Here is a 57,476-nt window from a genome sequence, read left to right as displayed (position 1 = left end):
CCAACGACGTCTTGGCAGATTCCCGTGCGGCGTCCTCGCTCTCGGTGCCGTAGACCGGCGCCTGGGTCTTCTTGAAGCGCTTAGGCTTGGAGGAGCTTTCGGGGGCGTCGTCAAGCTCGTGCTTATGCATCGCCACCGCAGTCGGGTGCTGCTGCGGATCGTGGTGCTGCTTCTTGTGTGCCTTGGACTTGCGGCCAGAATGCTTGGAGCGCTGATCGCCCTCGGCCTCGTCCACCGGGTACTGGTGAATGATAATGCCACGGCCGTTGCAGCACTCGCACTCGGTGGAGAAGGTCTCCACCAGGCCGGTGCCCAGGCGTTTGCGGGTCATCTGCACCAAGCCCAGCGAGGTAACCTCGGATACTTGGTGGCGGGTGCGATCGCGGCCCAAGGCTTCCTTCAGGCGGCGCAGCACCAGATCCTGGTTTTCTGGCAGGACCATATCGATAAAGTCCACGACGATCATGCCGCCGAGATCGCGCAGGCGCATCTGGCGCACGATTTCTTCGGCCGCCTCGAGGTTATTGCGGGTAACCGTTTCTTCCAGGTTGCCGCCAGAACCGGTGAACTTGCCGGTATTGACGTCGATGACAGTCATGGCTTCGGTGCGGTCAATAACCAGCGTGCCGCCCGAGGGCAGCCATACCTTGCGCGAGAGCGCCTTATGCAGCTGCTCATCAATGCGGTAAGCCTCGAAGGCATCCTGCCCGCCGTGGTCCTTGGCGCGGTAACGCACCACGCGGTCCGCAAGGTCCGGCGCCATGGAATCTACATAGGCGCGGACGGTATTGAAGGAGCGCTTGCCATCGACGATGAGCTCGGTGAAGTCCTCGTTGAAGAGATCGCGCACCACCTTGATGAGCATATTTGGCTCTTCATACATGGTCACCGGCTTGGCGCCCTTGGAGGACTTTTCCTTCTTAGCGTGTGCCACGATGTCCTCCCACCGGCTGTGCAGGCGGTTGACGTCGGTAGCGATTGCCTCTTCTGGGACGTTTTCGGCGGCGGTGCGGATAATCGCGCCGCCATCGCCCGGCACTACGCGGCCGAGGATATCCTTCAAGCGCTTGCGCTCCGGAGCGGGCAGCTTGCGGGAAATACCGGCGCTGCGCCCACCCGGTACGTAGACCAGGTAGCGGCCGGCAAGGGAAATCTGAGTGGTCAGACGCGCGCCCTTGTGACCGATGGGATCCTTAGCCACCTGCACCAGCACCTGGTCACCAGACTTCAGGGCATTTTCTACCTTGCGGGCGCGCCCGTGCAGCTTGGTCTTGCGCCAGTCGATCTCACCGGCGTAGAGCACGCCGTTTCGGCCCTGTCCGATATCCACGAAGGCCGCCTCCATGGACGGCAGCACGTTTTGAACGCGGCCCAAGTAGATATTGCCAATGAGCGAGGCCTGGGACTCGGTGGTCACGAAGTGCTCGACCAACAAGTCATCTTCTAACACGCCCACCTGGGTGATGATGCCGGCGCCGTCCTCGCGCTCCTTATCGCGCACCACCATGGTGCGCTCCACAGCTTCGCGGCGGGCAAGGAACTCCGCTTGGGAGACAATGTGCTGGCGGGTGCGGCCCTTTTCGCGCAGCTCAGCACGACGGCGCTTTTGAGCCTCGATGCGCGTGGAGCCACGGATGGCCTTCGGCTCTTCAATGTGCTCGGGCTCGTCTGCCTGCTCTTCACGCTTCGAACCCGCGCCGCGTCCGCGGGATGCGCCGCGGCGCCCACGGCGGCGGCCTTCAGACTTTCCGGAACCGCGGTCGGAGCCGGAGCCGGAGTGCTCGCGGCTATCTTCGGCGGAATCGGCAGCGCCCTCATCGTCGTCGCGTGCGGAGTCGTCTGCAGAGAAGTCCTCCTCCGCTGCATCTACAGCCGGTGCGAATGCCCCTGCCTCGTCCTGTTGCGGGGCCATGAAGATAGGCGCAAAGTCATAGTGTCCAGAGTCTTCCTCGGATTCCGCGCGCGGGACGATGTGCGGGGCGTAGTAGTCATCCTCGAAGTCCTCTCCGGCCTCGGCCAGCACCTCGTGCAGCTTCGCCGCATCAACCGTTCCGGTATCGAGTGCACTAGCCGGTGCTTCGTCCGTCTCACCCGTGGCTTCTGCAGCTTCGGGTTCTGCCGCTTCAGCGTCCTCAGACTCCTCGGCGGCTGCGCCAATTTCGGCTGCGGCCTGGGCAAGCGATGCCTCTACCTTGTCTTCGATCTGGGAAATCTCATTGTCCACGTTCTTGCGCACACGGTGGCGCAGGTGTTCTTCGTCTTCCGCGGACTGCTCCCCCTCCCCTGCCTCGGCGGCATCTGCCGGCTCTTCGGGTGCCACGGCAGCGGACTTACGGGTGGCCTTGCGGGCGCGCTTGGCGCGCTTTTTCGCCGGCTTCTTTTCCTGTTCCTCGTCCGGGATTTCTTCCGGTTGCGCGGCGGCATTGACCTCGGTCTCTGCAGCCGGTGCTGTGGTGGGGTCGCCCGAGGGGGCGTCGGCAACCGCGGCGGCGTTCGCTATAGCGTCCAGCACCTGGCCTGCTTCCTCGCGGGAAAGGGAGCTTTGCGCGCTCTTTTTCAGGCCCATGTCTTTGAGCTGTGCCACCAGCTCGCGCGAGGAAAGCCCCAGCTGCTTGGCCAGGGAATACACGCGGGTCTTGTCCTTGAGCTGGCTGCGGTCCAGGTTCTGGGCCAAAGACGCCGCCACTTTGAGGCTTTCAGTTGTTTCTTGAGAGTTCTGTGCCACCATGTTCGGGCTTACTCCTGTACATCGTCTGTATTTGGCGCCGCCTCGGGCGCAGGCACGGACGAAGACCGTACCGCCGCCGCACGAGGCATAGTGCGCGCTATAAAAGTTTGTGGGATATGAAGTTATGCCGCGTCTCGTACGCGCTATCCCCCATTGTGTCACAGAACCGCGGGCAAGCTGGCAGGCGGTGTTATGTTGGCGGGGTGGCAGAACTAGCACGAATCCCCGCGCGCGAACTCGCGCAGTACCGACAGCGCAATGAAGTCCCGGTGCGCTCCGCACTTTACTTTGGCGTACCGGCCGGCTTTGCCATTGGCTTCGCCAACACAGGCGTGGACTATATGTTGATGGGAGCCGGTGTTTTTGCCGTCTTTGCGGTGCTGGGGTTGGTGCACCTCATCCGCAATTACCCGCGCGGCATCAACGCTGCGCAAGAGGAATTCCGTGATGGTGACTATCCCACGATTGCCTATATCGCACCGTTTATCCCGATCGCTGCGCCATTGGTCATGGCGCCACTGAGCGCAGCCGGCCTGCTCCCAGAGGTAGAGCTGGCCCCGCCCGTTGCCGGGATGCTGTCCGGCGCGTGGTGGGCCTTTGGCTTGCCGTTGGGCATCTGGAGCATGTTTTCCCAGTCCTTCCGGATCGGCCGGCGCCGCATTAACAAGATCCTGGAAAAAGACCCGCTCGACGGGGTTACGGAGGCTCGCTTGCAGCTTGCCGACGCCCACTCGGACATCCTCACCGCCCTCGTCGCCGCCGGCGCGGTGCAGGGAAACACGATTAATTCCACTGCCCTCTCGAAGTTCATGCGGGTAGACCTCGACCCTCTATGCGAACACCTCGATGCTTTAGCAAAGGCGGACCTGGTGAAGCTGAGCCGCATGGGACTGCGCACCGCGCCCGCAAAGTGGACCATCACCATCACGCCGACTGGGGTGCGGTGTCTCTATCAAGTAGGCCGGCGTTAGCGTGGCAAGCTTTTGTCTCCTGGGAAAAGCTTCGGCCCTATCCAGAGCATCACGTAAACAAGTCCTACGAGTACTGGGATTTCAATCAGTGGCCCGATGGTGCCGGCAAGGGCCTGTGCTGACGCGGCGCCAAAGGTGCCGATGGAAACTGCAATGGCTAGCTCGAAGTTATTTCCGGCTGCGGTAAAAGCCACGGAAGCAGACTGTGCGTAGTTCATTCCCCCGGCTTTTGCTACGCCCAAGGCAAGGAAAAACATTCCAACGAAGTAAATAACCAGCGGAATCGCCACTCTCACCACGGCTGTCGGCTGGGCTACCAGCTGCTCGCCTTGCAGTGAAAACAGCAGCACGATGGTGTAGAGCAAACCAATCATCGCCAAAGGCGAGACTGCCGGGAGAAAACGGTCTTCGAACCATTCGCGACCTTTGACCTTTTCTCCCCACACCCGTGAGAGCACGCCAAGCAGCAGGGGGATTCCTAGGAACACAAGAACCGCAGTGACGATGGACCAGAAAGAAAATTCAACAGAGGTGGTGTCTAGGCCTAGCCATCCAGGTAGAACTTGCAAGTAGAACCAACCCATGACGCCAAACATGGCTACTTGGAAAATCGAATTAATAGCCACAAGTACCGCGGTGGCCTCTCGATCCGCGCAGGAAAGGTCGGACCATACCAAGACCATGGCGATGCAGCGCGCCAATCCGACGATGATTAAGCCGGTTCGCAACTCCGGCTGGTCTGCCAAAAAGATCCACGCCAAGGTAAACATCAACGCGGGCCCCACCACCCAGTTCAGCACGATAGATATCACCATCAGGCGGCCATCGGCAGCAATGTCTCGAGTCTTTTCGTAGCGAACTTTAGCCAAGGGCGGATACATCATAACTAGCAGGCCCAGCGCGATTGGAAGAGAAATACCGCCAACCTCTAGAGCAGACAGTGCTTTTCCAATGCCTGGCAGGAGGTGGCCTATCAATAGCCCCACAGCCATGGCCATGATGATCCACACAGGAAGGAATCTATCGAGAAATGACAACTTTGGGCGTTGCGTAGCGGCCATGGCTCTCCTTGTGCGACGAGGAATTCAACTTTCGAACAGTACTTTAATCGCCCATATTGATACTCGTCAATATAACGGAATGGGAGGCAGACTCCTTATACTGTGTGCATGGACTCCTCCCCTAGCAATGCCGATAGCACCCCGGATACACAGTGCTGTTCCCTGAGCAGTGGCCCACTCAGCCAAGGCGACTCCCTCCGCTTTTCCCAGCAATTTAAAGTACTTGCTGACCCAGCCCGCCTGCGCCTGCTATCCATATTGTGCGACGAGGGCTGCGGCCCGATGAGTGTTACGGAGCTGACCGCGCTTTCCGGCCTGAGCCAACCGACGGTATCTCATCACCTCGGCAAGTTGAGGGAATCCGGTCTCTTAATCAAGCAACAATCGGGCCGTACCGTTACCCATCGAGTACAAAAGGAAGCCTTCCGAACACTGCGCCAGTTACTCTCCTTCGATTAGGAGAACTCCAGTCCTAGTCTGAGATGTGAATGACCTCGCGTGCATTATCCTCAGCAATGATCTGCCGCGTTAAGCACCTTCAGCCCCGAAACAAAACCCCTGCTCCAGTTCTGCTTCTCTACGTATTTGCGGCTTTGCCGTTTCAATACTTATTCAAGGTAGGGCCGGATACTCGGTATGCGGCTCTCCGCTTGGGCTTATGGATCAAGCAATAAATAAAGCCCGAGCCTACAGGCTCGGGCTGAATGATGCGCTAAGTGCGCAAAAGTTTAGAGGTTCGGGAACCAGATAGCGATCTCGCGCTCAGCGGACTCTGGGGAGTCAGAGCCGTGCACGATGTTCTCGCCAACGGTCAGAGCGAAGTCGCCGCGGATGGTGCCCGGGGTGGCCTTGGAGACTGGGTCGGTGCCGCCAGCCAGCTGACGCCATGCCTCGATGGCGCGCTCGCCCTCAACAACACCAGCGATAAGCGGTGCGGAGGTGATGAACTCGACGAGGTCACCGAAGAATGGCTTGTCCTTGTGCTCCTCGTAGTGCTTCTCCGCGGTCTCGCGGTCAGCAACGCGCAGGTCGAGCTCGGCCAGCTTCAGGCCCTTGCGCTCGATGCGGGAGATGATTTCGCCTACGTGGCCGTTCTTTACGCCGTCCGGCTTGATGAGAATCAGTGTACGTTCAGTCATGCCCCACACTGTACCGAAACCGCACGCATGCGTCGCGCGCTGGGGTATCCCGTTGGGGTAAAAGTGTGGGGGTCTAGGGCTATGCGAGTTGTTTAACTATCTCTTCGGCGCGTTCTTGGGAGGTGCCCCGAAACCACAGGCGTACCTGGCCTACTGCGGCGCCAAACTGCCCATTGCCCAACAGTCGTTGCAGCTCCGCGCGCTGCTCCTTATCCAAATCCTCAAAGGTGGCTTCTTTGGCCGGCTCAAAGTTGCTCCGCAGCGCCAAAACCAGAAAAACGCCACCAATGATGAGGGCGACTAGCGGTAGCCATGGCGTTCCCGTAGCGGCGCGGGCTGCCACCGCGGCGATGCAGGCGAGTGCGGCAAGGACGAGATAGAGATTGCGCATGGGCGCTAGTCTATCGCGTCTGCCCCACCCGCCGGAGGTATCGAGCCTATTTCTCGTTGAGGTGCTGCGTGGTGAGGTATCCGCGCTTCATGCGGGCGATAAGGTTGCTGCGCAGGTAGACGGCCAGCAGCCACTCCATGCCAAAGATGATGAAGATGGCGGCCACGGCCCAGTGGACCATAAAGCCCACAATGACGCACAACAGCTGTGCCCACACAATGACGGACAGCGCCCACTTCTTATTCATGAACGCGATCATCACGAGGTGGAATACCACTGCGGCGATGACAAAGCCGTAGTTAAAGGGGGTCCACAAGGTGCCGTCATAAAGCTTGTACAGCATCGGCAGTGCGAAGGATAGGGCGAGCGCCTCCATAGTCAGGGAGCTGGCAATGACCATCCCGTTGAAGCTTTTGAGTGGGTCCTTGACTGGGGCTTGGCCCATGCCAAGCGGGCCGATCTCGCTTTCCGGGATCTGTTCTTCGCGGCCACGGCCGCGGGTGCGGCGGGGCGGGCGAGGCTGGTGCTCGCCGCGCGGGTGGTGATTGTCGCGGCTCATGCAGGTTCCTTTCCAAACATCGCGCGGGCATCACCAGCGGTGACGACCGAGCCGGTGATGATGATGCCGGAGCCGGACTGGACCTCGGCGTCCTCGGCAAGCTCCACGGCCTGGGCATAGGCGCCCGGCAAGTTATCGGCTACGTACACTCGCTCCTCGCCAAAGATATCGCGGGCGGTCTCTGCCAAGTCGTAGGCATCGAGGGCGCGCGGCGAGGAGTTTTGGGTGATGACGACCTCGGTGAGGTAAGGCTCTAGTGCGGTGAGGATGCCGGTGGCGTCCTTATCCGCGAAAATGGAGAGCACACCGATGAGGCGGGCGAAGTCGAAATCGCGGTCCAGCGCCGCGCCTAGCGCCTTGGCGCCATGTGGATTATGGGCGGCGTCAATAAACGTCGTGGGCGAGGTGCGCACGCGCTCCAGGCGGCCGGGCGAAATCGCTTGGGCAAAACCATTGCGCACGGTCGCAACATCCAGCGGGTGGCCGGCCGAGGCGCCGAAAAATGCCTCCACCGCAGCAAGGGCCACGGCGGCATTTTTGGCCTGGTGCTCGCCGTGCAGGGGTAGGAAAATATCCTCGTACAGACCGCCAAGGCCCTGGATATTGACCTGCTGGCCGCCAACAGCGATGCGGGACTCGAGGGCGGCAAACTCGGAACCGGAGCGGGCCACGCCCGCCTCCACATCCACGGCCTGCTGCAGGATGACCCGCATTGCTTCCGGGTCCTGTTCGGCGATGACCACGATATTTTCATTCGGGGTCAGCGGGTCATCGGCATCCTCACGCGGTTTGATAATGCCCGCCTTTTCACCGGCAATCTCTGCGAGGGTATCGCCCAGGTAATCCGTGTGGTCCAAGCCCACCGGAGTAATGACGGAGACGTCCGCATTGACCACGTTGGTGGCATCCCATCGGCCGCCAAGGCCGACTTCAACGACGGCGACGTCCACGGGGGCGTCGGCAAACGCGGCATAGGACAAGCCGACGAGGACCTCGAACTTGGACATGGGAACGTCCGACTGGGCATCGACCATCTCCACAAAAGGCTTGATCTCATGCCAGATGCGCACATAATCGCGCGGGTGGATGGGCTGGCCATCGATGCCGATGCGCTCGGTAACGCGCTGCAGGTGCGGGCTGGTGACCAGGCCGACGCGGCGGTGGAAGGCCCGCAGGAGCGAATCCACCATGCGCGCGGTAGAGGACTTGCCGTTGGTGCCGGCAATGTGGATGACATCGAAGGAACGCTCAGGGTGGCCGAGCAGATCCATGAGCATCTCGATGCGGTCGAGGGAAGGCTCAATCTTGGTCTCGGGCCAGCGCTCATTGAGCTCTTCTTCTACCTCCACAAGGGCGCGCAGCTCTTCGGCCGAGACCTCTTGTGGTGCGGCCTCGTTGTACTCGTCCTCGCTGCCCATGCCCAAGTTGAGCGTCAGGCCGGACTCGGTGATTTCCACCGGGCCACCGTCGGTGCCTTCTTTGAGGGCATCGACGATTTCGAAGTCCTCTGTCTCCTTGTCCTTGTCCGCCACTACTTCAGGCCCTCCAAACGGCTGGTGATGCGCTCGACCTCTTCGCGGGCGATCTGCTGACGCTCCTTGATCTTATTGACCACTTCTTCCGGCGCCTTGGACAAGAAGTTCTCGTTGCCCAGCTTCTTGCCGGTCTGCTCCAGTTCCTTATTGGCCTTGGCCAGGTCCTTCTCCAGGCGCTTGCGCTCGGCTTCTACGTCCACGGCGCCGTGGGTGTCCAGGGTGACCTCCACGGTGGCCTGGGAAAGGCGCACCTCGATGGAGGCGGAAGGATCGAAATCCTCGCCCGGGGCGGTGGTATTGGCCAGATTGCGCACCAGTTCCTCTTGGCCGGTGAGATCCGCTGCGGCGAAATCGAGGCGGCCCGGCACCTTCTGGGAAGGCTTTACGCCCTGGTCGGAGCGGAAGCGGCGCAGCTCGGTAATGAGCTTATCGGCGTCCTCGATGCGGCGGGCGGCCACCTCATCCTTGGTGGCACCACCATTGGTATCGGCAACGGTTGGCCATGGTGCCACAACAATGGACTCGCCGCCGGTCAGCGCCTTCCACAGCACCTCGGTGACGAAAGGCATGGTCGGGTGCAGCAGGCGCAGAACAACGTCGAGCACGCGGCCCAACACGATCTGGGTATTGCGGCCCTGCTCGCTTACGCCATCGCGCGGGATCTGGGTCTTGGCAATCTCCAAGTACCAGTCACACAGCTCGTCCCAGGTGAAGTGGTAGAGCAGCTCGTTGGCCTTAGCAAACTGGTAGTCATCCAGGTAGGCATCCACCTTGGCACGGACTTCTTCGGCCCGGTCAAGGATCCACCGGTCGGCGTCGCTAAGCTCCGCCCGGTTCGGCAGCGTGGACACTCCAGCGCCGTTCATGAGCGCGAACTTGGTGGCGTTAAAGAGCTTGGTAGCAAAGTTGCGGGCGGCCGCGGCGGCATCGGAGCCAAGCGGCAGGTCCACGCCGGGGTTGGCGCCGCGGGCAAGGGTAAAGCGCAGGGCATCCGCACCGTAATCGCGCACCCAATCCATCGGGTCAATGCCGTTGCCCAAAGACTTGGACATCTTGCGGCCCTGCTCATCGCGGACCAGGCCGTGCAGGTACAGGTCCTTGAACGGAACCTGCGGGCGGCCATCGGTGCCCTCACCCAAAAGCTCCGGGGTGTGGCTGCCGGCAAAGGTGCCAAACATCATCATGCGGGCCACCCAGAAGAACAAGATATCATAGGCGGTGACCAGCACGTTGGTGGGATAGAACTTCTCCAGATCCGGGGTCTTTTCTGGCCAGCCCAGGGTGGAAAATGGCCACAGCGCGGAGGAGAACCAGGTATCCAGCACGTCCGGGTCCTGCTCGTAGCCTGCCGGTGGCTCCTCATCAGGGCCGACACAGACGATGTCTCGCTGGCCGTCCTCACCTTCTGGCCCGTACCAGATAGGAATGCGGTGGCCCCACCACAGCTGGCGGGAGATGCACCAATCGTGCATGTCATCGACCCACTCGAAGTAGCGCGGCTCGAGCGACTGCGGGTGCAGGGTGGTATCGCCCTCGCGCACGGCATCGCCAGAGGCCTTGGCCATCTTGGCCACGTCCACGAACCACTGCAGGGACAGGCGCGGCTCGATAGGCTCGCCGGAGCGCTCCGAGTGGCCCACGGAGTGGACGTACGGACGGATTTCCTTGACAATGCGGCCCTGTTCGCGCAGTGCCTCGCGGATCTCCACGCGGGCTTCCTCGCGGGTCAGGCCGTCGAAGCGGGTGCCGGTATTGGCAATGTGGCCGGTGGTATCGATAACGGTGGGCATCTCCAGGTTGTGGCGGGTGCCCATCGCGTAGTCATTCGGATCGTGGGCCGGGGTGATCTTCACCGCGCCGGTACCGAATTCCATATCCACGTAGTCATCGGCGATGATCTTGAGCTTCAGGTCATCGCGGAACGGGTGCGGCAGCTCCTTCCCCACCAAGTCGGCATAGCGCTCATCGTCGGGGTGGACGGCGATGGCGACGTCACCCAGCATGGTCTCCACACGGGTGGTGGCCACGATGAGGTGCGGTTCATCGTCATTGAGCGAGCCATAGCGGATGGACACCAGCTCGCCCTCGACGTCCTTGTACACGACCTCGATATCGGAGACGGCGGTCTCTAGCACCGGCGACCAGTTCACCAGGCGGTTGGCCTGGTAGATCATGCCTTCATCGTAGAGGTTCTTAAAGATGGTCTGGACGGCGCGGGAGAGGCCATCATCCAAGGTGAAGCGCTCGCGGGACCAGTCCACGGAGTCACCGATGGCGCGCATCTGGTTCTGGATGGTGCCGCCGTACTGCTCCTTCCACTCCCAGACCTTGTCAATGAATTCTTCGCGCTCATAGTCCCAGCGCTTTTTGCCCTCGGTCTCCTTGAGCTTGGCCTCGACCTTGGTCTGGGTGGCAATGCCGGCGTGATCGGCACCGGGCAGCCACAGGGTGGCGTAGCCCTGCATGCGCTTGCGGCGGATAATGGAATCAATCAGCGTGTGGTCTAGGGCGTGGCCCATGTGCAGCTGGCCGGTCACATTCGGCGGCGGCAGCACGATGGAATAAGGCTCAGCCTCCGAATTCGCATCCGGCGTGAAGTAGCCCTTTTCTACCCAGCCCTCATAGAGGTCCTTCTCTACGGCCTGCGGCTCCCACGACTTGGGCAGCGCATCGGCGCGGTTGGTACCAACTAATTGCTCATTATTTTGCTCAGTCACCTGGCCGATTCTACCTTGCACGTCAACCGGCTCAGCCAGGCAGGGTGCGCACCGAGTATGAGGTGCGCACCGACCGGGTTTTAGAGCAGGTCCGCCACGGCCTTGCGCTCCTCGCGCAGCTCGGCCACAGAGGCCTCGATGCGCTCCTTTTGGAAATCAGTGAGCTCCAGTCCCTGCACGATCTCCCACTGGCCGTTGCGGCTGACCGTGGGGAATCCGCAGATAAGGCCCTCGTCGACGCCGTAGGATCCGTCCGATGGCACCGCCGCGGTGCGCCAGTCCTCGGTGCCATGGATCCAGTCATGCATGTGGTCCACGGCTGCCGACGCCGCCGATGCGGCCGAGGAGCTGCCGCGTACCTCAATAATCTCCGCACCGCGCTTGGCCACCTTGGGGATCATCTCCTCGCGGTACCATTCCTGGTCCACCTCAGCGTTGGAGTAGGTGATATCCGGGAACTGGCTAGCGGAGTGGTTGCCCCAGACCGCCACCTTGGTGAAATCGGTGGTGGACTTGCCCGTCTTTAGCGCAAGCTGGCTCAGGGTGCGGTTGTGGTCCAAGCGCATCAAAGCGTTGAACTGGGACTTATCCAAATCCGGCGCATTATTCGCAGCGATGAGGGCATTGGTATTAGCCGGGTTTCCCACCACGAGCACGCGGACATCACGCGCGGCGTAGTCATTGATGGCCTTGCCCTGCTTGGTGAAGATGGCGCCATTAGCCTCCAGCAGGTCGGCGCGCTCCATGCCCTTGCTGCGGGGGCGAGCGCCGACGAGGAAGGCGGCGGAGGTGTTTTCAAAGGCTTCCTTGAGATCATCAGTAACCGTAATGGAGTTAACCAACGGCAGGGCGGAGTCATTGAGCTCCATGGCAACACCTTGGGCCTTTTCCACCGCAGCGGGAATTTCCAGCAATGCTAGGTCCACCGGGGTGTCCTTGCCATACACATCTCCAGCAGCGATGCGCCACAGCAGCGAATACGCGATGTTGCCGGCGGCGCCGGTGACAGTGATCTTGACGGGCTGAGTCATGATGTAAAGCCTCCTCAATGGCTGCGACATGGGCGGCACACGCGAGCCAGATTGCTCGCACCGCCACGGAATGTAATCCACCACCGAGCTTAGCCCCACCGCCAGCATCCGCGCTGTGAATCTGGCCCCCTCTTTTGGAGGGAAAATCTAGGACACTTGCGTTAAAATACCCCCATTTACCTCCAAATTAGCGCCCCCAATGGGCCAGAAACTCCCGCACGGGGTGATTAATCGGGCATGATGGGAAAAGGAAATGCGGGATACTCCCCCGCGCTGCACACCCAGAATGCAGAGGGATTGCCTACTCCCGCACTATTAGACATCAGTTCACCGCGCCACCGCCGCGCCGCAAGGATTAAGGACTTATGCAATGAGCACAGAGAATACTGACCCACTGCAGGCTGCAGACCAGGCGGATTCTCCTCACGCTGCCCACGCGGAATCCGTCAGCATTGACTCCGTGGTGGACGTTGCGATCAAGCAGTTTTCCCGTTTCGGCTTTACAGAAACCAAGCTAGAGACCATCGCCCAAGAATCCGGCATGTCCAAGCGCATGATTCATTACCACTTTGGCGATAAGAAGGGCTTGTACCTGCGTGCGCTGAGCACCGCCGCGCAGCGCCTCAATCCGCCTGAGGATGCCCTGGAAATCGATACCGCAGTTCCGGTCGAAGGCGTGCGCAAGTTGGTGGATTGGCTCTTCCGCGAGCGAGTAGCCAACCCGGAGGCCATCCGCATGCTGGTATGGGAAAGTAATCAGCAGATTGTGGACCCGGCACAGCAGGCTATTGCCGACGTCGCCGGGGTGGCCCTCCACCTTGACCGCTTGCTGCTTTTGGGCCAAGACGCCGGCGCCTTCCGCCCCGGCATTTCCGCCAATGACATCTTCACCCTGATTTCCTCGTTGACGGTCTACCGCGTGACCAACCAGGTGATGGTGGAAAACATGCTGGGCGTAAACTTCAATACCCAAGAAAATATCGACGGCATGCATAGGCTCACCGTCGATGCTGTGCTGGCGTTTTTGACCGCCAATATTCCGGACTCGGGCCACGAGTCCTACCTCACCTCGTCCTCGTTCGATACCGAAGAAGGCGACGAGGCCTCCCCGCAGGATATCTACAGCGAGGAGTACTAGCGCGGGCCTTCCGGCCCACGCCCCACCCTGCCACAGCCCGCCAGTAGGCGCTGTGGCAGCTAAGGCCTAGGCAGATTCTTTTGCCTCATCCGTATAGCTAAACTGCGGCTCCGCGCCCTCGGTCACGCACTCCGACGTAATGTGCACCGTGGCAATATCCTCGCGGTCCGGCAGGTCGTACATGACCGGGACCAAAAGCTCTTCCATGATAGCGCGCAGGCCACGCGCACCCGTCTTGCGCTCCAAGGCGAGCTCCGCGATGGCGTCCAATGCCGCAGGCTCGATGTCCAATTCGCAGTCATCCATCTCAAAGAGGCGGCTGTACTGCTTAACCAGGGAGTTCTTTGGCTCGGTGAGCACCTTGACCAAAGATTCGCGGTCCAGGTTATCCACCGTGGCCACGACAGGCAGGCGGCCGATGAACTCTGGAATAAGGCCAAACTTCACCAGATCCTCGGGGCGTACCTGGGAGAAGAGGTCAACCTTTTCGCGCTCGTCCTTGGTATCCAAGTTGGCGCCGAAACCCACGCCCTTCCTGCCCACGCGATCCGCAATGACCTGATCCAAGCCCGCGAATGCGCCGGCAACAATGAACAAGATATTGGAGGTATCCAGCTGGATAAACTCCTGATTCGGGTGCTTGCGGCCACCTTGCGGCGGGATGGCCGCCACGGTACCTTCTAGGATCTTCAGCAGCGCCTGCTGCACGCCCTCACCAGATACGTCGCGGGTAATGGACGGGTTCTCGGACTTGCGCGAAATCTTGTCCACCTCATCGACGTAGATGATGCCGCGCTGGGCACGCTCCACGTCAAAATCCGCGGCTTGCAGCAGCTTCAGAAGGATATTTTCCACGTCTTCACCCACGTAGCCGGCCTCGGTGAGGCTGGTGGCATCGGCGATGGCAAAGGGGACATCGAGAAGCCGGGCCAAGGTCTGCGCCAGATAGGTCTTACCGGAACCGGTGGGGCCCAACATCAAGATATTGGACTTAGAGATCTCTACTTCATCGCCCTCGGCCTTCTTGCGGCGGGCCTCCAACGCGGCCGACTCTTCGGCCTTGATGCGCTTGTAGTGGTTATAGACCGCCACAGACAGCACACGCTTGGCCTTGTCTTGGCCGATCACGTACTTATCGAGGAAGGCGGAAATCTGCGAGGGTCGAGGCAGGCGCACCTCTGCATCGGAGGATTCTTGCGCCTGCTCTTGGCCCAGTTCCTCTTCGATGATCTCATTGCATAGCTCGATGCACTCGTCGCAGATGTAGACACCGCCGCCGGCGATGAGCTTTTTCACCTGCTTCTGACTCTTGCCACAAAAGGAACACTTGAGCAGGTCAGCGCTTTCTTGCATACGTGCCATTAAGTTCTTTCACACTCGCTTTTCGTACCGCTATCCACAGTTGGAAGGATGATTCTACCCTTCCGAGCGGCTTAATCTTCATCTGTTTCTACCTTAGTAAATCAACCCGACAGGCCCTTCATTCATTCCCTCCCGCGTGGCGAATTTCCCAGGCCTTTCCTGCTCCTGCGGCCTAAACTAGAAGGTGAAATCACCCTCATCCCACCCCTTTTAGGAACAGGAGCATCATGTTCGATCTCACAGGCCGGGTAGCCGTTGTCACCGGCGGCGCCTCCGGCATTGGCCGCGGCATTGTCGCCGCGCTGCGAGAGGCCGGCGCCACCGTTGTCATCGCCGATATCGACCTAGACCACGCCACCGCTACCGCTAAGGAGTTGGGTGCCAGCGCCATTCGCGTGGACGTCACCGACCGCGCTTCGGTTAAGGACATGTACCGCCAGGTCGCTGCCGAGTACGGCGGCTTCGACATTGTGTGCTCCAATGCCGGCGTCTTTCCAAACTGCCCGCTGGCAGAGATGACCGATGAGCAGTGGGAAGCGATGTTTGCCATCAACACCCACGGCACCTTCAAGGTGGTCCAGGAGGCGCTCCCCTACCTCAAGCAACGCCGCTATGGACGAATCGTCATCACCACATCTATCACCGGCTCGCACACGGGCTTTCCCGGTTGGGCCCACTACGGCGCCTCCAAAGCCGCCCAGCAGGGGTTTATGCGCTCGGCCGCGCTCGAGGTGGCCCGCGATGGCATCACCATCAACGGGGTCCTCCCAGGCAATATCCTCACCGAGGGCCTCGAGGCCCAAGGCCAGGAGTACCTCGATCAAATGACGCGCTCGGTACCGCTGCACCGCCTGGGCACCCCACGCGATATTGGCAACGCAGCGGCCTTCCTGGCTTCGGAAGAGGCAGGCTATATCACCGGCCAAACCCTTATTATCGATGGCGGCCAGCTCCTGCCCGAAACCCCTGAGGCCATCCTGCCGCCGCGCGATTAGCCGCGCTTACCGACGCCCCCGTGTGCCCCACGCAGCACAAAGCCCCCTGCTACACAGTGTGCGGCAAGGGGCCTCGTGGGGATTTCATTCAGTTGCTGCTTACTGCAGCCAATCGAAGTCGAGCAGGAAAAGTTCCGCATCGAGCATCTCGTGTTCATCCGGAGCATGACCGGTGACGGTTTCTAGTGCCTCTGCGACGTCCTTAGTCGTAGCAGGGGTCTTATCAGCGTCAAGCAGGGTTTCTGCCACCAAAGCGCGAACCGGAGCTTCTGAAACGGTGTCCAGGCCGGTTCCAGTGGTGGAGCCCTTGAACGCATCAGCGATGCCGTCCATCAAAGTACGCATCTTGTTCATTTCTCACACCTCCATGTGGCTTTCTCTCTGTTTGATAGAGAAGAATATACGCGGCACACTTCCACTAAGCAACCCCTAGGTCGCTTAAAGTTAACCTTTTGTTAACTTTGGAAAAGTGTGCCGCGCATCACACGGAAGGTTTGCCCTCAGGCAATGGGATTCTTTATAGGTCACCGAACGGCGTAAAGCCGAAGTAGTGGTCCAGCGTATCGCGAGCAATCCACATGATGGCCACGAGAATGACTACGGCCAACACCGCATAGACGGTCCAGCCCAGTACCTTCATCTGCGTACTTGCCGGAGTATCGCCCACGACAACGCCGTTGTCGTCACGAATTGGGTCACCGGTCATGCAACGCATGCCCAGGGAGAACAGGAGCGGAATGCCAGCGCCGAAGACCAGCGCCAAGCCTGCAACGTGAATAAGGGACTGGAAGATTTCTGCAGCAGTCATGGTTTAGCGCTCCTCTTGAGCAGTAGACGGCGCGGAGGCATCCTCCGCCTTGGTAGCGGACACTGGTGCGGCACCGGCAGCAACTGGCTCCTTGCGGTCAGAGCCCGCACCCATGGAGGAATCCACAGACTCGGAGTTCGGGTCCCAATCATTGTTGACGTTGGAAGCATCCACCGGGTTCATGCGGGAGCGAACCACGATGAGTGCGGCCATTGCCAGCAGCAAGACGAAGTCCACGATGGCGCCGGTTGCTACGTTAGTAAAGGAAGAGACGCCATGTGCCAACCACCAGGTAGCAAAGCCCACGAACGCAGCGCACGGCAAGGTAATGAGCCATGCGGACACCATGCGCATGGCCACACCCCAGCGAACCTCAGCACCGCGACGGCCCAGGCCGGTACCCAGGATAGAACCGGTGGACACGTGGGTGGTAGACAGTGCCATACCACCGGTAGCAGAGGTCAAGATGATCGCTGCGGAGGTAGCTTCCGCGGCCATGCCCTGCGGGGACTCAATCTCCACCAGACCCTTGCCCAGAGTGCGGATAACGCGCCAGCCGCCGGACAGAGTGCCGGCCGCGATGGCCACAGCACAAGAAACGATAACCCAGGTAGGAATGCGGGCGTCGGCAACTGCATGCCCAGAGGCAACTAGCGCCAGGAAAATAACGCCCATGGTCTTCTGCGCATCGCCAGCGCCGTGCGCCAGGGACACCAGGCAGGCGGTGACGATCTGACCGTGGCGGAAGTGCTCGTTCTTCGCCTTGTTGGGAATGGTGTTGGTTACCCAGTAGATAAGGAACGTGGCACACGCCGAAACCAGCGCCGCGATAATAGGCGAGGCAACGGCTGGGATAATGATCTTGCCGGCAATGGAAGACCACTCCACACCAGTCGAGCCCATCGCAGCGAAGGCGGCACCGATGAGGCCACCGAACAAGGCGTGGGAGGAACTGGACGGCATACCCAGCAACCAGGTGAACAGGTTCCAGATGATGCCGCCGATAAGGCCGGTGAAGACGACCATCAAAAGCGCCTGGCCATCGGTGTCAGCGGCGGCGCCAGACAGGTCGTAGGAATCAAGGTTAACGATGCCCTTTGCCACGGTCGCAGCAACGTTGACCGAAAGGAAAGCACCGACAAGGTTGAGGACTGCGGAGATTGCCACCGCAGTAAAAGGCTTCAAAGCACCGGTGGCAATGGACGTAGCCATCGCGTTGGCAGTGTCATGAAATCCGTTCGTAAAGTCAAAGGCAAGGGCGGTTACCACCACAATGCCGAGGATAATCAGAGTCGCTGTCACAGCGTTGGCCCCTTGGAAAGAAAAGATGAACACGGTACGCATCTGCGGCGCCTTCACGCGTCGCGGACGAATGCAGAATACTCCTGCGCCTATCCGCAGACAATTGCTTTTCTTTAATACTTCCTTTGGTTAACCTTTTGTTAACCTGCTGGGGCTCAGAATCGAGCCCAAGAGGATTCCGAAGGGATAAAAATTCCCCAGCTAATGCCAATTAAATACCCCCACCTGCCCCCGCTTAACCCGAGTGATAAAAACCACTTAGGGAGGTATGCCAACATCACGCCGACATACCTCCCATTTAAGGGTGCTTTACAGCGCCTAGCGGAAGGTAGAGAACTTCTTTACCACCCAGCGGCTTAGAACAAGCAGGATGGCACCCAACACGATGGATACAACACCAAGGGAGATGAAGAAGGTATTCTCCGCGCCTGCATCATCCGGGTTATAGAAGCTAGCCAAGGAGCCGGCCAGCGAGGTACCCATAGCCACCGCCATCATCCACACCGCCATCATGCGGGACGGGAATGCCACCGGCGCCACCTTGGTGGCAAGCGCATTGCCCACCGGCGAAAGAAGGAGCTCCGCCATGGTGAAAAGGAAGAGGATGAAAACGATGACAAACATCGGGGTGGAGTTCGCTTCCGCACCCGAGAAAGGAAGGAAGAAGAACAAGGAGATGCCGATGACGATATTGGCTACGCCGAACTTTACTGGGGTGGACCACTGCCTATCCCCTAGCTTCGTCCACATCGTTGCGAAGACAGCGGAGAAAATAACAATAAAGATCGGGTTAATGGACTGCACCAGTGATGGCGGGATTTCCCAGCCAAACATGTGGCGGTCCAGGCGCACATCCGAATAAATCGTCATCACCGTAAACTGCTGCTGGAAGATTCCGAAGAACAAAACACCGGAAATAAACATCGGAATAAAGCCCAACAGGCGGTTCTTTTCCTCGCGGGTCACCAACTTCGAGGTATACATCTGTGCCCACAGATAGATTGCTGCAACCAGAGCAACCGCGGTGACAATATTGGACAGCCAATCAACCTGAATAGCGCCGGTAGCCAATGCCACCACCATAACCACGATGATGGCTGCAACTACCACCACACCCATGAGCAATTGCTTCCGGCTAGCCGGGTTTGGAACCTCGTGCCCCGCATCCTTAATGGTGGTCTTGCGCATGAGCGAATACTGGATCAGGCCGAGCGCCATGCCAATTGCTGCAATACCGAAACCCCAATGGAAACCCTGCCAGCCCCACAGCGCGGTGGTGAGCAGCGGACCAACAAGCGCGCCGATATTAACGCCCATATAGAAGATGGAGAAACCACCATCGCGGCGCGGGTCATCGCGGGAGTACATGGAGCCAAGCACAACCTGCGCAGTGGTCTTAACGCCACCGGAACCAACCGCAATGAGGACAAGACCAATGGCCAAACCAGTTACCGCGGGGATAAATGCCAAGGCGAGGTGACCAGCCATGACCAGAACGGCCGAATAAAACAAAGTGCGCTCTGCACCCAAGACTCGGTCGGCAACAAGGGAAGCCAACAAGCAAGCCATGTACACCAAGCCGCCATAGGCACCCACGATGGACGTCGCGTCCGCGCGGTCTAGACCAAGACCGCCATCGGTAGTGGCGTAATACATGTACAGCAAGACAAGTGCCTGCATACCGTAGAAGCTAAATCGCTCCCACATTTCCACGCCAAAGAGGTTGGCCAAGCCCCATGGGTGGCCAAAGAATGTACGTTCGCCGCTCTGCGGTGTGGGCGCAGCAGCCTGGGCCGCCGCGTCAGATGTGTGTTTCTCCATAAAAATATATGACCACTTAGAGGTCTAAATCACAAATCGACCATTATAGGTTTAGTGTCGCACGATAGAAATTAACCTAACGACCTGCAGATATTGCGCAGAGAGACTTACCCCATTCGGGTGCAGCAAGATTTACCGGGCATTGCCCCTTCCCTGCCCCACAATGCTGAAAGCCCCTGCCTCACAACCGGAACTCGGTTGAGCGGCAGGGGCTACCTAGAATGAGTTATTCCAAATTAAGCGTTGAGCTTGCGGTAATCAAAGACCGTATCGATGATGCCGTATTCAACGGCTTCCTGAGCGGTCAGAATCTTATCGCGATCCGTATCAATGCGGATCTGCTCAGCGGTACGACCGGTGTGCTCAGACAGGGTGGTTTCCATCAGCTTGCGCATGCGCTCAATCTCGGCGGCCTGGATCTCTAGATCAGAAACCTGACCCTGAGTACCCTGAGTTGCCGGCTGGTGAATGAGCACGCGGGAGTTCGGCAAAGCTGCACGCTTGCCCGGCGCACCGGCGGCAAGCAGCACAGCTGCCGCCGAAGCGGCCTGGCCCAAGCACACGGTCTGCACGTCCGGGCGGACGTAGCGCATGGTGTCATAGATGGCCATCAGCGCGGTAAAGGAGCCGCCCGGGGAGTTGATGTACATCGTGATATCGCGGTCTGGGTCCTGGGACTCCAGGACCAGCAACTGCGCCATGATGTCATTGGCGGAAGTATCATCCACCTGGGTCCCCAGGAAGATGATGCGCTCTTCAAAAAGCTTGGAGTATGGGTTGGTTTCCTTAGTGCCCTGTGCGGACTGCTCAATGAAGGACGGCAGAACGTAGCGGGAACTTGGCATCTGGGATTGATTCATAGTGATTTTCTCCTTATTCCCTAGTTGCTCAGCGGACCGTTAACGGACTCAATGACATGGTCAACAATGCCGTAGTCCTTAGCCTGCTGTGCGGTCATCCAACGGTCACGATCGGAGTCTTTGGTGATCTGCTCAAAAGTCTGGCCGGTGTGCTCTGCAATGAGCTCGGCCATCTCGCGCTTAGTCTGAGCAAACTGCTCAGCCTGGATCGCGATATCCGCAGCGGTACCACCGACACCAGCGGAAGGCTGGTGCATCATAATGCGCGCGTGCGGCAGAGCGTAGCGCTTGCCCTTGGTGCCGCCGGAAAGCAGGAACTGACCCATGGAGGCAGCCAGGCCCATGCCGTACGTGGCAATATCGCACGGCGAGTACTTCATGGTGTCATAAATAGCCATGCCCGCAGTGACAGAGCCACCCGGGGAGTTGATGTAGAGCGAAATGTCGCGAGTGGGGTCCTCGGCGGACAGCAGGAGGATCTGGGCGCACAGCTTGTTCGCAATCTCATCATCGACCTGGGTTCCCAGGAAGATAATGCGCTCGCGCAACAGGCGCTCGTACACGCTATCGCTCAGATTCATACCCGTAGACGACGAGTTCATTGAAATCTTCTCAGACATTAGTGGTTCTCCTTCAAGTGAAGAATGCTTTAACTGGCCCCACCTTACCGGCATTCCTCTCAAACTTGGCCTCTGTTCGCTATGAGCGTTGGGCCACAGCGCCAAAGGCGCACACGGAAGCTGGGTTAACATTTACTCATGTCTGTTTCCGAGCTGTCCACCAGTACCCAGAACTATTTGAAAGCTATCTGGGGGCTAAAGGAATGGTCATCCGAGCCCGTTACCGCCACGCTTATAGCGAAACAGCTGGGACTCAAGCTCTCCTCGGTTTCCGATGCAGTGCGCAAAATGGCGAAGCAAGGGCTCGTGTCACACACGCCCTATGGCTCTGTGGAGTTAACCGAACTTGGCAGGCAGTACGCATTGGTCATGGTGCGCCGTCACCGATTGCTTGAGTCTTTTTTGGTTCAAGCATTGGGCTACACCTGGGACGAAGTCCATAATGAAGCCGAAAATCTCGAACACGCGGTGTCTGACATGCTCATAGAACGTGTGGATAAGTTCCTTGATTACCCCACTAGGGATCCGCACGGCGATCCTATCCCTACGGTTGATGGACAGATCACCATCCCCAGTGCGCATCGCCTCACCGACAGCGGTGCACAATCGCAGGTGACCGTGGAACGCATTTCTGATTCCGACCCACAACTGCTGAAGTTCCTTGAAGAGCGCGGCATTGTCACTGGGGCTGTTCTTAGCACACGCGAGGGAGCGCCCTTTTCAGATTCTCTCGAAATACAGGTGGCCGGCGGCACTCAGTGGGTAGTACTTGGACGCCCAGCTACCGACGCAGTGTTTGTAGCACACCACAACCTTTAGACATTCCCCTTTGCATTAATCCTGCTCTCACCTGCCCTTTTCAAAACTACGTTAGACCGTAGTTGCAACTACGTGATTACGTAGTTAGTCTTTTCGAATATCACCTACCCCACTTATGGCTAAGGCCAGGATGAGCAGGATTGCCATGTCAGACTCACCAGATTTGGTGTACTTTTCCAGCGTTTCAGAGAACACGAAAAGATTCGTCGAACGCTTAGATAGACCCGCGGTGCGCATTCCACTGCGCCCCAAGAAAACCGGGATGATCCAGGTTTCACACCCGTACGTACTCATCGTTCCCACCTACGGCGGCGGCTCGCTCAAACGCGCAGTCCCCAAACAGGTCATCGACTTCCTCAATGACCCAATCAACCGCTCCTTTATCCGGGGCGTTATTACCTCAGGGAATACCAACTTCGGAAGTGCTTACTGCGTCGCCGGACGCATCATTTCCGCCAAGTGCCACGTACCGGAGCTGTATCACTTCGAGCTTCTCGGCACCCAGAAGGACATCGCCGCCGTAAAGCAGGGCCTTCAGAAGTTTTGGAAGCAGCAAAAGCAGCTAACGATGACACCCCATTAATCCCCCCACAAGATGAAGAACACATCCGCATCACACAGATTGGAAAACACAATGTGGCCTCTTGATGCCACCCCCACACAGACTATTGGCGCTACGCCCCGCACCGCTTCAGCAGACAATGCCGGCGGTGTCGGCAAGCGCAAGAGCTACCACGCACTCAACGCGCAGCTGAACTTGTTCGACGCTTCTGGAAAAATCCAGTTTGACAAGGACATTCAGGCAGCACAAGACTATGTCACACACCATGTCGCTCCCCGCATGCATCAGTTCGATTCCACCAAGCAACGCTTGGAATGGTTGGTTGATAACGAGTACTACGAGCGGGATTTCCTTGAGCTTTATGATGACGCCTTTCTGTGCGCCATGTACGACAGAGCACATCGAGTTAAGCATCAGTTCCGCACTTTCCTCGGCGCATTTAAGTTCTTCACTTCATATGCACTGAAAACCTTTGATGGCTCCCGATTCCTAGAAGGCTACGAAGAACGCGTCGCCACCACAGCTTTATACCTTGCACAGGGCGACGAAGAGCTCGCAGAAAAGCTGGTGGATGACATCATGACCGGACGCTTCCAGCCCGCCACCCCTACTTTTCTCAACGCAGGCAAAGCCCAGCGCGGCGAAATGGTCTCCTGCTTCCTCCTGCGAATCGAAGACAATTTGGAGAGCATTGGCCGCTGCGTGAACTCTGCACTGCAACTATCAAAGCGCGGTGGTGGAGTGGCCCTGTTGCTGAGCAATCTGCGCGAATCCGGAGCCCCGATCAAAAAGATTGAGAACCAGGCTTCCGGCGTAGTCCCAGTCATGAAGATTCTCGAAGATAGCTTCAGCTATGCCAACCAATTGGGCTCCCGGCAGGGCGCTGGAGCCGTCTACCTGCATGCGCACCATCCAGATATTCTTCGCTTCCTGGATACCAAGCGGGAAAATGCCGATGAGAAAGTCCGCATCAAGACTCTTTCGCTGGGGGTTGTTATTCCAGATATAACCTTCCGTCTGGCCAAAGAGAACAAGGATATGCATCTTTTTAGCCCGTATGACATCGCTCGCGAGTACGGCGTAGCCATGTCTGACATGTCCATCACCGAGTACTACGACGAGCTGGTTGCCAATCCGCGAATCTCTCACACGACCATTAAGGCCCGCGAGTTTTTCACCACGCTGGCTGAGCTTCAGTTTGAATCCGGATACCCCTACATCCTCTTTGAGGATACGGTCAACCGCGCTAATCCCCTCAAAGGACATATCAATATGTCCAACCTGTGTAGCGAAATCCTCCAGGTCAACACGCCATCGACCTACGGAGCTTCGGGTGACTACACCACCGTTGGCCAGGATATTTCCTGCAATCTAGGTTCGCTCAACATTGCGAAGGCTTTTGAATCGCCGGACTTCGGGGAGACCGTCGAAACCGCAGTGCGTGCCCTCACGAAGGTTTCAGACCTGACGAATATCGAAGCTGTTCCCTCCATCGCTCACGGAAATGCTTCCATGCATGCCATTGGTCTGGGCCAAATGAATCTCCACGGCTTCCTTGCTTCACAGCGTATTCCTTATGGCTGCGCCGAGGCACTGGACTTTACAAATATCTATTTCCTCACGGTGACCTACCATGCGCTCCGCGCATCCCATGCACTCGCGGTTGAAAAAGGTCAACGATTCACAGGCTTCGAAGAATCCACCTATGCCACTGGCGCCTACTTTGACAAATACATCGACCAAGACTGGGCGCCAGCCACTGAACACGTAAAACAGCTCTTCCACGAAGCAGGCGTGCAGATCCCTCAACGCGAGGATTGGCTACGGCTCAAGAATCAAGTGATGCAAGACGGCATCTACAACGCCTACTTGCAGGCAGTTCCACCCACTGGATCAATTTCCTACATCAATGACTCCACCGCGTCCATCCACCCAATTGCCTCCAAAATTGAAATACGCAAGGAAGGCCGCTTGGGGCGCGTGTACTACCCCGCGCCGGAAATGACCAACGACAACCTGGAGTATTTCGATGACTCCTACGCCGTGGGATACGAAAAAATCATCGACACCTACGCCATGGCCACCCAACACGTGGACCAAGGGCTTTCCCTGACCTTGTTCTTTACCGCTGATACCACCACGCGGGACATCAACAAGGCACAAATCTACGCCTGGAAAGCCGGAATCAAGACCCTCTACTACATCCGTTTACGCCAATCCGCGCTCCAAGGAACCGAGGTCGAAGGCTGCGTCTCCTGTGCTTTGTAGGAGCACGGTCCTCCCCCTTGTCCACAACCATTCACTCAGAAAGAAAGAAGCTATGTCGTCAACATCGAATAGTGCTGAACTAACCAGCATTTCAGTTACTCCGCCGAGCTACCGGCATGATCCTTCAGCCCGCATCCGCGCCATCAATTGGAACCGGGTGAGCGATGACAAGGATCTTGAAGTGTGGAACCGTCTAACCGCCAACTTTTGGTTGCCAGAGAAGGTCCCGCTTTCTAATGATCTCCCGGCGTGGCAGAAGATGACACCCGAGGAACGCAACCTCACCATGCGGGTGTTCACAGGACTCACCACCCTGGATACTGTCCAGGCCACCGTGGGTGAAATCTGTCAGATTCAAGATGCCCGCACCGAACACGAGGAGGCCGTGTATACCAACATCGCCTTCATGCAGTCAGTCCATGCCCGTTCATACTCTTCAGTGTTTTCTACCCTGAGCAGTACAAAGGAAATTGATGAAGCATACCGCTGGGCGGTGAATAACGACCTTCTCCAGGCACGCGCCAAGAAAGTTCTCGCGCACTATTTTGGGCCGGATCCACTCAAACGCAAGGTGTCATCGACGTTGCTTTCCTCGCTGCTTCTCTACGCGGGTTTCTATCTTCCCTTGCACTTTTCTGTCCACGCCACCCTGACAAATACGGCAGACATGATCCGCCTCATTCTGCGTGACAAGGCAGTGCACGGCTACTACTCGGGTTACAAATATCAGCGCGGTCTGGAATCCACGACCCCGCTACGGCAGAAGGAGATGCATGATTTCACCATTTCTTTGCTCGAAGAGCTTTATGCACTAGAGCTGGACTATTCCGGCGAGCTATATGAGCCTTTGGGACTCATGGATGATGTAGCCGTGTTCGTTCGCTATAACGCCAATAAGGCACTCATGAATTTGGGCTACCCGGATTATTTCCCGCCCGAAGAAACGGAAGTGAACCCAGAAATCCTCGCGGCCCTAGCCCCTGGAGCAGATGAGAACCATGACTTCTTCTCCGGATCTGGTTCCTCCTATGTCATTGGTACTGCTGAAGAAACGAGTGATGATGACTGGGATTTCTAAACCTTTTCCGCGACCGGACCAAGGAAGCTGGCTTGAGACCATCGCGCTGTTTGAAGCCATCCGCGAAGGAAACCAACCCGCAGCCATGCGGCTGTTGAATACATCCGCCGCACGAGAGGCCGTCCTCGGGGGGCTTCTAGGACTCATCGAACTGTACTTCCGCCATGAAGAAGGAGACAAAGTAGATGGCTTCCTCACCGCCGCCCACGCTGCCGGCCCACCACCGGCCTTTGGCTGCAAGCCTTTTCTCCCTTGACCACGTCTCCCTACACCCAACTAAGAAAGAAGGTTTACCATGACCACCCCACGTATCAGCGTTATCGTCGGCAGCCTGCGCCGAGAGTCATTTGCACGCAAGATTGCACACGAGGTGCTCACGATGATCCCTGACGGCTACGAGGCAAACATCGTGGAAATCCGTGACTTGCCGCTCTATGACTTCGACTACGATGACCCCGCCGTCACGGACAAGCCCACTCCGGCTGAGTACACCACCTTTCGCGAGACCATCAAGAACTCGAGCGGGATCCTCTTCATTACGCCAGAGAACAACCGCACTATCCCTGCCTGCCTCAAAAACGCAGTGGACATCGGCTCTAAACCCAACTCAGATGTGGCGTGGAAGAACCTTCCCGCAGGTATCATTAGCCACTCTGTAGGCCGCATGGGCGGCTACAGTTCACAGAAGAACCTTCGCCTCGCTCTGTCCTACTTCGACATGCCGCTCCCTGGTCAGCCCGAAGTATTTCTGGGCCAATCCCCCACCCTTTTCGAAGAGTCCGGACATCTCAATCAACGTACCGCAGACTTTGTCAAGGATTACGTTATGCGCTTCCTGCAGTTGACCGACGAGGCCTTTAGAGCCAAGAACGGCTAGCGGTACCCCAGCCAACACACATCACGCCCTCTTCGAAGTACTCAAAGACTCCTAGAGGGCGTTCACAATGACACAAACCCCGGATTCAGGCTCATCCTTGAGTTACCTGAATCCGGGGTTTCATGCGCGCTCGCCACCACACATGTGGCAGCAGCGCGTTACAAGCGGGAGATTACTTCTCCTCGGAAGCTTCTGCAGCGTCCTCTTCTTCGATTTCACCGAAGTACTGGTCAACATCCACGTCGTTGCCCTCTTCGTCCTTAACGGTGGTGCGGCAGATAGCGGCAGCCAGTGCCTTGCCACGGCGGACGTCAGAGAAGAGGTTAGCAATCTGACCATTGGACTGCAGCTGCTGGATGAACTGGTTCGGGTCCATACCGTAGGACTGAGCGGTGAACAGGATGTGGTCGGTAAGCTCCTGCTGGGAAACTTCCGGCTCTTCCTTTTCTGCTACGGCGTCGAGGAACAGCTGAGTGCGGACGGACTCTTCTGCCTGCTCACGAGTCTGCTTATCAAACTCCTCGCGGGAAGTGCCCTGTGCCTCAAGCAACTGAGCCAGTGCCTTCTCATCGTGAGCCAGCTGGCCCAGAATCTGGTGCAGCTGGGAGTGAGCCTGCTCGTCCACTACGGACTGCGGCAGTTCGAATTCGACCTCGGAGAGCGCGGACTTCAAGACCTCATCGCGAATCTGGGCAGCCTGCTCGGCCTTCTTGGTCTCCTCCACCTGGGTCTTGGTGGATTCGCGCAGTTCATCCATGGTGTCGAACTCGGAAGCCATCTGAGCGAACTCATCGTCCATGGCCGGCAGCTTGCGCTCCTTGGACTGCTGGACGTGAACCTTGATGGTGGCCTCTTCGTCCTTGTGCTCGCCAGACTGGATGGTGGAAGTGAACTCGTTATCCTCACCGGTCTTCATACCACGCAGGGCGGTGTCCAAGCCCTTGATGAGGTCATCGTCACCGATGCGGTAGGACAGGCCCTCGGTGGAAGCGTCCTCGATCTTCTCGCCGTCAATCTCAGCGGTGATGTCGATGATTGCGTAGTCGCCGGTCTTCATCTTGCGCTTGGTGTCCTTGAGCTCACCGAAACGCTCTGCCAACTCCTCCAGAGCCTTGTCGACGTCCTCTTCGTCAGCCTTCAGGGCCGGGACGGTAACGGAAATCTTGGAGAAGTCTGGGACCTCGAACTCAGGGCGGATATCAACCTCGGCAGTGAACTCCACGAAGTCTTTATCCTCAATCTTGGAAATATCAACGTCCGGCTGGCCGATAACCTTCAGATCGTTTTCCTTGACTGCCTGCTCGTAACGGGAAGGCAGCATGTCATTGACAACCTGCTCCAGGATGGGGCCGCGGCCGAAGCGAGCATCAATAAGCTGGCGCGGTGCCTTGCCCTTACGGAAACCTGGAATAGAAACCTGCTGCGCGATTGCCGCGTAAGCTTGATCGATTTCCTGGTCCAGCTCCGCAAACGGAACGTTGACGGTGAGCTTAACGCGGGTATCGCTCAGCTTGTCTACGGTGGTCTTCACGAGTGAATCTCCCTGGCTTCATTGTTTTACGTACATAAACTTAAAGGGGGTCCGGAAATCCTTATTAGGGCATTTCCAGACCCCCATACGTCGGGGCGACAGGATTTGAACCTGCGACCCCCTGCTCCCAAAGCAGGTGCGCTACCAAACTGCGCCACGCCCCGTATGTAGGCCACCAAGTTGCCTTGGCTGCGTTGCATACCTGAGACAGTGTACCGTGTCCGTTTTAAATCTCCTAAACGGACCCCCACTTAAAGGTATAAACGCAGCCCAACGGCCGATTTTGACAGTGCTTCAGCTAGAAATCGAAATCAAACATTCCATCAAAGAAGCCGTCACCGTCGCCGTCAGTTAGACCATCGAAGAAACCGCCGCCATCATCGCCGCCACCAACGTCGCCAGCGTCACCGGCGTCACCACTCAGGTCGCCAGCATCACCCATACCATCGGGACCGCCCCAATCGCCTCTTTCTGCAGCAGCCGCAGAGTAGCCAATGCCCGACATGCCAGAGAATAGGGCATTAAACATCATGGAGTAGCCCACCATCCACACGCCGGTTTGCAGCGCATCGGCCCACCATGGACGGGAGTACCAACCTGCCGGAACCGGACGCCCTGCCACGATTCCACCCGGGTAGTAGTTGGGAGTATTCGCAGAAGCATATGGTGAGGCCGTAATCTCCTGGCCATTCGCTTCGACCGTACGCTCTTCCGTCACCTTGCCAGCCGCACGCTGCCCCTCCAGCGGCGGGAGTTCTGGGCCTGGGTTCATGCCCATAATTTCGCGCGCGGCATTCACATAATGCATGCCTTCCAGGGCAGACTCGCGCGCCAAGTTCGCCTGCTTGGCGGTAGTAGCACGCGAAATCGCCGCGTTAGCTGCGGTAAAGCGCTCAGAAGCATCAGCCATCGCTTGCTGGGAGGCAGAATCCGTGCCAGAAATCTGCATTACTTGGCCACCTAGCTGTTCAATCCACCGACGTGCATCAGCCTGTGCATCGGCCAATTGCTGTGCCTCACGTTCTTCTCGACGTTTGTGAGAGCTACGGGAGGAAATAAACCAGGCGCCTCCACCAATTGCCAGCGCAACGAGCAAAATTCCCACTATGATCATCGCTTTCTATAGATAGGTCCGTTCCTCTTATAACAACGGCTCAGGCGCCAGCCTAGTTCCCTATTTTCTTTTTTGGCCGCGGTTGCGCTAAAGTATGGCCCAGCGTTGAGATAGCGCGTTGTGGGAATGTCGTATAGTGGCTAATACCTCAGCCTTCCAAGCTGAAGACGCGGGTTCGATTCCCGTCATTCCCTCCAGTTTTCGCCCACCTCTAGGTGGGCGATTTTTCGTTTTCCACCCATCATCATTGGATGTTCACGGTATACGGCGAAAACATGCGACGAAGTGTAGGGTGGCGCGCATGACTTCAACCAATAAGTATTCCGAGTTTATTCGCAGCCGCCATTCGCCCCGCGCGTTCCTGCCAGAACCCATGCCGGTAGAAGACATCAAGCAGGTTTTGCTGGATGCTCAATCCGCACCGTCCAACTCCAATACCCAACCGTGGGACGTGCATTTGGTGGGCGGAGAAAAGCTCAAGGAACTAAGCGCCGCGCTTATTAAGGAATTCGACACCAACGGGCTCAGCCCAGACTTCACCACCGATTATGGTGAGGGGATCCATCCCAAGCGCTCCCAAGAGCTAGCCGCCAAAATGTACGGCCTCCTGGGCATTGAGCGCGAGGACAAAGCAGGTCGCGTGGAATTCATCCGCGAAAACTTGCGCTTCTTTGGCGCACCCCATGCGGTACTTCTCTTTATTCCGCCGATGGGTGACCGCATTCGCGCCGCCTTTGACCAAGGAACCTATACCGAAAACTTCCTGCTTTCTTTGGAAGCACACGGCTACCACGGCATCCCACAGGGGATGATTTCCTTGATTGCGCCAACTGCGCGTGAATTCCTCGGTGTAGACGAGGACTACAAGCTGGTCACCGCCATTACCTTTGGTAAAGCTGATGAATCGAGCCCGGTCTTTAAAACGAATCCAGGCCGCGCGCCACTTTCGGAAACCGTGACAGTTCACGGCATCGATGGCCTCGACCTCGATTAGCCCCCGCCCCATCAGGAAGCTACTTTCAACGATTTCGTCCATCTAAACCACCGCAACCGTCGACGAGACAGGCGATCTGTGGGGACGAAATCGTTGAATCGCCTCGGCAAGCCTAGAATTATGGCTATGGATATCACTCTTGCCACCTTTGACCATGCACCTGAGACTGCACTGCGGGGCGTGCGCTTCAACAACACGTGGGTACCGTCGGAAACGTACGCTGATTCCCGCCGCGGCACGCTGACCGGGCAATATCCGCAGCGCCAAGCCACCACGCGTATTAGCGAGGTTTTCGCGGGCGTGGGTTATGAGGTGCGCGAGGATACGCAGCCGGCCGGTAGCGATGTCTTTCGCTTGCTAGAGCAGCCCAGCCTGGAAGAACTCAACGAAGTCAATGGCGTCATCGCCGTCTGCTCGCTACTAGGTGGAAATTCGCCTATGTCCGTGTTGTGGCCGGGTGTAGCCGAAAGCGGGGAGAATAATGAGTTGGTCTCCCCTATTGACTTAGCGCCTACGCTCGCTGCCATTGCCGGCCTCGACGTACGCCCTAATGCGCAACTGTCCTTTGATGGATTGAACTTGGTACCGGTGCTGCGGCACGGCGCCTCGGGACACGCCGCGTTGTTCTTTGACAATGGAGTGCGCATGATTGATGCCTCGCTTATCGACGGCACCGCTACCCCGCCCCATGAGCGTGCCCGCCTGCAGGATGAGTGGGAGACGTGGAATAATTTCATCACTCTCGGCCCGCTGCAATAGATAGGTAGTCTGGGGCGCATGAGCGTACCTAACATCACCCTAAATGACGGCAATACCATCCCGCAGCTGGGCTTTGGCGTGTTCCAGATGGATCCGGAGCAGACCGAAGATCTGGTAGCTGAGGCCCTGCGCGTGGGTTATCGCCATATTGATACCGCCGCTATCTACGGCAATGAGGAAGGCGTAGGACGGGCTATTGCCAAGTCTGGCATTCCCCGCGAGGAGCTTTTTATCACCACCAAGCTGTGGAATGACCGCCAGACCGATGCTGCTGCAGCGCTCGATGAGTCCTTGGAAAAGCTCGGCTTGGAGTATGTGGATCTCTACCTCATCCATTGGCCGACCCCGGCGAAGGGAAACTACGTCGTAGCCTGGCAGCAGCTCATTGAGTTGCAAAAGCAGGGCAAGACAAAGTCCATCGGCGTCTCCAATTTCGAGCTGGAGCACCTGGAACAGCTGGAGCTCAAGACCGATACAAAGCCAGCGGTCAATCAGGTCGAGCTTCACCCTTACCTGCAGCGCTGGCGCGAGCTGGACGCCTTCCGCGCCCACACCGTAGCTATTGAGGCATGGGGGCCTTTGGGCCAGGGTAAGAGCGATATTTTGGATGCCCCCGAGGTCACCGACGCCGCTGCAGCGCACGATGTCAGCCCAGCGCAGGTCGTCATCCGCTGGCACCTGCAGAATGGCGTCATCCTCTTCCCCAAGTCCGCCACGCCATCGCGCATCGCGGAGAATTTCGACGTCTTCGGCTTTGAGCTCACCGAGGACGAGATGTCTGCCATCACCGCCTTGGATGAGGGCGAAGAGGGGCGCGGCGGTCCGCACCCGAATGACATGAATGACGCCTAAACCTTAGCGCCTCGGCCGAGCCGGCCGGTGCGCACACAGAAACGCCGCGAAACCACCATTGGTCCGCGGCGTTTTGCGTGGCTTAGGCCTCTGGCAACTCCGGGGCGATGCCGGTGCGCTCGTATTCCGCCAAGATGTCGATGCGGCGCTGGTGGCGCTCCGCGCGGGACCATTCTTGGTCTAGGAAGGCGTCGACGATTTCCAGTGCCTGCTCCTCGGAGTGCATGCGGCCACCGATGCCGATGAGCTGGGCATTGTTGTGCTCACGGGCAAGGCGGGCGGTCTCTGCGGACCACGCCAGTGCGCAGCGAGCACCCTTGACCTTATTGGCAGCAATCTGCTCACCATTGCCAGAACCGCCTAGCACGATGCCCAGGGAACCCGGATCGTTGACGGTGCGTTGTGCCGCTTCGATGCAAAAGGCCGGGTAGTCATCCTCGGCATCGTAGGTATGGGCGCCGCAGTCAATGACTTCGTGGCCCTGCTTGGTGAGGTGTTCAGCGATCAGGTTCTTGGTTTCGAAACCTGCGTGGTCTGCTCCTAGATATACGCGCATGGCCCACATCCTACCGGCCCGGCGCGCCTTGAGGAGGCTTAGCGCCCACCCTGTTTCGTATTACATTTTCCTGATAGGCTCGCGGGCGACCACAATCGCTATAAAGGAGGAAAGCCATGCCTATAACCAAACCAGTCCTCGCGCTCTACGGCGGGAGCCTTCTCGCCTGCATCATTATGCTTGGCGTTCAAGTTTCCGGCAGCGGGGGCTTCCTCCTCCCGCTTATCGCAAGCATTCTTGCCACTTTGGCTCACCTGGGCCTGGGAGTGTGGTGGATTGCGCAAAAGGTGCGCGGGAAACCGAGGTCCAACGGGGGCGCAATTGCGGCCGGCATTATCGCGCTTCTTGCCGGTGCCTCGTGGGCATCCTGGGCGCTAGTCGCGTGGGACGACTTTCGGGCCGGCATGGAACTTCCCTCTATCAATATCGCAGGTCTGCCGGCATTCATCTTGACCCCGCTGACCATCGCGCTGTGTGTCGGCGCCGCAATTCAGCTGCGCCGACGTGAGAAAAGCGCTTAGTTCTCCTCCACCTGGGGCATCTCGGTGCGGGAGCGCTTGAGCTCGAAGAAGTAGGGGTACTGGGCAAGGCGCAGGGAGGCGTCGAAAAGCTCGCCTGCTTCTTCCCCGGTAGGGATGCGGGTAATAACTGGGCCAAAGAAGGCGGTCTCGCCCAGCTTGATAACCGGGGTGCCTACCTCATCGCCCACAGCGGAAATGCCGTTGTGGTGGTACTCGCGCAGCTTCTCGTCATAGTCCTCGGTATTGGCTACCTCGGCGAACTCTGCTGGGAGGTCCACCTCCGCTAGGGCTTGGGCGATGATGTCATCATAGGCGCCAAAGCCGGTGCGCATACCGTTGCCCTTGGCGTGAATCAGGGTGCCCATTGCGGTGTAGAGCTCGTCTACCTTCTCAGGGCGCTCGGCCTTGACCTTGGCAAAGACGCGGGCTGGGCCCCAGTTAGCCTTCATCATGTCCATGTAGTTGGAGTCCAGATCGCGGCCGTCATTGAGCACGGACAGGGACATCGGCTCGAACTCGACCTCGATGTCGCGCACCTTTTCTACTTCCTTAATCCAGCGCGAGGTGGCCCACGCGAAGGGGCAGGATACGTCGAACCAGAACTTTACTGCGTCAGCCATGAATACTCCTTTGATTGAAAAAGTTTGCCCCACCAGCCTAGGTGCACGACTACTGTGGATGCAGAACTATTTTCGGCTTAGAAGGAGAATATAGGCCATGACCTCTATAAACCTGACTCGCGAGGAAGCTGCCCAGCGCTCCCGAATGATCGAGGTGAACCACTACGACGTCACTTTAGACCTCAAGTATTCAGACACCCACTTCCTGTCCACCACGAAGGTGAGCTTCACCTCGCAGGAGATCGGCTCCACCTTTATTGATCTGCGCGCCGAGGAAATCCAGGAGGTACGCCTCAACGGCAATCCCCTGCCCACTGAGTCCTATAACCCCACCTACGGCATTCCCCTGTCTGGCCTTCAGGTAGCCGATTACACGCTAGAAGTCACCGCCAAAATCCCGTACTCCCGCACCGGTGAGGGTCTGCACCGCTTTGTCGACCCCGCTGATAACAAGGTCTACCTTTATACCCAGTTTGAAACCGCCGATGCCAAGCGCGTCTTCGCCTGCTTTGACCAGCCGGATATGAAGGCCACCTACGCGCTGCATTTCAAGGCGCCCGAAGAGTGGACCATCATTAGCAATGGCCCGGTGAGCTGGGAGGGCGATGTAGCCAGCACGGCTATTGACTACCCGTTGTCCACCTACCTGGTAGCCCTCTGCGCCGGCCCGTACCACGAGGTCACCGATACCTGGCGAGGCGAGCTGACCGCACACCCAGAGGGCAAGCCGGCCCAAAAGCTCGAGGTGCCACTCGGCATCTACTGCCGCGCTTCGCTCGCCCACGCACTGGATGCCGAGCGCCTGTTCACGGAGACCAAGCAGGGCTTTGATTTCTACCACCGCAACTTCGGTTTCCCCTACCCCTTTGGCAAGTATGACCAGATTTTCGTGCCGGAGTTCAACGCCGGCGCGATGGAAAATGCCGGCTGCGTCACCATCCGCGATGAGTACGTCTTTACTTCCCAGGCCACGCACTACAAGTACGAGCGCCGCGCCGATACCGTCCTGCACGAGTTAGCCCATATGTGGTTCGGTGACTTGGTCACCATGCAGTGGTGGGACGATTTGTGGCTCAATGAGTCCTTCGCCACCTGGTCCGCCGCCATCTCCCAGGCGGAGGAAACCGAATACGATACCGCGTGGGTAACCTTTGCCAATGTGGAAAAATCCTGGGCTTATCAGCAGGATCAGCTGCCGACCACCCACCCGATTTCCACCGATGCCAGCGATATCGAAACGGTGGAGCAAAACTTCGATGGCATCACTTACGCCAAGGGCGCTTCAGTGCTCAAGCAGCTGCAGGCTTATGTCGGCCGCGAGAACTTCCTGGCTGGTGTGCGCCGCCACTTCGCCGCCCATGCATGGGGCAATGCCACCTTTGATGATCTGTTGCGCCACCTGGAAGAGGCCTCCGGCCGCGACCTTTCCTTCTGGGCGCAACAGTGGCTCAAGACCTCCGGCATCAATACGCTCAGCGTGGCGCTCAATGCGGATGAGTCTGGCACGATTACCCATGCTTACCTCACCCAGGCCGGCGATACCCTGCGCACCCACCGCGTGGCGGTAGGCCTGTATAACCTGCAGGACGGCAAGGTGGTGCGCACCGATCGCATCGAGATGGATATCGATGGCGCTTCCACCGAGATTCCAGAGCTCATCGGCCGCCAGTTGGCAGACATTGATTTCCTGCTGCCCAACGACGATGACCTGACCTATTGCCTCATCGAGCTGGACGCGGGTTCCCTGCAATTCCTGCTGGACAATATTGATAAGTTTGCCGATCCCATGGCCCGCACCCTGTGCTGGTCTACCGCCTGGGAGATGACCCGCGCCGGTACTATGCGCGCCCGCGATTTCATCCAGCTGGTCGCTCGCGGCATGCAGGCGGAGACCGAGCTCGCCGTGCTCGAGCGCATTGTCCTGCAGGCCTCTAGCGCGCTCAAGAACTATGCCGACCCACAGTGGGCCGCCCAAAGCACCCTGCTTGCCGACGCCCTCCTCGACGGCGCCCACAGCCCCGATGCCCAGCGCTCCATCATCTGCACCCAGGCACTGGCGAAGATTCGCCTGCACGATAGCGCGCGCGAGTACCTGCGGGGCGTGCTCGAGTCCTCCGAGGATGCGGGACTGCGCTGGTCCGCACTGGCGGCACTTGCCGCCGATGGCGCGGTAGAAGACGTCCCCGCTGCCGCGGACGCGCAACTCGAGCGCGATAACTCCGCCACCGGCTACTACTCTTCCCTGCGTGCCCGCGCAGCCGTGGCAACCGCCGAGAACAAGCGCGCGGTATGGAAAGAAATCGTGGCGGGAAATCTCACCAACCGCGAGCTCACCTCCAAGCTGGAAGGCCTGCTCTACCCGCATAGCGATGAATTCCTGCCCACCGCGGAATTCTTCGATATCGCGGAAAAGGTATGGTCTTCCCAGTCCTCCGAGGTGGCGCTGACCACCGTGACGGGCCTCTTCCCTTCCTGGGATATCACGCACAAGGGCCTAGAGCGCGCCGATGCCTTCTTGAAGAAGGAGCTGCCGGGTGGTCTGCGCCGTACGGTCACCGAGCAGCGTGACCGCGTGGCCCGCGCGCTGCGCAACCGCCAGGTCGACGCTAGCTAAGCCGGCTTTCCCGCGCCGTTGCCCTGGCCCGGTAGGGGTTGCGGCGCGGGATCCTCACCCAGGACCACCTCGACGTTGGCGATATCAGAGCGCAGCGACTCTTCAATATAGGCAAAGACCGCGCCCGATTTGGTCTTGAGCAGCCGCACGAACCGAAGCAGCGGGTGCGATCGGCTCACGTGCAAAAGTTTCTGCTCTTCGGTGCGGGCGGTAGCGGCACGCATGCTCTCGCGCTTAAAGACGGGCTTGAGGCTATAGCCAGCCAGGATTTCCATGATGGGCTCGCGCAGATCGTGCTGATTGAGATCGGGAGCCATCTCTACCGGGATGGTATAGCGCGAAAGGATGACGGGCTTGCCATCGACGGTATAGACGCGCTTGATCTCCCACGCAAAGGTGGAATCGCTAACGCCCAATACCGCTGCCACATGCTTGGGCACGTGGGCCTTGTTAACGGAGACCACGCGCACGGCGGTATCGTGCCCGCGCTCGCGCAGCTGGGTGACGATATTGTCCTTGTTGGTCAGGCTCAGTGTAGGGGGAACCGTGCGCACGTAGGTGCCACCACTGCGCCCGCGGCGGCGGTCAATGAGGCCTTCTACTTCCAAAATGTCTAAAGCATGGCGCACGGTCATGCGCGCGACATGAAATTCTCGGACCAATTCGCGTTCGGTAGGAAATCTCTGACCGGGTTCTAATTCGTTGCGTTCGATCTTGTCGCGTAGGGCATCCGAGATACGGAGATAGGCGGGCCGTTTTCGGCTTTGGGAAGTCACAGCCCCCGAGTGTAATGGACACCCCTGGAAACCAACCCCATTAATGTGTGATGTACATTACCACTACTTGCGTTCCTACTTGCGCAGATGTAACTCGATTCGCGGCCTGACCTGGATTTCCGTCAGCTGGGTGGAGGGGCCTGCCTCCACCACCGTACGAATGGCACGAGCCACCTCAGCCGGGACAATGACCTGGGAGGGATCATAATCCTGCAGACCCTTAAGCATCGGTGTATCGGTAGGCCCCGGAGCCACGGTGGATACGCGGATCCCCGGCTCAGAGATGCGCAGTCCATCGGCGAGTGCATACAACGCGTGCTTGGTCGCCGCGTAGATGACGTTATCGCCGTAGCTGTGGCGTCCTGCGCCAGAGTTAATAAAGACCACGGTGCCCTCCGCCTTGCGCAGCTGCGGCAGCAAGGCGCGGGTCAGCTCAGCAGGGGCATGCACGTTGAGGTCCATGTGCGCGCGCCAATTTTCGGGCGTGGCTTCCTCCACGGAGTACTTGGTAGCTCGTGCAGCCGCGTGGACGAGCACGTCCACGCGGTCTAGCTCCGGCAGCTTCATGCCTTCATCGAGGCCGGCGACGAGGTCGATGGCTACCGGCGTAATGGAGTCCGATTCGGGCAGTTCCGCCGCGCTACGGCCCAGTGCGTACACGTGGTAATCACCGGCTAGGTCAGCGATGATTTCGCGGCCCATGCCGCCGGTAGCGCCGGTGACGACGGCGACCTTCTGCGGGTCTTCGCTCTCCGAGTGTGCTGGTGCGGTGACGTTCTCAGTATCAGTCATGCCGCCCCATCATAGGGATCCTTCGCCTTCAGCGCCGCGCCGGAGCAGTCGCCGCCGGTAGGCAGTTAGCGGAAGCGCTTAGGCACGTCCGGTTGGCCCAGGGTGAGCATCAAACGATTAGCCCAGTTGAAGAAGGAGGAAGCGTAGATGAGGTCCAGGATGGATTGATCATCGAATCCGGCTGCACGCAGGTCCGCGCATAGTGCCGCATCGAAGGCAAACGGGGTTTCCGTCAGCGCCACCGCGGCGCGACGGATAAGGTCCCATTCCTTTGAGCCAAGGTCAGCATCGATGCCCTCGTCCAAGAGGCGGTCTACGATTTCACGGTCGCCGCCCTCCTGGACGCACCGCGCCTGGTGCACGGAGGCACAGTACTCGCAGCCGTTGTAGCGCGAGGCCACAGTAGCGGCAAGCTCGCGGTCCGCACGGGAGAGGCCGCCCTCGGTGTTATAGAAAATGTCCAGGTCAGTCAGCGTGCGCGCCTTCAAGGCCGCAGGGTCGCGGGCGAGCAAGCGGAAGTACTCGGAATCGATACGCTCTGGCTTGATGAGGGCATCAGTATGCACCGCGGTGAAATCCTCCTTCGCCAGCGCCTCTACCCAGGGCTTCCAGCCCAGGGAGTGGTTGACAAAGTGGTCCGGCAGCACAGTATTGGGCTGCAACGTGTTCGCGGTTACCTCCCAACCCGGATCGGCCACGCCGGCGGCGCGCTCGGCTGCGGGGTGGGATGCGGGCTCCTCGCCAGAAAGTACGCGCAGGCCGTGGACCACGCGCAGCTGGAAGGCCAAAAATGCCACCAGCTGGGACAGGCTGACGATATCCGTAGCGGACCATCCTGCGGCATCGAGGTGCCCGATGGCCTGCGGGGAGGCGTCCTTAGGGTGGAAAGCCAGAAGGTGCGCCCAATCAAAGGCCGCAGCTAGGCGTGTGCCCAGCGCGGCTTCCGCGGAGGTATCGCCGAAGATAAGGAAATCACCCTGGTGATACGGGCCGGTGGACACACCGCGCTGGCTCGCGGCGCGCACGGCGGCAACAAGGTCCTCGTCGGCCTCATCTTCCAGCAAGTCGAAGTAGAAATCCGCAGCCTCGCTCGCCTGGTAGATTGCAGCGGTAAAAGCCGCTACGGCATAGCGCTCCGTATAGGAGAACTCGCCTGGCTCTGCCGGCTCGAGCAAAGCGCTAAAGCTCAGTTGCGCATTGTCCTGCGCATCATGGCGCGCACGGCGCAGCTGTTGCACCTCGGCGCTGGCGTGGGAGAGCTCATTAATAATGTCAGTCATATTTTCAGTCCAACCTTTCTGGGGCGCGGTTATAGCCCCAAGTTTAGGTCTCCGGCACGATAGCGGGAGCCAGGGATGGCGTCAATTAGTTGGCGCGTGTACTCGGTTTCCGGATGCGCAAAAACCTGCGCGGTAGGTCCGGATTCCACTTGCGTGCCGTGGGAGAGCACGGAAACGGTATCGGAAATTTGATTAACTACCGCCAGATCGTGGGAGATGAAGATATAGGTAAGTTCCAGCTCGCGCTGCAGCTCGTCGAGCAGGCGCAGGATCTGCGCCTGCACGGTGACGTCGAGCGCGGACACGGCCTCATCAAGCACCACGAGATCGGGCTCAATGATCATGGCGCGGGCGATGGCCACGCGCTGACGCTGACCGCCGGAGAGTTCGCGGGGGCGCCGGGAAGCCATGGAGGAATCCAAAGCCGCCAAATCAAGAAATTCGCGTGCTTTGGCACGCGCATCCCGCTTGGAAGCGCCGGTGAAATTGCGCACCGGTTCGGCGATAGTATCGCCGATGCTCAAGCGCGGATCCAGCGAGCCAAAGGGATTTTGGTAAACCATCTGGATCGAACGGCGCAGCTCGCGACGGCGCTTGCCACGGGCGGAGCTGATGTCCTCCCCACCCAAGCGAATGCTGCCGGAGGTGGGCGTGCTCAACAGGGAAATGGCGCGGCCGGTGGTGGTCTTACCGGAGCCAGATTCCCCCACCAATGCATGGGTGGTGCCGCGGGCTACGGAAAAGTTGATGTCTTCTACCGCGGTGAAATCCCCGAAGCGTTGGCTCAGCCCTTCCACCTCAAGCAGGGTTTCGCGTTGCGCGGATGCGGCGGCCCGCACAGGAGATGCGGCCTGGGAGGAAGTGGGGGCGGTGAGCGAGGGGGCGTCGGCAAGCAGGCGCTTGGAATAGGCGTGTTGGGGATCGGTGAGGACGCGGGCAGCAACGCCCGACTCGCGGACGGTGCCCTTTTCCATCACCACGATGTTATTGGCGCGGTCGCCCGCCACGGCCAGATCATGGGTAATGAAAAGGACGCCCATGGTGAGCTCTTCACGCATCTCATCCAGGAGGTCCAGGATGATCTTCTGCACGGTGACATCGAGCGCGGAGGTAGGCTCATCGGCGATGATGAGCTCCGGCTCCAATGCCACGGCCGCGGCAATGAGCACACGCTGCTTCATGCCGCCGGATAGCTCATGCGGGTACTGGTCATAGCGGCGCTGCGGATCATCAATGCCCACGCGCTCCAAAAGCTCCAGTGCACGCTTCTTCCGGGAGGCCTTATCGCCCTGCCCGTGGATGGCCATGCCTTCCTCCACCGAGGCACCGATGGTCTTGAGCGGGTTAAGCGAGTTATTGGGATCCTGCGGAATAAGTCCAATACGGCGACCGCGCAGCTCCCGCCACTGCTTTTGGGAATACTGGGTAACGTCGCGGCCGTCGAAAGTAATGGTGCCAGAAACGATCGACGCATTGTCTGGCAACAAACCAATGGCGGCCATGGCGGAGGTGGACTTGCCGGAACCGGACTCGCCAACGATGGCGGTCATCTCGCCAGGGTTTACCTCGAGCTCAATGCCGCTTACCGCTTCTACCTCACCGTGCGCGGTGCGGTAGGTAATGGATAGATCACTAATGCTAAGCAGGGACATTAGGCCGCCTTTCGCAGTGTCTGGCTGAGGTGGTTGGCCGCGAGGACCACGGCGACGATCACAATGCCCGGGGCGATGGTCAACCAGCCGGCCGTGGCGATGTAATCGCGCGATTCAGAGATGAGAAGACCCCATTCCGGAGTTGGGGGCGGTGCGCCATAGCCCAGGAAGCCTAGGGTGGCTAGCTGCAAAATGGCCAGGCCAAATTGCAGGGCTGCTACGGCGAAGACCGCGGTGAGTGAATTGGGAAGAATATGGCGCACGAGCACCTGGAAGGAAGAACCGCCGGAGCCATAGGCGGCCTCGACGAAATCGGAGCCGGCAACGCTAAGCACCTGGGAGCGTGCCAGGCGCGCAAAGGTGGCCACGGAGGTGATGCCTACAGCGATGGCGGCATTGAAGATGCCGTGACCCAGCACGATGATGACGGACAGGGAGAGCAAGAGTCCGGGGATGGACAGCAGCACGTCCACGATGCGCATGATGACGGCATCGACCCAGCCGCGGCGCACGCCGGCGATGACGCCCAAGATGGTGCCGACGATGAGGCCGAAAAGAACGGCCAGGAGCGCGCCGAGTAGGGATTGGCGCGCGCCGTAGACCACGAGGGTGTAGAGATCACGGCCGACGGCATCGGTGCCGAACCAGTGTTGGAAGCTGGGTTGCAGCAGCGCCGTGGTGTCCCCGCCCTGATTAGGGTCCTGGGAGGTAAATAATTGGGGGAACAGCGCGCAGAGCACCGCCAGCCCCAGCACAATCAGCGAGATGATGGTGCCCGGGGTGAGCTTCAGCTGTGTGGATTTAAGCTTCATGCTTGGACCTTCTTCTCGTTCGTTGCGGTGGTATCGGCGGTGGTGGCAGCGGTGGCGGAGCTAGATGCAGTCTCGTGCTCGCGCTCGCGCAGGCGCACGTCAAGCACTGGGTAGAGCAGGTCCACAATGAGATTGATAAGGACAAAGACCGCAGCGGCAAGCACCACAATGGCCAGCAGCACCGAGGTATCGCGGTTAGCCACCGCATCCACGGTCAGCGCGCCAATACCGTGGCGGGCGAAGACCGCTTCTGTCACCACGGAGCCGCCGACGAGCTCACCAAAGGTAAGGCCGGCCATGGTCAGCGCCGGCAGCAGCGCGTTGCGCAGGACGTTGCGCCACAACAACCAGGCACCGCTAGCACCCTTGGCACGCACAACCTGCACGAAGGACATATCCATTACCTCATCGATAGAGCGCAGTAGCACCTGCGCCAGCGGCGCGGCCACGAAGATGGCCAGGGTGATTACCGGCAAGATGAGGCTTTGAGCGTCGCTCGCACCGATGACCGGCACCCAGCCCAAGCCAAAGGAGAAAATCTGGATCAAAATGATGCCGATCCAGAAGGTGGGCAGGGAAACCATCACGGAAGGCAGGCTGCGGAAGAAACTGCGCAGCCAAGAAAATGGGCCAAAGGTGGAGACAATAGCCACTAGGAAGGCCAGGACCACGCCTACGAGGAAGGCGAAGACCGCCAGCGCCAGCGTGGAGGGAAGGGCATCTGCCAGCATCTCCGATACGGCGGTACCGGTGGCGACGGAAAAGCCAAAATCACCGGTGAGGAATCCGCCGAGCGCGCTGAAGTAGCGGCTTAAGATCGGCTCATCGGCACCATAAACCTCGCGGATGGCGGCCAGCTGTTCGGCGTTGAGCCCCAAGTTGGGGTTGTCATAGCGGGTCGCGACGGCGTCACCAGGCAGTGCTGCTAGGAGGATGAAAGAAAGGGTGAAGGTTGCCCAGATAACGAGCACGGCTTGGCCGATGCGCAGGGCAATAGTTTTCAGGCTCATGGTTTAGTCCTCCCCTTCTGCGGGGTTGATGTCTACCGCATAGAACGATGGGCGGCCGATGGCCTCGGTGCTAAAGCCCTCGATATAGGGCTGGAAACCATAGACCTGCGGCTCTTCAAACATGGGCAGGATATAGGCCTGTTCGGACAGGTAGTCCTGCATGCGGCCAGTCATGGCCAGGCGATCCTTTTCGCTGCTGAGGTTGAAGTAGTCCTCCACCAACTTCTGCAATTTCTCATCGCCAAAGCTATCGGTCTCCTCGTCATAGTTGAGGAAAGAATTGCGCCCGGTGCCATCCAGCCACGTGGCCAAGGTGTCCACATTGGCACGGCCGGTCATGGTGTGGCGTACCTGCACGGTGTCTTGGTCCTTCATGGCCTTTTGCTGCGCAGAGCGGTCACCCGGGTTGAGGTTGGCCTCAATGCCGACGTTCTTGAGCATCTCCTGGGCCTTGGTGAACATCTCTTTAGAGCGCGGCTGTGGGACGGCTTCATTGAAGGTCACGGCCAGGCGCTGGCCGTCCTTTTCGCGAATGCCATCTTCTCCTGGGCGCCAACCGGCCTCATCGAGCAGGCGCTTGGATTCTTCTGGATCAAAGGCATAGTTCGCGGACTGATCTTTATAGCCAATAGCCGTCTTGGCCAGGATCGAGGTGCCCTTGGGGTAGGAATCAGAAAAGAGGGTGTCCAGGATATTATCGCGGTCAATGGCGTGGATGATGGCCTGGCGCACGCGCTTGTCTTCCAAGAGTGGATGGCGGAAGTGGAAGTGGAAGCTATTATTCACGCCACGGGTGGGGGCGGCGAAAATCTGCAGGTTTTGATCCTTCAGGTGCTTCTCATCAGGGGCTTCGATCTGGCGCGCGACATCGGACTGGCCGGCTACAAGCGAGCCCACGCGCACGGAGTCTTCGGCCGCGAGCACGATATTGATGCCCTCAATATCGGCCGGGCCCTGGTGGTCCTTGCGGGCCGGGGGCGCCCAGTCATAGTCCTCGCGCTTCTTAAGCACCAGCTTGGTGCCCAGCTCTTCTTCCTCAATGACGAAAGGACCAGAACCGGAAATCGCGGTCGCGTTGCCCGGCGCGAAGCCGGTGTCATCCAAATCCAAGGTGGCATTAGAAAGCAGGCCCTGGTTCATCACGGAGGTGGACTGCGGGAAGCCCGGGGAAGGCTCGCTGAAGTAGAACTTCACCGTGTAGTCATCGATGACCTCGGATTTTTCATAATTGGGCAGCTGCTCCGATGGAGTGAGCATGCGGTCCTCATCGCCTAGGGCATAAAGGTCATAGTTCTTCTTCACGTTCGCGGCATCCAGGCGGGAACCATCGGAGTAGGTCACGCCCTTGCGAATCTTGAAGGTGAACTCAGTATTGTCCTTGTTCGACTTAGGCATTTCCTCCGCAATCCACGGGTGCAGCTCGAGGGTATCCGGGTCCTGCCAGAGCAGGCGGTCCGTGATGTTATTGAGCACACCACCGTTGGGGTAATAGCCGCCGGAGGGCGGATAGAGGTTGTTGAACATATTGGGCTCGACATAGGTGACCATGCCATCTTCCGCGGCGTGGGAAGTAGAGGCGCACGAGGTAAGCGAGAGAGCTAGCGCGCCGCTGGCCAGGACCGCGGCCACGGGCCGCAGGAGCCGAGAAAGTTGCTTCATAAAAGCTCGAGTTCCTTTAAGTCTAAAGTAGTACTCGCCCATTAGACCACACTCATACCTAGAAATACAAGACTGGCCAGTCTACCTTACTACCTGCCAAAACGGCGGCGCAACAAGAATTCGGTAGACCAACTAGTCTATTCTATTCCTACTGCCAGGTCCGATGATCCTGAAAGGGCCTGAATGTGGCACGATAGGAGGTATGTCTACTCCAGCAATCGCGATCGTCGGCATGGGCCCGCGCGGCATTTCCATCTTGGAACGCCTCTCCGCCCGCATGGACGATTCCAGCGACCCTATTACTGTCCACCTCATCGATGACGCCCAACATGGCGCCGGCCGCATCTGGGAAACGGATCAAACCAAGACGCTGTGCATGAATACTCGCGCCGGCGCGGTCACCCTCTTTACCGAGCCCGGCTCCACCGTTGATGCCCCGGTGCTCGAGGGCCCCATCCAGTACGAGTGGATTCAGCTGCTGCGCGGCGATGGCGAGAATATCTCCGCCGCCAAGCGCGAGCTTTTTGAGCAACACCCTCCGGCCGCTCATATTGCCCAGGACTACCGCGAAGAGCTCGCGGCTACCCGCCCCGAGTCCAACCCTTCGCGCGCACTGTATGGCGAGTACCTGCGCTGGGTCTATGACGTGGTCATTGCGCGCCTGCCCAAGAGCATTTCCACCGTGAATCACTTCAGCCGGTTGGAGACCATCAATGAGGACGGTCACCAAGACGTCCTCCACCTAGCTGATGGCTCCGAGGTGCGCGCCGATGCCACGGTGCTGGCCTATGGCTGGATGATTCCGGAATACAACGAACAAGAAAAGCAGTTGGCCGCTTCCGGTTTGAACTGGATCGCCCCTAATAATCCGGTAGAGCAAGACTACGCCGCCATTCCGGGCGGCGAGGACGTACTGGTGCGCGGTTTGGGCATGGGTTTTTATGACATCATGGCGCTGACCACCATCGAGCGCGGTGGCACATTCGTAGAGGATCCTTCCGCGCGTTCCGGCCTGCGCTATGAGCCTTGCGGCCAGGAGCCCAACTTCATCATTTCCTCCGGCCGCGGCTACCCCTACCGCCCCAAGTCCGAATACGGCGAGCTGCCGCCGACCATGCCGCGCCGCCGCCTGAAGAATGTCATTGCGGAGCTCAGTGGCACCCAGGACATCGACTTTGACGCCCAGGTTTGGCCCGCCATCGCGCGCGATAGCTACGAGGCCTATATCACCACCTTGGAGCGCGTGCGCCCGGATTCCCTCCTGCGCCCGCGCGCGGAAATCCTCGAGGTCATCGATGCCACCGCCCCGGATGAGCTGGGCGCGGCCATTGCCCCCATGGTCACCGAGCCATGGGATATGAACGACCTCATGTACCAGATTGCTGGGTTTACCGGGGACATCGCTGAGCTCACCGAGCACATTGCCCAGTCCATGGAGGGCGATATTCGGGAGGCCGCCGCCGGCCACGACTCCCCCATCAAGGCCGCGCTGTGGTCGCTTTCGCAATCGCGCAAGCCGGCCTCCATCCTCGGTGCAGAGGGCCGCTACACCCGCGAGTCCCGCATCGGCCGCTACGGCCAGGTCATGTCCTTTGGCCAGATGATCGGCTCCGGCCCGCCGCTCTTCCGCGTGCGCCAATTGCTCGCGCTTGTCGATGCCGGCCTGGCCCACTTCTTAGGCGATCACCCCACCGTATCCATCGAGGCCGATCACTTCACTTTGACCTCAGGCCCGCGCTCGGCTTCGGCGCCCACGCTTGTCGACGCCTTTATGCACCGCCCCGATATCCGCACCGCTGGCGATGCCATGACGCGCTGCTTGGTGGATTCCGCCCGCGTGCGCCCCTTCCCCGATCACGGCCAGCCCACCGGCTCCCCAGAGACCGATGGGGCTACACGTCGCACCGTTCACCCGGACGGTGAGTTGGATGCACGCCTGCACATCGTGGGCATCCCCACCTATTCCCAGTGGCCGGACACCACCATTTCCCCCATGCCGGGCACGGACCCGCTCATGCTGCAGGAAACCGACAAGGCCGCCGGTTCCCTCCTTGCCGTGGTGCGCTCCTAGGCACCGCACCTGCGCTATGGGCCCAGTGCCGCGGCCTATAGAGCGTCGAGGGCCTGCTCCAAGTCCGCGAGCAGGTCATCGATGTCTTCGATACCGATGGAGATGCGCACCAGATCCTCCGGCGGCACCAGCTCGGACCCTTCAGCGGATACGTGCGTCATATTCTTTGGGTGCTCGATGAGCGATTCCACCCCGCCCAGCGATTCTGCCAGGCAGATAAGCCGCGTATTGAGGCAGATCTGCTTGGCATGCTCCGCGCTGTGGAAGCGCACGGACATCATGCCGCCGAAGCCACGCATCTGTTGTGCCGCCAATTCATGCCCCGGGTGTTCCTTGAGTCCCGGGTAGAGCACCTGCTTGATCTCGGGTCGGCTCTGCAGAAATTCTGCTACCTTCTGCGCATTGGCGCAGTGGCGGTCCATGCGCACCGACAGCGTCTTGATGCCGCGGGCGGTTAAGTAGGCGTCGAAAGGCGAGCTCACCGCACCCACATTGCCCTGGAAGTAGAGCAGGCGCTCGTCCACGTGGGCGTCATTAGTAACTACCGCGCCACCCAGCACATCGGAATGCCCGCCCAAGTACTTGGTGGTCGAGTGCAGCACGTGGTCGGCGCCGAGTTCCAGCGGGTTCTGCAGGTAGGGCGTGGCAAAAGTATTGTCCACCAGCACCTGCGCGTTGCCCTTAATCTTGGCCACCGCGGCAATATCGGTGATATTTAGCGCCGGATTAGTGGGCGTTTCCAGCCAGATGAGCTTGGTATTTTCTTGAACCGCAACAGCCACCGCCGCGGTATCGCTGGTGTTCACGATGGACATCTCCACGCCCCACTCGGTGAAATCATTGAGCAAGCGGTAGGAACCACCGTAGGCGTCATTGCCCAAAATGACGTGGTCCCCTGGGCGCACCAGGATGCGGATCAAGGTATCGGCAGCGGCCATGCCGGAAGAAAACACGCGCGCATACTCCGCACCCTCCAGTGCCGCTAGGGTGCGCTCGAGCGAGCGCACGGTTGGATTGGCCACGCGGCCGTATTCGAATCCGCCGCGCAGCTGCGCCAAGCCGTCTTGTGCAAACGTGGTTGAGGCATAGATGGGCACGTTGATAGAGCCCATGTGCGGATCCGGGCGATAGCCGCCATGGATGGAACGGGACGTAAAGCCTTGAGCGAGGTTCTGCGTGCTGCGTTCAGTCATAGCACCACAGTCTAGACCAAGCTGTTCATTTCCAACCGAGAGATGGGTATTTATTTTCACACTCTCGGACACCCACGACTCATCGCACTTTCAGCCTCTGCCCTTACAATGGGCGCAGTTCATTTTGTCCTCGACTAAGAAAGAATGATGAATACGCAATTCTTAGCATCCGCCGCTTCCACCACGGACTCGGCCATCGAGTCCGTGTCCAATTTTTGGAATGACGAGAAGGTACAAAGCTGGCTTATCGAGCGCCCGATTCGCATCGCTATCATCCTTATCCTGGCCATTATCGCCCACTGGCTCCTCCACCGAGTTATCAACAAAGTGGCCGAAAATAGCATCAAGTCCTCCGGGCTAGATAAGCAGCGCTTGCGCGGGAAATTCAAGGGCCGCGCCAATCGCCCCGAGCTCAGCCAACAAGAAGAGGCCATGCGCCAAACCCGCGAGACCCGGCGCGCCTCCCGCATCAAGACACTTGCCGGCGTAGCCCGTTCCGCCGCCGCCATCTTCGTCTGGGTGTGGGCCGTTATCGCCATCCTGGATGAGTTAGAAGTTAACGTAGCACCGCTTATCGCTTCCGCCGGTGTCATCGGCGTTGCCCTCGGCTTTGGTGCACAGGCGCTGGTGAAGGACTTCCTTTCTGGCATCTTCATGCTCATTGAGGACCAGTACGGCATTGGTGACGTGGTTGATTTGGGCAATGGCGTCTTTGGCGATGTCGAGTCCATTTCCCTGCGCATCACCACGGTCCGCGATATCGATGGCGCCCTCTGGTACGTGCGCAACGGTGAGATTCTCCAGGTGGCCAACCACTCCGATGAGTACTCTGTTGCCCGCATCCAGGTTCCGGTAGGCCTTTCTAATGACCCAGAGGTTGCTGGCGAAATCATTGAGGACGCGGTGAAAGAAGCCGCACAGGACGAAAAGGTGCGCAAGCTCATCCTCAGCACGCCCCGTGTGGACGGCATGTCTGGCTTTGAGCCGGATTATGTATCCTTCCGCGTCTCGACCAAGACCCTGCCAGGAAAGCAGTGGGATGTGCAGCGTTTCTTGCAGTCTCGCGTGCTCAATGTCATGCACACTAAAGGTATTACCACCCCCTACCCGCACGGCATCGGTATTTCCGATCCCCGCAAGGAAGAAGAAGAGTAAATGGATTCTGTTTATGAGGCCATCGGCGGCATGGAGACCTTTGAGCGCCTCGTCCACGGCTTTTATTCCCAGGTCAAAGAGGACGATGTCATTGGCCCGATGTACCCCGATAATGACTGGGAAGGCGCCGAACAGCGCCTTACCTGGTTCTTGGCCCAATACTGGGGCGGCCCGCAGCTATTTTCTGAAAACCGCGGGCACCCGCGCCTGCGCATGCGCCACGCCCCCTACCCCATCGATATCACCGCGCACGACCGGTGGCTTGAGCTTATGGGCAACTCCCTCGCGGACATCGACGAGGAAACCATCCCACCCGCCTACCGCGAGATGATTTGGGATCACATGCAGCGCGTGGCCGCCATGATGATTAACAAGGCCCCGTAACCACGCCACCCCCTTCAGCGCAGATAAATAGATAACTCAAGCCCGGTCCCCGTTTCTAGCGGGGTGCCGGGCTTGTGGTGTATCTAGCGCAGACTACGCCGGGTGATGACTAGTCTTCCCAATCAAAGGCCTTGCGCACAGGCTCGGAAACCAGACGGCCACCGCGGGTCATGACGCCGCCTTCCAGACCTGGGAAGCGCTTGATGGCGGCATCCAGGCTGTCATTGGCTACCGCGCGGATGTACGGCAGGGTCGCAGAAGACAACGCGCGGGTGGAGGTATTGGCCACCGCACCCGGCATATTCGCCACGCAGTAGAACAGGGTGTCATGCACCTTGAAGGTGGGGTCATCGTGGGAGGTCTTCTTGGAGTTTTCGAAGCAACCACCCTGGTCGATGGCTACGTCCACGAGGACCGCGCCCTTCTTCATCTTCTTTACAGTCTCCTCACGCACCAGCTTCGGCGCGGCGGCACCCGGGATAAGGACGGCACCGATGACAAGGTCGGCCTCCTGCAGTTCCTTATCGATGGTGGCTGGATCGGAGATCAGGGTGCGCACGCCTCCGGCGTACTGGTCATCGAAGCGCTGCAGGACGTGCGGATCGAGGTCTAGTACCGTCACCTCGGCGCGCAGGCCGTGGGCCATAGCTACAGCGGATGCACCAACCTGGCCACCGCCGATAACTACGACACGCGCCGGCTGGGTGCCCGGAACACCGGAGACCAGCAGGCCGCGGCCGCCCTGGGTGGACAGCAGGTGATGGGTGCCTTCGATAGCAGCAAGGCGGCCAGCCACCTGGGACATCGGGGTAAGAAGCGGCAGGGTGCCGTGGCGGTCGGTGACCGTCTCATAGGCGATGGCGGTGGTATTGGCGTCGACAAGTGCCTCAGTCAGCGGACGATCCGCCGCAAGGTGCAGGTACGTGAAGACGGTGAGGTCTGGGCGCAGGTACTGGTACTCAGCTTCGAGCGGCTCCTTCACCTTCAGCAGCAGCTCTGCCTGTGCCCAGGTATCTTCCGCAGTGCCAACGATGCTGGCACCCGCGGCCTCGTACTCGGAGTCCGGGAAAGAAGCGCCTTCACCGGCACCAGTCTCAATGAGGACCTCATGGCCATCCTGAACGAGGGTCTGTACGCCGCTCGGGGTAAGAGCCACACGATTCTCGTTATTCATGATTTCTTTTGGCACAGCAATACGCATTACATAGTCTCCTTGTGGGTGCAGGAAATTACATCGACCATGTAAGAGTAACGCAGGACACGTTTACGCGTGGCGCTCTGCTGACTAATTCACACTGCGGGGGTAGCGTTACACTAACGCGCCAGTTAAACACGCTGTTCACAAGGTTTCGGGCGACATGGCCCAAGGATCCCCCTACCCCTAAGGCAGACTACTTTTCGGGCAACCTCGCCCATTGTGGGGCGGTGGTACGCCGAGATTGTTGAACACCAGAGGGACGTGCCCCCGCGGCGAAAGCTAGAACAAGGACAAGCGGGTGGAACGGTAAATGCTGCCAAAGGGGGCGTCGAGTCGCACCCACCGACCCAACTGAGCCACCCGCAGGTGCCGCGGCACATCCATCGGAGCGGAAAATCCAGGAATAAGCCCCAGGTTGGTGCAGGCAAAGATCATGCGCATGGGGATTTCAACCGTGGTGCCATCGCCTTCCACCGTGACAACGGTTTGATTCAACAAGCTGGACGGCGGGCCCATGGGGCCAGAAAATTGCCGGGTGAGCTGTTGGCCTTTATCGGATAGATCGCGCACCACGGTAACCGGCAAGGTATCGACCACGCTGTAACCCGTGGCCGGCGGCAAGGCTCCCGGCCAGGATGGATCGCGGGCAGGACCCAAATCTAACGTGCCGCTAGATTCATGCTCTTTGAGCTGCTCGGCGAGCGTGGCCGCGGAAACCACAGCCCCATCGCGGGACGCGACGCCTTGGACGCGGCGGGAGGCAACCACCTCGAAGGGGGTGGTGACAAAGACATCGACGACGTCGTCAGTCAGTTGGCGCAGTCGCACCGAAGCGCCCGCATCCAAGCCGACTGCGCGCGTGACAAGGGCCCGAAGGCCGGGTCCACCGCTTCCAATTTCTAGAGTCTCGGTGACCATGCCTTCGGGCCCTGCCTTTCTAATCTGTGCTCTGCCCCGCTGCTAGTTGGCAGCGGTATTGTGCAGAATATCCTTTTCCTGGTCCGTCAACGGACGCGGGGTCTGCTGCTGACGGTCAATGACTACCTGCACGCAATCCACGGTTGCCGCGACCTCGCCCTGGGCGTTCTTCACCTGCTGAGTGGTGGTAAACGAGGTGGTACCAATCTGCGAAATGGTAGTTTCCACCTCCACCGTAGTGGTGTCCTTAAACTCCATCGGGCGCAGGAAGTCCACGTCCAGGTGGCGTACAAACGCAACGAAGTCGAGGCCTTTGGAATAGATATGTTCCTTCGCAAAGGCCAAACGCGCTTCCTGGGCGAGCTCGATGTAGTTTGCGTTCATCATGTGGCCGTACATATCAAAGTCCGACCAGCGGGTTTGAATACGGTACGTGTGCACGCTTGGGGTTGCCATCATTCTCCTCAGTTAAGGCGTTAGCTACTTAGCGGGTCAGCTTGCGGTGGGTCACGCGGGAAGGACGGGCTGCCTCTTCACCGAGGCGGTCGACCTTATTCTTCTCGTAATCGCCGAAGTTACCCTCGAACCAGAACCACTGGCCTTCTTCCACATTGCCCTCCCAGGCCAAGATGTGGGTACAGGTGCGGTCCAAGAACCAGCGGTCGTGGGAAATGACCACGGCGCAGCCCGGGAACTTCTCCAGCGCGTTTTCCAGCGAGCCGAGGGTTTCCACGTCCAAGTCGTTGGTCGGCTCGTCAAGGAGGATCAGGTTGCCGCCCTCCTTCAGGGTCAGCGCCAAGTTCAGGCGGTTGCGCTCACCACCGGAAAGCACCTTGGATGGCTTCTGCTGATCTGGGCCCTTGAAGCCGAAGGCGGACAGGTAGGCACGCGAAGGCATCTCGTTTTGACCAACGTGAATGTAGTCCAGGCCGCCGGAGACAACCTCCCAGACGGTTGCCTCAGGGTCGATGTTCTCACGGTTCTGGTCCACGTAGGACAGCTTGACGGTATCGCCCACCTCGACGGAACCGGCATCCGGCTGCTCCAGGCCAACAATGGTCTTAAACAGGGTGGTCTTACCCACACCGTTCGGGCCGATAACGCCCACGATGCCGTTGCGCGGCAGGGTAAAGGAGAGGTCCTTAATCAGGACGCGGTCATCGAAGCCCTTCTGCAGGTCCTTGACTTCCACAACCTTATTGCCCAAGCGCGGCGGCGTAGGAATCTGGATCTCTTCGAAGTCGAGCTTCTTGTACTTCTCGGCCTCAGCAGCCATCTCCTCGTAGCGCTCCAGACGAGCCTTGTTCTTGGCCTGGCGGGCCTTCGAGCCGGAGCGTACCCATTCCAGCTCGTCCTTCAGGCGCTTGCGCAGCTTCGCGTCCTTCTTGCCAGCAACCTCCAAGCGCTCCTGCTTCTTATCCAGGTAGGTGGAGTAGTTGCCCTCGTACGGGTAGAGCTTGCCGCGATCAACCTCACAGATCCAGCCCGCGACGTGGTCAAGGAAGTAACGGTCGTGGGTCACGGCCAAGACAGCACCCGGGTAGTCGGCCAGGTGCTTCTCCAGCCACTGCACGGACTCGGCGTCCAGGTGGTTCGTAGGCTCGTCGAGCAGCAGCAGGTCCGGCTCGGTGAGCAGGAGCTTAGCCAGGGCTACACGACGGCGCTCGCCACCAGAAAGGTTGGTCACTGGGGCGTCGGAAGGCGGGCAGCGCAAAGCTTCCATGGCCTGCTCGATCTTGGAATCAACCTCCCAAGCATCGGCGGCGTCCAGCTCTTCTTGCAGCTTGCCCATCTCTTCCATGAGCTCATCGCTGTAGTTGGTGGCCATTTCCTCGGCGATCTGCTCGAAGCGCTGCTTCTTTTCAAAGATATCGCCCAAGCCCTCTTCGACGTTGCCGCGCACGGTCTTCTCGTCATTGAGCGGCGGCTCCTGCTGCAGGATGCCCACGGTGGCACCCGGATCCAGGAAAGCCTCGCCGTTGGAAGGCTGATCCAGGCCGGCCATAATCTTCAGAATGGAGGACTTACCGGCACCGTTAGGGCCGACCACACCAATCTTGGCACCTGGGTAGAACGCCATTGTTACATCGTCAAGGATGACTTTATCGCCAATTGCCTTGCGCACGTTTTTCATCGTGTAGATGAACTCGCCCACTTTTACCCCTTTGCAAAAATTTGGGAGACGTATTTATCTACACAAACACTACATCAGAACCACCGCCCAAGTGCCTCGGGTCAGGTACACCCGAGGCGATCAAGCCGGTGGGAAACGCTTAAGCGTTCACTGGGGCGGATTCTGCCTCGGCAGACTCCTCTTCCACCTCGGCGTCGTCGAAGGAATCTTCTTCCCCACCACGTGCGGCTGCGGCGCGCTCGGCTAGATAGCGGTCCGCCGCGGTATCGGCAGCGGTATCTCCCTGCCCCGCCTGCTGCGGCGGCAGACTGTGGTCCACGTCCGGTTCGATGGCGTTGTCCCCCAGTTCTGGGACCGCGATATTTTCCTGGTTGTACTGCGGAGCGAGCCGCTTGGTACCGATAACGTGGCGGTTCAGATCCAGGCCCACATACTGGGCCTTAATGAACGTGCGGAAGTGATCGGTGCCCTGGTCATCGCGCCATTGTTCGGTAACTAAGGAGCCCACGATGACCAGCGGCATGCCCTTAGCTAGGGATTTGCGCACATTGATGGCGAATTGATTCCACATTTCGACGTCGATGTAGAGGTGGTCCACATCGCGCCACTGCGGGGCCTTGGGGTTGTTGCCTTCCGGATCATTGGCGCCGGCGTCGACCTGACGGTCCGGAATTCGGCGGGAAGAGGCGACGCGCAGCTTAGCCTTATAGGCCCCAGTTGAGGTCTTGGTCAGGATGGGATCGCGAGTAAGGCGACCGGTCAAGGTAATTGGGTATTGGGACATGGTGCTAGAAAATCCTTTGCTGGATAGTTGAATAGGCGAGTTCGGTTTTCCTCGCTCGCTTCCACATCCTGATGCCGGCGTGCAAGCTGCACCATGCCGGCAACCCCTACCCTGTGAATAACTTGTTGTACCCGTCAACAAAACTCGGGTTTGGGGGCGATTTTGGGCCGGTTATCCACAGGCTAGCGCCCGCGGAAGCTCGATTCATCACCGTGGCCCATATCCTGCAGCATCGCGTTATAGCGTTCCAGTTCGGCATCATCGTCAGCATCCGCCTGCATATCGTGGCGGCGGGCGGTAGCACGATCATCGCTGAGCCAATCCAGGAAAAGTTTGCCAAAGACGATAACCAGCGGGAACTGACCAAAGCCCCACGCGATGCCGCCGCCCACGCGTTGGTCTTGGAGCAGATCCTGATTCCAGGGCAGCTCCAAATACTGGTAGAAGTCTGCGCCCAGCACACTTTGCAGCTGCATCAGGTACACGCCGGCGAAGAGGTGGAAAGGCATGGAAAGGAACAGCACAGCCAATCGGAACGGGGTGGAGTGGCGCTTGGGAAGTGGATCCGGCCCGATGATTTCCCAGAAGTAGAAGCAGCCGGAGATAATGAACGTGAAGTTCATAATGAGGTGACCTGCGTGTTCCGAGATAGCAAATTGATACAGGCCCGGGAACAAGTACAGCACATAGAGGAAAAATAGGTACTGCACGAGGTTGACAAACGGATTGGTAATAAACGCGACGATCTTGGACTGGGTGGCCGCCAGCGCATAGTCGTGCAGGCTGGGCTTTCCCTTCGGCCCCGCTTCAAAGGCTTCCATGAGCAGGGTCAGAGGCGCTCCCAGGACGAGCAAGAGCGGTACCGCCATGGACAAAATCATGTGCACCAACATGTGCATGGAATACATCGCGGGCATGTAAAGGCCTAGGCCGGTAGACATGACAAGAGTCAGACCTAGCGCACCGCACATAAACCAGGCGGTGCGCCCCTTGCTCCAGGTCAGGCCGCGCTTGTGCACGCGGTAGACGCAGTAGCCATAGGCCGCAGCCAAAAGCAGGCCAATGGTGCCGAACATGATGTCAAAACGGAACATGGTCCACACGTTGAGCACCGTGGGCTTTTCAAAGAGCTCATAGCCCATCAGGATCTGCATCGAGTTGAGGTTAGGATCGCGCGGCGCCGGGGGCACGGTGCGGCCCAGCGTGATGGCCACGCCAATGGTGCCGGCCATGACTGCTACTTCCACAATGGCAATGCGAAGAAAAAGGCGCGGATTTTTGCCCAGCTGCGGGATGGTGAGTTCACGGTGTGCGAGGCCGAAAATGCCCAGCAAAATCGTCAGCACGAACTTGGTAATCAGAATTATTCCGTACGCGGAATCCACCAGATCGGAGATATTCATGCGGATAAGCGTGTTAATCAAGCCCGAAACAGCGAGCACCACAATGGCCATAAAGGCGATACCGGAGTAGCGCTTCACCGCGAAGGCGAGGTTGGGGCCGAGGCGCCGACCGTGGGCGATTAGCGCCATAAGCCCACCTACCCAGAGCATGACAAAGACCAAGTGCCACAGGAGCGAATTGGTGCCGTAATCATGGTCGCCGCCCGCCGCGGAGTGGCCTTCCATGCCAATTGGTACGACCTGCATTATGGACAAGAAAAGCAAGACTGGCTGCATGGACCAGCCGCGGCCCACGAGACCGAGAATGCCCACTACTAGGGCGATGACCACGGAGATTGCCCACACAATGGTGGTGGAAATTTCCGTCAGCGCCATTTTCATGATGGAAGGAGTGAATACCTGGGAAAAGGGCGCGCCGGTGAGGTCGGACATAATGAGCGGAATTTCCACGAGACCCACGGCCGCCACACCAAAGGAAGCCCACGTACCGGTGCGCGCGGCGATGTGGCCGTCGACGGACAAGGGGGCATCGATAAGCGTGGCATTGTCCCCGCGCGGAGCGATGAGGAAGGACGAGGCCAAGAAGGAGCCCACGGACAAAGCCATGAGAACCCACGCCATGCCACGAAAGAGTGGCAGTCCAAAGGTGGTTATGCGGCCGGGATCCGGGATGCCCAGGGCCGCCAGGGAATCGGCTAAAAGGAACAGCGAAATAAAACCGGCAATCAGGCCGGCAATAAGCATCGCTGCGATATAAATTCCCCAGGAAGGGCGGGGCTTCTTACCCGCCGCGTTCACACTATTAACCTGCTCATTTGCCATAGTGCGCATTGTATAGCGCGACCTAGTTTCTCACCTAACACACATTTTGTCTTTACATGTGCCATTATGGAGCTTATGGACACCCGTCAACTTCTTTATTTTCGCGCCGTTGTAGACAATGGCTCCTTCACGCACGCTGCCGAATCCCTCGATATGACCCAGCCATCTCTGAGCCTTTCTATCCGGAAGCTAGAAAAAGAGCTGAACGCCCAGCTGCTTTCGCGCGGTCGCTCCGGTGTCTCCACCACTGACGCTGGCGATTATGTCTACGAAACGGCCGTCAAGGTTGATGCGCTGCTCAGCGAAACCCAGCGCCATATCAGCGAAATCACCGGCGACAAGGCCAGCACCGTATCCCTCGCCTCCGGCGCCATCTTGAACTGGGAATTTACCCCTGCCGCCCTGGCTGAGCTCAAGCGGATTTACCCCACCGCCAATATCTCGTTGGATGACGCCGAGCCGGCTACCGCTATCAAGCACCTGCTGGATGGCCAGGTGGACCTAGCGCTCTTGCCGACGTCCGATCCGAAGGCCTTCATTCGCCGCTACTCCCCCGAGCTCACCGTCCACCAGGTGGCCACGTTCGATTACTCCGTCGCCCTTCCCCAGCACCTCGCCGAATTGGAATCCCCCGTCTCCCTCGCTGACCTGAAGAAGGAAACTTGGCTAGTCCCACCGCGCAGCCGCGAACTTCCCGAACTGGCCGAGTTCTACCACGACCTGTGGAATAGCCGCCCGGGCCTCAAGCCGGAAAAGACCCAGGAGGTCGCCAGCCTCAATAGCGCGATTCCTATGGTCTCCAGTGGCCTCGGCGTCAGCATCGTGCCCAATTGCGCACCTGCTGTGCAGCCGCACGGCATCATCACTCGCCCCATTGCTGATGACCTGCCGCGCTACTACGCCATCGTGGCCTACCGCACGGATCGCGAGCTGACCGCAGCTGCCCAAGACTTGGTGGACATCCTGCGCTCGCCGCAGCGCACCCTGGCTTAGGTTTCCTCGCCCTCGTGGGCTACTATGAGTGCGTTGTAAGCCCCCATAGCTCAGTGGATTAGAGCAGTGGGTTTCTACCCCATGTGTCGCGGGTTCGAATCCTGCTGGGGGCACCGTGTGAAGTCTCGAGACATCGTTCCGGTCGATGCCTCGAGATTTTTCGTTTTCAGTTGCCCTGTTGGGGGTCAAGTTCGTTGTCTTTCTTGTTGTAATAGATCTTTTCTTCGGCGAGTGTGT

At 59.1% G+C, this 57,476-nt stretch carries 52 protein-coding genes and 3 tRNA genes (1 of these 55 running past the window's edge); 21 read left to right on the top strand and 34 right to left on the bottom strand.

The window, feature by feature from the left end:
• Positions 1-2,728: part of a translation initiation factor IF-2 N-terminal domain-containing protein coding region (locus MHK00_RS08790; protein WP_250411394.1), annotated on the bottom strand (this coding region is incomplete at its 3' end). 550 nt of the annotated region lie to the left of the window's left edge; the window shows 2,728 of its 3,278 annotated nt.
• Positions 2,729-2,931: 203 nt separating this feature from the next.
• Between MHK00_RS08790 and MHK00_RS08785 the strand changes: the two genes are divergently transcribed.
• Positions 2,932-3,699: a hypothetical protein gene (locus MHK00_RS08785; RefSeq protein ID WP_250411393.1), complete on the top strand. Its 768-nt coding sequence runs from the start codon at positions 2,932-2,934 to the stop codon at positions 3,697-3,699.
• On the opposite strand, the gene arsB is transcribed toward MHK00_RS08785, so the two are convergent.
• The gene (arsB, locus tag MHK00_RS08780; RefSeq protein WP_250411391.1) at positions 3,696-4,760 is read right to left on the bottom strand and encodes an ACR3 family arsenite efflux transporter; all 1,065 of its coding nucleotides are present in this window, start codon (positions 4,758-4,760) and stop codon (positions 3,696-3,698) included. The two genes, MHK00_RS08785 and arsB, sit on opposite strands and share 4 nt — an antisense overlap.
• A gap of 108 nt (positions 4,761-4,868) precedes the next feature.
• Between arsB and MHK00_RS08775 the strand changes: the two genes are divergently transcribed.
• Entirely contained in the window at positions 4,869-5,219 is a 351-nt protein-coding gene (locus MHK00_RS08775; RefSeq protein ID WP_250411389.1) for an ArsR/SmtB family transcription factor, read from the top strand.
• 269 nt (positions 5,220-5,488) lie between these two features.
• Here the strand turns inward: MHK00_RS08775 and ndk are convergent, their stop codons facing one another.
• From ndk to MHK00_RS08745, 6 genes are all read right to left on the bottom strand, one after another.
• The gene (ndk, locus tag MHK00_RS08770) at positions 5,489-5,899 is read right to left on the bottom strand and encodes a nucleoside-diphosphate kinase (protein WP_005324068.1); all 411 of its coding nucleotides are present in this window, start codon (positions 5,897-5,899) and stop codon (positions 5,489-5,491) included.
• Between the two features lie 79 nt (positions 5,900-5,978).
• Complete coding sequence (locus tag MHK00_RS08765) at positions 5,979-6,290, bottom strand: hypothetical protein (RefSeq protein ID WP_005324067.1); 312 nt, start codon at positions 6,288-6,290, stop codon at positions 5,979-5,981.
• Between the two features lie 46 nt (positions 6,291-6,336).
• Complete coding sequence (locus MHK00_RS08760) at positions 6,337-6,849, bottom strand: DUF4233 domain-containing protein (RefSeq protein ID WP_005324066.1); 513 nt, start codon at positions 6,847-6,849, stop codon at positions 6,337-6,339.
• The gene (gene folC / locus MHK00_RS08755) at positions 6,846-8,381 is read right to left on the bottom strand and encodes a bifunctional tetrahydrofolate synthase/dihydrofolate synthase (RefSeq protein ID WP_005324065.1); all 1,536 of its coding nucleotides are present in this window, start codon (positions 8,379-8,381) and stop codon (positions 6,846-6,848) included. Before folC ends, MHK00_RS08760 begins: the two co-directional genes overlap by 4 nt.
• Positions 8,381-11,101, bottom strand: coding sequence for a valine--tRNA ligase (locus tag MHK00_RS08750; protein WP_250411387.1), 2,721 nt, complete (start codon positions 11,099-11,101; stop codon positions 8,381-8,383). The genes folC and MHK00_RS08750 overlap by 1 nt, the downstream gene beginning before the upstream one ends.
• Before the next feature lie 80 nt (positions 11,102-11,181).
• Positions 11,182-12,132: a malate dehydrogenase gene (locus tag MHK00_RS08745; protein ID WP_250411385.1), complete on the bottom strand. Its 951-nt coding sequence runs from the start codon at positions 12,130-12,132 to the stop codon at positions 11,182-11,184.
• Positions 12,133-12,502: 370 nt separating this feature from the next.
• Between MHK00_RS08745 and MHK00_RS08740 the strand changes: the two genes are divergently transcribed.
• Positions 12,503-13,270, top strand: a complete 768-nt coding sequence (locus tag MHK00_RS08740) for a TetR/AcrR family transcriptional regulator (protein WP_179386883.1) — start codon at positions 12,503-12,505, stop codon at positions 13,268-13,270.
• Between the two features lie 66 nt (positions 13,271-13,336).
• Here the strand turns inward: MHK00_RS08740 and clpX are convergent, their stop codons facing one another.
• Positions 13,337-14,632, bottom strand: a complete 1,296-nt coding sequence (gene clpX, locus MHK00_RS08735; RefSeq protein WP_250411383.1) for an ATP-dependent Clp protease ATP-binding subunit ClpX — start codon at positions 14,630-14,632, stop codon at positions 13,337-13,339.
• A 227-nt stretch (positions 14,633-14,859) separates the two neighbouring features.
• On the opposite strand from clpX, the gene fabG reads away from it, so the two are divergent.
• Positions 14,860-15,627 (top strand): 3-oxoacyl-ACP reductase FabG, encoded by a 768-nt coding sequence (gene fabG / locus MHK00_RS08730; RefSeq protein ID WP_150850440.1) that lies wholly within the window; start codon positions 14,860-14,862, stop codon positions 15,625-15,627.
• A gap of 99 nt (positions 15,628-15,726) precedes the next feature.
• On the opposite strand, the gene MHK00_RS08725 is transcribed toward fabG, so the two are convergent.
• From MHK00_RS08725 to MHK00_RS08700, 6 genes are all read right to left on the bottom strand, one after another.
• Positions 15,727-15,981: a hypothetical protein gene (locus tag MHK00_RS08725; protein ID WP_005324057.1), complete on the bottom strand. Its 255-nt coding sequence runs from the start codon at positions 15,979-15,981 to the stop codon at positions 15,727-15,729.
• A 163-nt stretch (positions 15,982-16,144) separates the two neighbouring features.
• Positions 16,145-16,435: a hypothetical protein gene (locus MHK00_RS08720; protein ID WP_005324056.1), complete on the bottom strand. Its 291-nt coding sequence runs from the start codon at positions 16,433-16,435 to the stop codon at positions 16,145-16,147.
• Positions 16,436-16,438: 3 nt separating this feature from the next.
• Entirely contained in the window at positions 16,439-17,737 is a 1,299-nt protein-coding gene (locus MHK00_RS08715; RefSeq protein WP_005329184.1) for an inorganic phosphate transporter, read from the bottom strand.
• A gap of 318 nt (positions 17,738-18,055) precedes the next feature.
• Positions 18,056-19,558: a peptide MFS transporter gene (locus MHK00_RS08710; protein ID WP_200435300.1), complete on the bottom strand. Its 1,503-nt coding sequence runs from the start codon at positions 19,556-19,558 to the stop codon at positions 18,056-18,058.
• Positions 19,559-19,794: 236 nt separating this feature from the next.
• A complete protein-coding gene (locus MHK00_RS08705) occupies positions 19,795-20,418 on the bottom strand; it encodes an ATP-dependent Clp protease proteolytic subunit (protein WP_005324052.1) in 624 nt (207 codons plus the stop codon).
• Between the two features lie 20 nt (positions 20,419-20,438).
• Positions 20,439-21,038: an ATP-dependent Clp protease proteolytic subunit gene (locus MHK00_RS08700; RefSeq protein ID WP_005324051.1), complete on the bottom strand. Its 600-nt coding sequence runs from the start codon at positions 21,036-21,038 to the stop codon at positions 20,439-20,441.
• Between the two features lie 138 nt (positions 21,039-21,176).
• Here MHK00_RS08700 and MHK00_RS11925 point away from each other — a divergent pair, with 138 nt between their 5' ends.
• From MHK00_RS11925 to MHK00_RS08660, 6 genes are all read left to right on the top strand, one after another.
• The gene (locus tag MHK00_RS11925) at positions 21,177-21,857 is read left to right on the top strand and encodes a metal-dependent transcriptional regulator (protein ID WP_005324050.1); all 681 of its coding nucleotides are present in this window, start codon (positions 21,177-21,179) and stop codon (positions 21,855-21,857) included.
• A 115-nt stretch (positions 21,858-21,972) separates the two neighbouring features.
• The gene (nrdI, locus tag MHK00_RS08680) at positions 21,973-22,440 is read left to right on the top strand and encodes a class Ib ribonucleoside-diphosphate reductase assembly flavoprotein NrdI (protein ID WP_150850436.1); all 468 of its coding nucleotides are present in this window, start codon (positions 21,973-21,975) and stop codon (positions 22,438-22,440) included.
• A gap of 51 nt (positions 22,441-22,491) precedes the next feature.
• Positions 22,492-24,687 carry a class 1b ribonucleoside-diphosphate reductase subunit alpha gene (nrdE, locus tag MHK00_RS08675; RefSeq protein WP_005324048.1) on the top strand — a complete coding sequence of 732 codons (2,196 nt, stop codon included), beginning with the start codon at positions 22,492-22,494 and terminating at the stop codon, positions 24,685-24,687.
• Positions 24,688-24,739: 52 nt separating this feature from the next.
• Complete coding sequence (gene nrdF, locus MHK00_RS08670; RefSeq protein ID WP_023020918.1) at positions 24,740-25,765, top strand: class 1b ribonucleoside-diphosphate reductase subunit beta; 1,026 nt, start codon at positions 24,740-24,742, stop codon at positions 25,763-25,765.
• A gap of 85 nt (positions 25,766-25,850) precedes the next feature.
• Positions 25,851-26,021 (top strand): hypothetical protein, encoded by a 171-nt coding sequence (locus MHK00_RS08665; RefSeq protein WP_005329175.1) that lies wholly within the window; start codon positions 25,851-25,853, stop codon positions 26,019-26,021.
• Between the two features lie 39 nt (positions 26,022-26,060).
• Positions 26,061-26,642: an NADPH-dependent FMN reductase gene (locus MHK00_RS08660; protein WP_250411381.1), complete on the top strand. Its 582-nt coding sequence runs from the start codon at positions 26,061-26,063 to the stop codon at positions 26,640-26,642.
• Between the two features lie 172 nt (positions 26,643-26,814).
• Here MHK00_RS08660 and tig read toward each other — a convergent pair whose 3' ends face one another.
• The 3 genes from tig to MHK00_RS08645 all read right to left on the bottom strand — a co-directional run bounded on the left by tig (position 26,815) and on the right by MHK00_RS08645 (position 29,287).
• Positions 26,815-28,173 carry a trigger factor gene (gene tig, locus MHK00_RS08655; RefSeq protein WP_250411379.1) on the bottom strand — a complete coding sequence of 453 codons (1,359 nt, stop codon included), beginning with the start codon at positions 28,171-28,173 and terminating at the stop codon, positions 26,815-26,817.
• Positions 28,174-28,263: 90 nt separating this feature from the next.
• A tRNA-Pro gene (locus MHK00_RS08650) sits at positions 28,264-28,337 on the bottom strand.
• A gap of 134 nt (positions 28,338-28,471) precedes the next feature.
• Positions 28,472-29,287, bottom strand: coding sequence for a DUF1542 domain-containing protein (locus MHK00_RS08645; RefSeq protein ID WP_250411378.1), 816 nt, complete (start codon positions 29,285-29,287; stop codon positions 28,472-28,474).
• Between the two features lie 122 nt (positions 29,288-29,409).
• Here MHK00_RS08645 and MHK00_RS08640 point away from each other — a divergent pair.
• The 4 genes from MHK00_RS08640 to MHK00_RS08625 all read left to right on the top strand — a co-directional run bounded on the left by MHK00_RS08640 (position 29,410) and on the right by MHK00_RS08625 (position 31,892).
• Positions 29,410-29,484, top strand: a tRNA-Gly gene (locus tag MHK00_RS08640).
• A 104-nt stretch (positions 29,485-29,588) separates the two neighbouring features.
• Positions 29,589-30,281, top strand: coding sequence for a nitroreductase family protein (locus MHK00_RS08635; protein ID WP_023020914.1), 693 nt, complete (start codon positions 29,589-29,591; stop codon positions 30,279-30,281).
• A 126-nt stretch (positions 30,282-30,407) separates the two neighbouring features.
• The gene (locus MHK00_RS08630; RefSeq protein ID WP_250411376.1) at positions 30,408-31,040 is read left to right on the top strand and encodes a hypothetical protein; all 633 of its coding nucleotides are present in this window, start codon (positions 30,408-30,410) and stop codon (positions 31,038-31,040) included.
• A gap of 18 nt (positions 31,041-31,058) precedes the next feature.
• Entirely contained in the window at positions 31,059-31,892 is an 834-nt protein-coding gene (locus MHK00_RS08625) for an aldo/keto reductase (RefSeq protein WP_250411374.1), read from the top strand.
• 82 nt (positions 31,893-31,974) lie between these two features.
• Here MHK00_RS08625 and MHK00_RS08620 read toward each other — a convergent pair whose 3' ends face one another.
• Entirely contained in the window at positions 31,975-32,448 is a 474-nt protein-coding gene (locus tag MHK00_RS08620; protein WP_250411372.1) for a ribose-5-phosphate isomerase, read from the bottom strand.
• Between the two features lie 116 nt (positions 32,449-32,564).
• Between MHK00_RS08620 and MHK00_RS08615 the strand changes: the two genes are divergently transcribed.
• On the top strand, positions 32,565-32,969 hold the full coding sequence (locus tag MHK00_RS08615; protein ID WP_198491951.1) for an MFS transporter: 405 nt from the start codon (positions 32,565-32,567) through the stop codon (positions 32,967-32,969).
• Here MHK00_RS08615 and MHK00_RS08610 read toward each other — a convergent pair.
• A complete protein-coding gene (locus MHK00_RS08610; protein WP_179386891.1) occupies positions 32,966-33,589 on the bottom strand; it encodes a mycothiol-dependent nitroreductase Rv2466c family protein in 624 nt (207 codons plus the stop codon). The two genes, MHK00_RS08615 and MHK00_RS08610, sit on opposite strands and share 4 nt — an antisense overlap.
• Positions 33,590-33,686: 97 nt before the next feature.
• Here MHK00_RS08610 and pepN point away from each other — a divergent pair, with 97 nt between their 5' ends.
• Entirely contained in the window at positions 33,687-36,203 is a 2,517-nt protein-coding gene (pepN, locus tag MHK00_RS08605) for an aminopeptidase N (RefSeq protein WP_250411370.1), read from the top strand.
• On the opposite strand, the gene MHK00_RS11975 is transcribed toward pepN, so the two are convergent.
• From MHK00_RS11975 to MHK00_RS08570, 7 genes are all read right to left on the bottom strand, one after another.
• The gene (locus MHK00_RS11975; protein ID WP_250411368.1) at positions 36,200-36,979 is read right to left on the bottom strand and encodes a GntR family transcriptional regulator; all 780 of its coding nucleotides are present in this window, start codon (positions 36,977-36,979) and stop codon (positions 36,200-36,202) included. The two genes, pepN and MHK00_RS11975, sit on opposite strands and share 4 nt — an antisense overlap.
• A gap of 75 nt (positions 36,980-37,054) precedes the next feature.
• On the bottom strand, positions 37,055-37,771 hold the full coding sequence (locus MHK00_RS08595; protein ID WP_250411366.1) for an SDR family oxidoreductase: 717 nt from the start codon (positions 37,769-37,771) through the stop codon (positions 37,055-37,057).
• A 65-nt stretch (positions 37,772-37,836) separates the two neighbouring features.
• Positions 37,837-39,051 carry an alkylhydroperoxidase domain protein gene (locus tag MHK00_RS08590; RefSeq protein ID WP_250411364.1) on the bottom strand — a complete coding sequence of 405 codons (1,215 nt, stop codon included), beginning with the start codon at positions 39,049-39,051 and terminating at the stop codon, positions 37,837-37,839.
• A gap of 29 nt (positions 39,052-39,080) precedes the next feature.
• Positions 39,081-40,703, bottom strand: a complete 1,623-nt coding sequence (locus MHK00_RS08585) for a dipeptide ABC transporter ATP-binding protein (RefSeq protein WP_250411363.1) — start codon at positions 40,701-40,703, stop codon at positions 39,081-39,083.
• Positions 40,703-41,515, bottom strand: coding sequence for an ABC transporter permease (locus MHK00_RS08580; RefSeq protein WP_250411361.1), 813 nt, complete (start codon positions 41,513-41,515; stop codon positions 40,703-40,705). Before MHK00_RS08580 ends, MHK00_RS08585 begins: the two co-directional genes overlap by 1 nt.
• The gene (locus MHK00_RS08575; protein ID WP_005324022.1) at positions 41,512-42,525 is read right to left on the bottom strand and encodes an ABC transporter permease; all 1,014 of its coding nucleotides are present in this window, start codon (positions 42,523-42,525) and stop codon (positions 41,512-41,514) included. Before MHK00_RS08575 ends, MHK00_RS08580 begins: the two co-directional genes overlap by 4 nt.
• Before the next feature lie 3 nt (positions 42,526-42,528).
• The gene (locus MHK00_RS08570) at positions 42,529-44,184 is read right to left on the bottom strand and encodes a TIGR04028 family ABC transporter substrate-binding protein (RefSeq protein ID WP_250411359.1); all 1,656 of its coding nucleotides are present in this window, start codon (positions 44,182-44,184) and stop codon (positions 42,529-42,531) included.
• Between the two features lie 202 nt (positions 44,185-44,386).
• Here MHK00_RS08570 and MHK00_RS08565 point away from each other — a divergent pair, with 202 nt between their 5' ends.
• Complete coding sequence (locus MHK00_RS08565) at positions 44,387-46,255, top strand: FAD/NAD(P)-binding protein (RefSeq protein ID WP_250411358.1); 1,869 nt, start codon at positions 44,387-44,389, stop codon at positions 46,253-46,255.
• A 35-nt stretch (positions 46,256-46,290) separates the two neighbouring features.
• Here the strand turns inward: MHK00_RS08565 and MHK00_RS08560 are convergent, their stop codons facing one another.
• Positions 46,291-47,448: a cystathionine gamma-synthase gene (locus MHK00_RS08560; protein WP_250411355.1), complete on the bottom strand. Its 1,158-nt coding sequence runs from the start codon at positions 47,446-47,448 to the stop codon at positions 46,291-46,293.
• Positions 47,449-47,592: 144 nt separating this feature from the next.
• On the opposite strand from MHK00_RS08560, the gene MHK00_RS08555 reads away from it, so the two are divergent.
• A complete protein-coding gene (locus tag MHK00_RS08555) occupies positions 47,593-48,603 on the top strand; it encodes a mechanosensitive ion channel family protein (protein ID WP_250411350.1) in 1,011 nt (336 codons plus the stop codon).
• Positions 48,604-48,987, top strand: coding sequence for a globin (locus tag MHK00_RS08550; protein WP_179386901.1), 384 nt, complete (start codon positions 48,604-48,606; stop codon positions 48,985-48,987).
• A 109-nt stretch (positions 48,988-49,096) separates the two neighbouring features.
• Here the strand turns inward: MHK00_RS08550 and ald are convergent, their stop codons facing one another.
• From ald to MHK00_RS08520, 6 genes are all read right to left on the bottom strand, one after another.
• Entirely contained in the window at positions 49,097-50,188 is a 1,092-nt protein-coding gene (ald, locus tag MHK00_RS08545) for an alanine dehydrogenase (protein ID WP_200435290.1), read from the bottom strand.
• A gap of 276 nt (positions 50,189-50,464) precedes the next feature.
• On the bottom strand, positions 50,465-51,103 hold the full coding sequence (locus MHK00_RS08540; RefSeq protein ID WP_150851296.1) for a DUF8185 domain-containing protein: 639 nt from the start codon (positions 51,101-51,103) through the stop codon (positions 50,465-50,467).
• Between the two features lie 42 nt (positions 51,104-51,145).
• Positions 51,146-51,562 (bottom strand): acyl-CoA thioesterase, encoded by a 417-nt coding sequence (locus MHK00_RS08535; protein WP_250411345.1) that lies wholly within the window; start codon positions 51,560-51,562, stop codon positions 51,146-51,148.
• Between the two features lie 25 nt (positions 51,563-51,587).
• Positions 51,588-53,258 (bottom strand): energy-dependent translational throttle protein EttA, encoded by a 1,671-nt coding sequence (ettA, locus tag MHK00_RS08530; protein ID WP_005327274.1) that lies wholly within the window; start codon positions 53,256-53,258, stop codon positions 51,588-51,590.
• A 118-nt stretch (positions 53,259-53,376) separates the two neighbouring features.
• Positions 53,377-54,021 carry a single-stranded DNA-binding protein gene (locus tag MHK00_RS08525; protein ID WP_250411343.1) on the bottom strand — a complete coding sequence of 215 codons (645 nt, stop codon included), beginning with the start codon at positions 54,019-54,021 and terminating at the stop codon, positions 53,377-53,379.
• Between the two features lie 182 nt (positions 54,022-54,203).
• Positions 54,204-56,255 carry a bifunctional copper resistance protein CopD/cytochrome c oxidase assembly protein gene (locus MHK00_RS08520; protein ID WP_005323999.1) on the bottom strand — a complete coding sequence of 684 codons (2,052 nt, stop codon included), beginning with the start codon at positions 56,253-56,255 and terminating at the stop codon, positions 54,204-54,206.
• A gap of 66 nt (positions 56,256-56,321) precedes the next feature.
• Here MHK00_RS08520 and MHK00_RS08515 point away from each other — a divergent pair, with 66 nt between their 5' ends.
• Positions 56,322-57,239 carry a LysR family transcriptional regulator gene (locus MHK00_RS08515; protein WP_250411340.1) on the top strand — a complete coding sequence of 306 codons (918 nt, stop codon included), beginning with the start codon at positions 56,322-56,324 and terminating at the stop codon, positions 57,237-57,239.
• A gap of 39 nt (positions 57,240-57,278) precedes the next feature.
• Positions 57,279-57,352: transfer RNA gene (locus MHK00_RS08510), tRNA-Arg, on the top strand.
• Positions 57,353-57,476 lie beyond the last annotated feature (124 nt).

This window comes from Corynebacterium tuberculostearicum, assembly GCF_022347385.1.
In the GTDB taxonomy this organism is placed as follows: Bacteria; Actinomycetota; Actinomycetes; order Mycobacteriales; family Mycobacteriaceae; genus Corynebacterium; species Corynebacterium tuberculostearicum_M.
This window is presented reverse-complemented; position numbering and strand designations above follow the sequence as displayed.

Coding starts and splice junctions, on each gene's coding strand:
- arsB (WP_250411391.1), bottom strand. CDS start 4,760: ATGGCCGCTACGCAACGCCCAAAGTTGTCATTTCTCGATAGATTCCTT.
- MHK00_RS08775 (WP_250411389.1), top strand. CDS start 4,869: ATGGACTCCTCCCCTAGCAATGCCGATAGCACCCCGGATACACAGTGC.
- ndk (WP_005324068.1), bottom strand. CDS start 5,899: ATGACTGAACGTACACTGATTCTCATCAAGCCGGACGGCGTAAAGAAC.
- MHK00_RS08765 (WP_005324067.1), bottom strand. CDS start 6,290: ATGCGCAATCTCTATCTCGTCCTTGCCGCACTCGCCTGCATCGCCGCG.
- MHK00_RS08760 (WP_005324066.1), bottom strand. CDS start 6,849: ATGAGCCGCGACAATCACCACCCGCGCGGCGAGCACCAGCCTCGCCCG.
- MHK00_RS08745 (WP_250411385.1), bottom strand. CDS start 12,132: ATGACTCAGCCCGTCAAGATCACTGTCACCGGCGCCGCCGGCAACATC.
- MHK00_RS08740 (WP_179386883.1), top strand. CDS start 12,503: ATGAGCACAGAGAATACTGACCCACTGCAGGCTGCAGACCAGGCGGAT.
- clpX (WP_250411383.1), bottom strand. CDS start 14,632: ATGGCACGTATGCAAGAAAGCGCTGACCTGCTCAAGTGTTCCTTTTGT.
- fabG (WP_150850440.1), top strand. CDS start 14,860: ATGTTCGATCTCACAGGCCGGGTAGCCGTTGTCACCGGCGGCGCCTCC.
- MHK00_RS08725 (WP_005324057.1), bottom strand. CDS start 15,981: ATGAACAAGATGCGTACTTTGATGGACGGCATCGCTGATGCGTTCAAG.
- MHK00_RS08720 (WP_005324056.1), bottom strand. CDS start 16,435: ATGACTGCTGCAGAAATCTTCCAGTCCCTTATTCACGTTGCAGGCTTG.
- MHK00_RS08710 (WP_200435300.1), bottom strand. CDS start 19,558: ATGGAGAAACACACATCTGACGCGGCGGCCCAGGCTGCTGCGCCCACA.
- MHK00_RS08705 (WP_005324052.1), bottom strand. CDS start 20,418: ATGAATCAATCCCAGATGCCAAGTTCCCGCTACGTTCTGCCGTCCTTC.
- MHK00_RS08700 (WP_005324051.1), bottom strand. CDS start 21,038: ATGTCTGAGAAGATTTCAATGAACTCGTCGTCTACGGGTATGAATCTG.
- MHK00_RS11925 (WP_005324050.1), top strand. CDS start 21,177: ATGTCTGTTTCCGAGCTGTCCACCAGTACCCAGAACTATTTGAAAGCT.
- nrdI (WP_150850436.1), top strand. CDS start 21,973: ATGGCTAAGGCCAGGATGAGCAGGATTGCCATGTCAGACTCACCAGAT.
- nrdE (WP_005324048.1), top strand. CDS start 22,492: ATGTGGCCTCTTGATGCCACCCCCACACAGACTATTGGCGCTACGCCC.
- nrdF (WP_023020918.1), top strand. CDS start 24,740: ATGTCGTCAACATCGAATAGTGCTGAACTAACCAGCATTTCAGTTACT.
- MHK00_RS08665 (WP_005329175.1), top strand. CDS start 25,851: ATGCGGCTGTTGAATACATCCGCCGCACGAGAGGCCGTCCTCGGGGGG.
- MHK00_RS08660 (WP_250411381.1), top strand. CDS start 26,061: ATGACCACCCCACGTATCAGCGTTATCGTCGGCAGCCTGCGCCGAGAG.
- MHK00_RS08645 (WP_250411378.1), bottom strand. CDS start 29,287: ATGATCATAGTGGGAATTTTGCTCGTTGCGCTGGCAATTGGTGGAGGC.
- MHK00_RS08635 (WP_023020914.1), top strand. CDS start 29,589: ATGACTTCAACCAATAAGTATTCCGAGTTTATTCGCAGCCGCCATTCG.
- MHK00_RS08630 (WP_250411376.1), top strand. CDS start 30,408: ATGGATATCACTCTTGCCACCTTTGACCATGCACCTGAGACTGCACTG.
- MHK00_RS08625 (WP_250411374.1), top strand. CDS start 31,059: ATGAGCGTACCTAACATCACCCTAAATGACGGCAATACCATCCCGCAG.
- MHK00_RS08620 (WP_250411372.1), bottom strand. CDS start 32,448: ATGCGCGTATATCTAGGAGCAGACCACGCAGGTTTCGAAACCAAGAAC.
- MHK00_RS08615 (WP_198491951.1), top strand. CDS start 32,565: ATGCCTATAACCAAACCAGTCCTCGCGCTCTACGGCGGGAGCCTTCTC.
- MHK00_RS08610 (WP_179386891.1), bottom strand. CDS start 33,589: ATGGCTGACGCAGTAAAGTTCTGGTTCGACGTATCCTGCCCCTTCGCG.
- pepN (WP_250411370.1), top strand. CDS start 33,687: ATGACCTCTATAAACCTGACTCGCGAGGAAGCTGCCCAGCGCTCCCGA.
- MHK00_RS08595 (WP_250411366.1), bottom strand. CDS start 37,771: ATGACTGATACTGAGAACGTCACCGCACCAGCACACTCGGAGAGCGAA.
- MHK00_RS08590 (WP_250411364.1), bottom strand. CDS start 39,051: ATGACTGACATTATTAATGAGCTCTCCCACGCCAGCGCCGAGGTGCAA.
- MHK00_RS08585 (WP_250411363.1), bottom strand. CDS start 40,703: ATGTCCCTGCTTAGCATTAGTGATCTATCCATTACCTACCGCACCGCG.
- MHK00_RS08580 (WP_250411361.1), bottom strand. CDS start 41,515: ATGAAGCTTAAATCCACACAGCTGAAGCTCACCCCGGGCACCATCATC.
- MHK00_RS08575 (WP_005324022.1), bottom strand. CDS start 42,525: ATGAGCCTGAAAACTATTGCCCTGCGCATCGGCCAAGCCGTGCTCGTT.
- MHK00_RS08570 (WP_250411359.1), bottom strand. CDS start 44,184: ATGAAGCAACTTTCTCGGCTCCTGCGGCCCGTGGCCGCGGTCCTGGCC.
- MHK00_RS08565 (WP_250411358.1), top strand. CDS start 44,387: ATGTCTACTCCAGCAATCGCGATCGTCGGCATGGGCCCGCGCGGCATT.
- MHK00_RS08560 (WP_250411355.1), bottom strand. CDS start 47,448: ATGACTGAACGCAGCACGCAGAACCTCGCTCAAGGCTTTACGTCCCGT.
- MHK00_RS08555 (WP_250411350.1), top strand. CDS start 47,593: ATGATGAATACGCAATTCTTAGCATCCGCCGCTTCCACCACGGACTCG.
- MHK00_RS08550 (WP_179386901.1), top strand. CDS start 48,604: ATGGATTCTGTTTATGAGGCCATCGGCGGCATGGAGACCTTTGAGCGC.
- ald (WP_200435290.1), bottom strand. CDS start 50,188: ATGCGTATTGCTGTGCCAAAAGAAATCATGAATAACGAGAATCGTGTG.
- MHK00_RS08540 (WP_150851296.1), bottom strand. CDS start 51,103: ATGGTCACCGAGACTCTAGAAATTGGAAGCGGTGGACCCGGCCTTCGG.
- MHK00_RS08535 (WP_250411345.1), bottom strand. CDS start 51,562: ATGATGGCAACCCCAAGCGTGCACACGTACCGTATTCAAACCCGCTGG.
- MHK00_RS08525 (WP_250411343.1), bottom strand. CDS start 54,021: ATGTCCCAATACCCAATTACCTTGACCGGTCGCCTTACTCGCGATCCC.
- MHK00_RS08520 (WP_005323999.1), bottom strand. CDS start 56,255: ATGCGCACTATGGCAAATGAGCAGGTTAATAGTGTGAACGCGGCGGGT.
- MHK00_RS08515 (WP_250411340.1), top strand. CDS start 56,322: ATGGACACCCGTCAACTTCTTTATTTTCGCGCCGTTGTAGACAATGGC.